Annotated in this window: 53 protein-coding genes and 1 pseudogene (1 of these 54 running past the window's edge); 20 read left to right on the plus strand and 34 right to left on the minus strand. The window is 75.1% G+C overall.

Translation table 11 applies throughout. The annotated features are described in order from the left end of the window. From ACWEMJ_RS07770 to ACWEMJ_RS07825, 12 genes and pseudogenes are all read right to left on the minus strand, one after another. On the minus strand, window positions 1-537 hold the 5' portion of the coding sequence (locus tag ACWEMJ_RS07770) for a hypothetical protein (protein ID WP_452136067.1). The gene continues 243 nt to the left of window position 1, outside the view; only the first 537 of its 780 coding nucleotides appear in the window; the start codon lies at window positions 535-537; its stop codon lies off the left edge, out of view. Then, entirely contained in the window at window positions 534-962 is a 429-nt protein-coding gene (locus tag ACWEMJ_RS07775) for a hypothetical protein (protein ID WP_452136068.1), read from the minus strand. Before ACWEMJ_RS07775 ends, ACWEMJ_RS07770 begins: the two co-directional genes overlap by 4 nt. A gap of 76 nt (window positions 963-1,038) precedes the next feature. Then, a complete protein-coding gene (locus tag ACWEMJ_RS07780) occupies window positions 1,039-2,505 on the minus strand; it encodes an MFS transporter (protein ID WP_452136069.1) in 1,467 nt (488 codons plus the stop codon). A 108-nt stretch (window positions 2,506-2,613) separates the two neighbouring features. Continuing rightward, window positions 2,614-3,216: an endonuclease gene (locus ACWEMJ_RS07785; RefSeq protein ID WP_452136070.1), complete on the minus strand. Its 603-nt coding sequence runs from the start codon at window positions 3,214-3,216 to the stop codon at window positions 2,614-2,616. Further along, window positions 3,213-4,073, minus strand: coding sequence for a Rieske 2Fe-2S domain-containing protein (locus ACWEMJ_RS07790; protein ID WP_452136071.1), 861 nt, complete (start codon window positions 4,071-4,073; stop codon window positions 3,213-3,215). Before ACWEMJ_RS07790 ends, ACWEMJ_RS07785 begins: the two co-directional genes overlap by 4 nt. Before the next feature lie 78 nt (window positions 4,074-4,151). Next, on the minus strand, window positions 4,152-4,610 hold the full coding sequence (locus tag ACWEMJ_RS07795; RefSeq protein ID WP_452136072.1) for an SRPBCC family protein: 459 nt from the start codon (window positions 4,608-4,610) through the stop codon (window positions 4,152-4,154). Between the two features lie 27 nt (window positions 4,611-4,637). Beyond that, window positions 4,638-4,808, minus strand: coding sequence for a hydrophobic protein (locus ACWEMJ_RS07800; RefSeq protein ID WP_452136073.1), 171 nt, complete (start codon window positions 4,806-4,808; stop codon window positions 4,638-4,640). Window positions 4,809-4,881: 73 nt separating this feature from the next. Beyond that, on the minus strand, window positions 4,882-7,230 hold the full coding sequence (locus ACWEMJ_RS07805; RefSeq protein WP_452136074.1) for a SpoIIE family protein phosphatase: 2,349 nt from the start codon (window positions 7,228-7,230) through the stop codon (window positions 4,882-4,884). 4 nt (window positions 7,231-7,234) lie between these two features. Next, a pseudogene (locus ACWEMJ_RS07810) lies at window positions 7,235-10,830 on the minus strand (HAMP domain-containing protein). A 65-nt stretch (window positions 10,831-10,895) separates the two neighbouring features. Then, entirely contained in the window at window positions 10,896-11,372 is a 477-nt protein-coding gene (locus ACWEMJ_RS07815; protein WP_452136075.1) for an ATP-binding protein, read from the minus strand. Continuing rightward, a complete protein-coding gene (locus ACWEMJ_RS07820; protein WP_452136076.1) occupies window positions 11,369-11,782 on the minus strand; it encodes an STAS domain-containing protein in 414 nt (137 codons plus the stop codon). Before ACWEMJ_RS07820 ends, ACWEMJ_RS07815 begins: the two co-directional genes overlap by 4 nt. 81 nt (window positions 11,783-11,863) lie before the next feature. Further along, window positions 11,864-12,763 (minus strand): SigB/SigF/SigG family RNA polymerase sigma factor, encoded by a 900-nt coding sequence (locus ACWEMJ_RS07825; protein ID WP_452136118.1) that lies wholly within the window; start codon window positions 12,761-12,763, stop codon window positions 11,864-11,866. Between the two features lie 341 nt (window positions 12,764-13,104). Here ACWEMJ_RS07825 and ACWEMJ_RS07830 point away from each other — a divergent pair, with 341 nt between their 5' ends. Both ACWEMJ_RS07830 and ACWEMJ_RS07835 read left to right on the plus strand, forming a co-directional pair. Further along, window positions 13,105-13,428, plus strand: coding sequence for a plasmid stabilization protein (locus tag ACWEMJ_RS07830; protein WP_452136077.1), 324 nt, complete (start codon window positions 13,105-13,107; stop codon window positions 13,426-13,428). A gap of 378 nt (window positions 13,429-13,806) precedes the next feature. Beyond that, complete coding sequence (locus ACWEMJ_RS07835) at window positions 13,807-14,034, plus strand: hypothetical protein (protein ID WP_452136078.1); 228 nt, start codon at window positions 13,807-13,809, stop codon at window positions 14,032-14,034. Here ACWEMJ_RS07835 and ACWEMJ_RS07840 read toward each other — a convergent pair. Next, complete coding sequence (locus ACWEMJ_RS07840) at window positions 13,982-14,890, minus strand: alpha/beta fold hydrolase (RefSeq protein ID WP_452136079.1); 909 nt, start codon at window positions 14,888-14,890, stop codon at window positions 13,982-13,984. The two genes, ACWEMJ_RS07835 and ACWEMJ_RS07840, sit on opposite strands and share 53 nt — an antisense overlap. Before the next feature lie 59 nt (window positions 14,891-14,949). Between ACWEMJ_RS07840 and ACWEMJ_RS07845 the strand changes: the two genes are divergently transcribed. The 4 genes from ACWEMJ_RS07845 to ACWEMJ_RS07860 all read left to right on the plus strand — a co-directional run bounded on the left by ACWEMJ_RS07845 (window position 14,950) and on the right by ACWEMJ_RS07860 (window position 17,735). Next, the gene (locus ACWEMJ_RS07845; protein ID WP_452136080.1) at window positions 14,950-15,543 is read left to right on the plus strand and encodes a TetR/AcrR family transcriptional regulator; all 594 of its coding nucleotides are present in this window, start codon (window positions 14,950-14,952) and stop codon (window positions 15,541-15,543) included. Window positions 15,544-15,812: 269 nt separating this feature from the next. Then, a complete protein-coding gene (locus ACWEMJ_RS07850) occupies window positions 15,813-16,862 on the plus strand; it encodes a hypothetical protein (RefSeq protein ID WP_452136081.1) in 1,050 nt (349 codons plus the stop codon). Between the two features lie 201 nt (window positions 16,863-17,063). After that, window positions 17,064-17,432 carry a hypothetical protein gene (locus ACWEMJ_RS07855; protein WP_452136082.1) on the plus strand — a complete coding sequence of 123 codons (369 nt, stop codon included), beginning with the start codon at window positions 17,064-17,066 and terminating at the stop codon, window positions 17,430-17,432. 93 nt (window positions 17,433-17,525) lie between these two features. Then, window positions 17,526-17,735: a CsbD family protein gene (locus ACWEMJ_RS07860; RefSeq protein ID WP_452136083.1), complete on the plus strand. Its 210-nt coding sequence runs from the start codon at window positions 17,526-17,528 to the stop codon at window positions 17,733-17,735. Window positions 17,736-17,816: 81 nt separating this feature from the next. On the opposite strand, the gene ACWEMJ_RS07865 is transcribed toward ACWEMJ_RS07860, so the two are convergent. Continuing rightward, window positions 17,817-18,401: a DUF6328 family protein gene (locus ACWEMJ_RS07865; RefSeq protein ID WP_452136084.1), complete on the minus strand. Its 585-nt coding sequence runs from the start codon at window positions 18,399-18,401 to the stop codon at window positions 17,817-17,819. A 168-nt stretch (window positions 18,402-18,569) separates the two neighbouring features. Between ACWEMJ_RS07865 and ACWEMJ_RS07870 the strand changes: the two genes are divergently transcribed. Both ACWEMJ_RS07870 and ACWEMJ_RS07875 read left to right on the plus strand, forming a co-directional pair. After that, on the plus strand, window positions 18,570-19,256 hold the full coding sequence (locus ACWEMJ_RS07870; protein ID WP_452136085.1) for an HAD family hydrolase: 687 nt from the start codon (window positions 18,570-18,572) through the stop codon (window positions 19,254-19,256). Continuing rightward, window positions 19,253-19,396: a hypothetical protein gene (locus tag ACWEMJ_RS07875; RefSeq protein WP_452136086.1), complete on the plus strand. Its 144-nt coding sequence runs from the start codon at window positions 19,253-19,255 to the stop codon at window positions 19,394-19,396. The genes ACWEMJ_RS07870 and ACWEMJ_RS07875 overlap by 4 nt, the downstream gene beginning before the upstream one ends. A gap of 56 nt (window positions 19,397-19,452) precedes the next feature. Here ACWEMJ_RS07875 and ACWEMJ_RS07880 read toward each other — a convergent pair whose 3' ends face one another. Together ACWEMJ_RS07880 and ACWEMJ_RS07885 are read right to left on the minus strand one after the other, a co-directional pair. Next, window positions 19,453-19,641: a YegP family protein gene (locus tag ACWEMJ_RS07880; RefSeq protein WP_452136087.1), complete on the minus strand. Its 189-nt coding sequence runs from the start codon at window positions 19,639-19,641 to the stop codon at window positions 19,453-19,455. A 189-nt stretch (window positions 19,642-19,830) separates the two neighbouring features. Further along, on the minus strand, window positions 19,831-21,012 hold the full coding sequence (locus tag ACWEMJ_RS07885; protein ID WP_452136088.1) for an AI-2E family transporter: 1,182 nt from the start codon (window positions 21,010-21,012) through the stop codon (window positions 19,831-19,833). Window positions 21,013-21,169: 157 nt separating this feature from the next. Between ACWEMJ_RS07885 and ddaH the strand changes: the two genes are divergently transcribed. From ddaH to ACWEMJ_RS07915, 6 genes are read left to right on the plus strand one after another with little or no spacing between them, the layout of a single operon-like run. Next, the gene (ddaH, locus tag ACWEMJ_RS07890) at window positions 21,170-22,051 is read left to right on the plus strand and encodes a dimethylargininase (protein ID WP_452136089.1); all 882 of its coding nucleotides are present in this window, start codon (window positions 21,170-21,172) and stop codon (window positions 22,049-22,051) included. Continuing rightward, complete coding sequence (locus ACWEMJ_RS07895) at window positions 22,048-23,082, plus strand: iron-containing redox enzyme family protein (protein WP_452136090.1); 1,035 nt, start codon at window positions 22,048-22,050, stop codon at window positions 23,080-23,082. Before ddaH ends, ACWEMJ_RS07895 begins: the two co-directional genes overlap by 4 nt. Beyond that, window positions 23,079-23,570: a flavin reductase family protein gene (locus ACWEMJ_RS07900; RefSeq protein ID WP_452136091.1), complete on the plus strand. Its 492-nt coding sequence runs from the start codon at window positions 23,079-23,081 to the stop codon at window positions 23,568-23,570. Before ACWEMJ_RS07895 ends, ACWEMJ_RS07900 begins: the two co-directional genes overlap by 4 nt. A 57-nt stretch (window positions 23,571-23,627) precedes the next feature. Next, complete coding sequence (locus ACWEMJ_RS07905; RefSeq protein WP_452136092.1) at window positions 23,628-24,278, plus strand: HemK2/MTQ2 family protein methyltransferase; 651 nt, start codon at window positions 23,628-23,630, stop codon at window positions 24,276-24,278. Continuing rightward, a complete protein-coding gene (locus tag ACWEMJ_RS07910; protein WP_452136093.1) occupies window positions 24,265-24,510 on the plus strand; it encodes a CDGSH iron-sulfur domain-containing protein in 246 nt (81 codons plus the stop codon). Before ACWEMJ_RS07905 ends, ACWEMJ_RS07910 begins: the two co-directional genes overlap by 14 nt. A 41-nt stretch (window positions 24,511-24,551) precedes the next feature. Continuing rightward, a complete protein-coding gene (locus ACWEMJ_RS07915; protein ID WP_452136094.1) occupies window positions 24,552-24,779 on the plus strand; it encodes a DUF6213 family protein in 228 nt (75 codons plus the stop codon). 29 nt (window positions 24,780-24,808) lie between these two features. Here ACWEMJ_RS07915 and ACWEMJ_RS07920 read toward each other — a convergent pair whose 3' ends face one another. From ACWEMJ_RS07920 to ACWEMJ_RS07940, 5 genes are all read right to left on the minus strand, one after another. Further along, a complete protein-coding gene (locus ACWEMJ_RS07920; protein ID WP_452136095.1) occupies window positions 24,809-25,003 on the minus strand; it encodes a hypothetical protein in 195 nt (64 codons plus the stop codon). A gap of 117 nt (window positions 25,004-25,120) precedes the next feature. Then, window positions 25,121-25,339, minus strand: a complete 219-nt coding sequence (locus ACWEMJ_RS07925) for a hypothetical protein (RefSeq protein ID WP_452136096.1) — start codon at window positions 25,337-25,339, stop codon at window positions 25,121-25,123. 149 nt (window positions 25,340-25,488) lie between these two features. Then, window positions 25,489-27,099: a M4 family metallopeptidase gene (locus ACWEMJ_RS07930; RefSeq protein WP_452136097.1), complete on the minus strand. Its 1,611-nt coding sequence runs from the start codon at window positions 27,097-27,099 to the stop codon at window positions 25,489-25,491. Window positions 27,100-27,475: 376 nt separating this feature from the next. Next, entirely contained in the window at window positions 27,476-30,697 is a 3,222-nt protein-coding gene (locus ACWEMJ_RS07935) for a DUF7507 domain-containing protein (RefSeq protein ID WP_452136098.1), read from the minus strand. Window positions 30,698-30,977: 280 nt separating this feature from the next. Continuing rightward, the gene (locus ACWEMJ_RS07940) at window positions 30,978-31,391 is read right to left on the minus strand and encodes a DUF3788 family protein (protein WP_452136099.1); all 414 of its coding nucleotides are present in this window, start codon (window positions 31,389-31,391) and stop codon (window positions 30,978-30,980) included. A gap of 109 nt (window positions 31,392-31,500) precedes the next feature. On the opposite strand from ACWEMJ_RS07940, the gene ACWEMJ_RS07945 reads away from it, so the two are divergent. After that, on the plus strand, window positions 31,501-32,070 hold the full coding sequence (locus ACWEMJ_RS07945; protein WP_452136100.1) for a hemerythrin domain-containing protein: 570 nt from the start codon (window positions 31,501-31,503) through the stop codon (window positions 32,068-32,070). Window positions 32,071-32,080: 10 nt separating this feature from the next. Here the strand turns inward: ACWEMJ_RS07945 and ACWEMJ_RS07950 are convergent, their stop codons facing one another. Beyond that, window positions 32,081-34,546, minus strand: coding sequence for a SpoIIE family protein phosphatase (locus ACWEMJ_RS07950; protein ID WP_452136101.1), 2,466 nt, complete (start codon window positions 34,544-34,546; stop codon window positions 32,081-32,083). Window positions 34,547-34,709: 163 nt separating this feature from the next. Between ACWEMJ_RS07950 and ACWEMJ_RS07955 the strand changes: the two genes are divergently transcribed. Continuing rightward, window positions 34,710-35,258 carry a type 1 glutamine amidotransferase domain-containing protein gene (locus ACWEMJ_RS07955; protein ID WP_452136119.1) on the plus strand — a complete coding sequence of 183 codons (549 nt, stop codon included), beginning with the start codon at window positions 34,710-34,712 and terminating at the stop codon, window positions 35,256-35,258. A gap of 131 nt (window positions 35,259-35,389) precedes the next feature. Here ACWEMJ_RS07955 and ACWEMJ_RS07960 read toward each other — a convergent pair whose 3' ends face one another. Beyond that, window positions 35,390-35,956: a TetR/AcrR family transcriptional regulator gene (locus tag ACWEMJ_RS07960; RefSeq protein ID WP_452136102.1), complete on the minus strand. Its 567-nt coding sequence runs from the start codon at window positions 35,954-35,956 to the stop codon at window positions 35,390-35,392. A 148-nt stretch (window positions 35,957-36,104) separates the two neighbouring features. Here ACWEMJ_RS07960 and ACWEMJ_RS07965 point away from each other — a divergent pair, with 148 nt between their 5' ends. Continuing rightward, entirely contained in the window at window positions 36,105-36,530 is a 426-nt protein-coding gene (locus ACWEMJ_RS07965) for a hypothetical protein (protein WP_452136103.1), read from the plus strand. Between the two features lie 140 nt (window positions 36,531-36,670). Here ACWEMJ_RS07965 and ACWEMJ_RS07970 read toward each other — a convergent pair whose 3' ends face one another. From ACWEMJ_RS07970 to ACWEMJ_RS07980, 3 genes are all read right to left on the minus strand, one after another. Beyond that, on the minus strand, window positions 36,671-37,057 hold the full coding sequence (locus ACWEMJ_RS07970) for a hypothetical protein (RefSeq protein ID WP_452136104.1): 387 nt from the start codon (window positions 37,055-37,057) through the stop codon (window positions 36,671-36,673). A 184-nt stretch (window positions 37,058-37,241) separates the two neighbouring features. Continuing rightward, window positions 37,242-38,708: an aminotransferase class I/II-fold pyridoxal phosphate-dependent enzyme gene (locus tag ACWEMJ_RS07975; RefSeq protein ID WP_452136105.1), complete on the minus strand. Its 1,467-nt coding sequence runs from the start codon at window positions 38,706-38,708 to the stop codon at window positions 37,242-37,244. A gap of 64 nt (window positions 38,709-38,772) precedes the next feature. After that, entirely contained in the window at window positions 38,773-39,702 is a 930-nt protein-coding gene (locus ACWEMJ_RS07980) for a LysR family transcriptional regulator (protein WP_452136106.1), read from the minus strand. 108 nt (window positions 39,703-39,810) lie between these two features. Here ACWEMJ_RS07980 and pcaD point away from each other — a divergent pair, with 108 nt between their 5' ends. Continuing rightward, window positions 39,811-40,617 carry a 3-oxoadipate enol-lactonase gene (gene pcaD, locus ACWEMJ_RS07985; RefSeq protein ID WP_452136107.1) on the plus strand — a complete coding sequence of 269 codons (807 nt, stop codon included), beginning with the start codon at window positions 39,811-39,813 and terminating at the stop codon, window positions 40,615-40,617. A 76-nt stretch (window positions 40,618-40,693) separates the two neighbouring features. Here the strand turns inward: pcaD and ACWEMJ_RS07990 are convergent, their stop codons facing one another. The 3 genes from ACWEMJ_RS07990 to ACWEMJ_RS08000 form a co-directional block, all read right to left on the minus strand. Then, window positions 40,694-41,659, minus strand: coding sequence for an LLM class F420-dependent oxidoreductase (locus ACWEMJ_RS07990; protein WP_452136108.1), 966 nt, complete (start codon window positions 41,657-41,659; stop codon window positions 40,694-40,696). Between the two features lie 127 nt (window positions 41,660-41,786). Further along, the gene (locus ACWEMJ_RS07995) at window positions 41,787-42,020 is read right to left on the minus strand and encodes a DUF6296 family protein (RefSeq protein ID WP_452136109.1); all 234 of its coding nucleotides are present in this window, start codon (window positions 42,018-42,020) and stop codon (window positions 41,787-41,789) included. 125 nt (window positions 42,021-42,145) lie between these two features. Further along, window positions 42,146-42,517, minus strand: coding sequence for an STAS domain-containing protein (locus ACWEMJ_RS08000; protein WP_452136110.1), 372 nt, complete (start codon window positions 42,515-42,517; stop codon window positions 42,146-42,148). A 277-nt stretch (window positions 42,518-42,794) separates the two neighbouring features. On the opposite strand from ACWEMJ_RS08000, the gene ACWEMJ_RS08005 reads away from it, so the two are divergent. After that, window positions 42,795-43,724 (plus strand): helix-turn-helix transcriptional regulator, encoded by a 930-nt coding sequence (locus ACWEMJ_RS08005; protein WP_452136111.1) that lies wholly within the window; start codon window positions 42,795-42,797, stop codon window positions 43,722-43,724. A 139-nt stretch (window positions 43,725-43,863) separates the two neighbouring features. Here ACWEMJ_RS08005 and ACWEMJ_RS08010 read toward each other — a convergent pair whose 3' ends face one another. Then, window positions 43,864-45,348 carry a SulP family inorganic anion transporter gene (locus tag ACWEMJ_RS08010; protein WP_452136112.1) on the minus strand — a complete coding sequence of 495 codons (1,485 nt, stop codon included), beginning with the start codon at window positions 45,346-45,348 and terminating at the stop codon, window positions 43,864-43,866. Window positions 45,349-45,632: 284 nt separating this feature from the next. Next, window positions 45,633-46,037, minus strand: a complete 405-nt coding sequence (locus tag ACWEMJ_RS08015) for a hypothetical protein (protein ID WP_452136113.1) — start codon at window positions 46,035-46,037, stop codon at window positions 45,633-45,635. A 403-nt stretch (window positions 46,038-46,440) separates the two neighbouring features. Between ACWEMJ_RS08015 and ACWEMJ_RS08020 the strand changes: the two genes are divergently transcribed. Next, a complete protein-coding gene (locus ACWEMJ_RS08020) occupies window positions 46,441-47,874 on the plus strand; it encodes an FAD-dependent oxidoreductase (protein ID WP_452136114.1) in 1,434 nt (477 codons plus the stop codon). A 107-nt stretch (window positions 47,875-47,981) separates the two neighbouring features. On the opposite strand, the gene ACWEMJ_RS08025 is transcribed toward ACWEMJ_RS08020, so the two are convergent. From ACWEMJ_RS08025 to ACWEMJ_RS08035, 3 genes are all read right to left on the minus strand, one after another. Further along, window positions 47,982-49,199, minus strand: a complete 1,218-nt coding sequence (locus tag ACWEMJ_RS08025; RefSeq protein WP_452136115.1) for an alpha/beta hydrolase — start codon at window positions 49,197-49,199, stop codon at window positions 47,982-47,984. Between the two features lie 177 nt (window positions 49,200-49,376). Continuing rightward, window positions 49,377-50,051 (minus strand): response regulator, encoded by a 675-nt coding sequence (locus ACWEMJ_RS08030; RefSeq protein ID WP_452136116.1) that lies wholly within the window; start codon window positions 50,049-50,051, stop codon window positions 49,377-49,379. Beyond that, entirely contained in the window at window positions 50,048-51,322 is a 1,275-nt protein-coding gene (locus tag ACWEMJ_RS08035) for a sensor histidine kinase (RefSeq protein ID WP_452136117.1), read from the minus strand. Before ACWEMJ_RS08035 ends, ACWEMJ_RS08030 begins: the two co-directional genes overlap by 4 nt. Window positions 51,323-51,571: the final 249 nt, after the last annotated feature.

The following is a 51,571-nucleotide window of genomic DNA, read 5'->3' on the forward strand; positions in this document are numbered from 1 at the left end:
GACGGGCTCGCCGGGCTTCAGCACCCCGGCGCTCCGGCCGCCCCCGGCGGGGACGGTGAACTCCGCCCACGAGGCGTTGGTCGTCACCAGGTCGAAGGACGCCTGCTCCTGGGCGTCGCGCAGCCGCCACGCGTCGTCGGTGAGCCGCTCCGAGCGCCCGGACGCCCGATCCAGGTCGAGCACCTGCACGTCACCGAGGCCGGCATCCTGCAACACGATCTCCTCCGACGCAGGCGCAGGCACCGGCACCTGCACCTGCACCGCGGGCGCGGCGGCGCTGCCCTGCCCCGCCGAACCGGCCGCCGGCGCGGGGACGTCGGGAGCCGCCCGGCCGGTCACGCCCCGGTTGGTCAGGTACAGGCCCAGCACCAGCCCGCACACGCTCAGCACCGCGACCGCGCCCAGCACCGCGCGCCCGCGCCCCGCGTCGTGGTGGTGCACGGTCCGCGAGTGGTCGAAGGTCTGGTTCTGCCCGGCCTGGTACGCGTTGCCCTCGCGGCCCTGCGCGTCGAAGGAACGTCCCGGATCCCGGCTCACCGGTGGAAGTGCTGGTCGCGCCCGGCCTGGTAGACGTTGCCGTCGGTGACGGTGGCATGGAAGGTGACGGCGGCGGCGCGCTGCTCCGGCGGCAGGGCGGGCGTCAGCTCCTCGTCCAGGACCCGGCGGATCTCGGCGGCCAGCGCCGGATTGTCGCCGATCAGGCGACGGAAGCGGCTCTCCCAGTCGCCCGCGAGCGCCGCCAGCGTCTCGTCCTCGGTGCCGGCCTCGCGGGCCCGCAGCACGTCCTCGCGGGAGTCGTCGAGTTCCAGCGCGATCGACTCCGCGCGCTCGGGCCGCAGCCGCCGCCACGCGCCGACCACGGCGGTCTTGGCGCCCTCCCAGGCGTCGGTGGCCAGCAGGGTGACCACGGTGGTGGCCGCCTGCCCGGCGAGCACGGCCGTGGTGACCTGGTCCGGTTCCATCTGCACTCCCCCGTTCGTTCGAGGAGCACATGATAGCCAGCCACCGACCCTGCCCCGTCCGGTGGTTGACCCGCCGTCACCGCTCCGGCGGCACCTGGCTGAGCGGTGCGGCCAGCGACTCCAGGCTGCGCCGTTCGGCCTTGACGCCGATCAGCGCCTCGACCACGCCCGCCAGTGCCATCAGCGTCGCCCCGATGCAGAACGCCTGGGTGGCGTCGCCGACTTCACCGCTGGAGACCAGCCCGTTGAACAGCAGCGGCCCGGAGATGCCGCCGGCGGCGGTGCCGACGGCGTAGAAGAACGCGATGCACAGCGCACGCGTCTCCAGCGGGAAGATCTCGCTGACGGTGAGGTACGCGGCGCTGGCCCCGGCGGAGGCGAGGAACAGCACGGCCGTCCAGCAGGCGGTCATGGTGGTGGCGTCCAGCGAGCCGCGCTGGAACAGCCAGGCGGTGCCGAACAGCAGGACGCCGGAGCCGATGTAGGTGCCGGCGATCATCGGTTTGCGGCCGACCGAGTCGAAGAGGTGGCCGAGCAGCAGCGGGCCGAGGAAGTTGCCGACGGCGATCACCGCGAAGTAGTAGCCGGTGCGGCCGGCGGGGACGTCGAAGAAGGTGGTGAGGATCGCCGCGTAGCCGAAGGTGACGGAGTTGTACAGGAACGACTGTCCGATGAACAGCGCCAGCCCGAGGACCGTCCGGCGCGGGTAGTGCGACACCAGTGTGCGGGCGATCGTGACGAAGCCGATCGGGCCGCGCTCGCGGACCCGGATCGGCGGCTCGTCCACCGGGGGCAGCGGCTCGCCGGTCTCGCGTTCGACGATCCGTTCGGCGTCGGCGACGATCTCCTCGGCCTCCCGGCGGCGGCCGTGGGTGAACAGCCAGCGCGGACTCTCCGGGACGTGCCGGCGCACCAGCAGGATGACCAGGCCCAGCACCACGCCGATGCCGAAGGCCAGCCGCCAGCCGAGGTCGGTGGCGAACAGCGAGGTGTCGAGCAGCGCGATCGAGGCGAACGCGCCGAGCGCCGCGCCGATCCAGAAGCTGCCGTTGACGATCAGGTCGATCCGGCCCCGGACCCGGGCGGGGATCAGCTCGTCGATGGCGGAGTTGATCGCCGCATACTCGCCGCCGATGCCGAAGCCGGTGAAGAACCGGCACAGGAAGAAGAACCAGGCCGTCCAGGAGAACGCGGTGACGGCGGTCGCGGCGAGGTACACCGCGAGGGTGATCATGAACAGTTTCTTGCGGCCGAGCCGGTCGGTGAGCCAGCCGAAGAACAGCGCGCCGCAGCAGGCGCCGGCCACGTACAGCGCGGCGGCCGTGGTGGTGACCTGCGCGGTGCTGATCGCGATGCCGCTGCCGGGTTCGGCGAGCCGGGCGGCCAGATTGCCGACCACGGTGACTTCCAGGCCGTCCAGGATCCACACGGTGCCCAGACCGATCAGGATCCGCCAGTGCCACGGCGACCACGGCAGCCGGTCCAGCCTGCCGGGGACGTCGGTCTCCACTGTCATCGCCCCCGGGCGCTGCGGTGCGGACATCCCGCCCTCCCTCACGGAGAAACCTCGCTCCCGGCGACCACCGGACGCGCCGTCAGCGCGTCTGCCCGGCAAACCCCCTGGCACACACCTGGCCGCCCGCCGAACGGCTCAACGGCCCAGTGCGACACGGACCAGCGCGGCCGACAGCCGGGCCAGCTCGCGGCCGGGCACCGACTCGGCCAGCCTGTCCGGGTCCTGGGGCAGGCCGAGGCGGGCGGCGGCGGCCAGTGCGCGGCGGTCGAAGAACGGGCGCAGCTCGGGCCACAGCAGCTGGGCCTCGCGCCGGAAGACGTCCGCGCCGACGGGGCCGATCCGGGGCACCTCGCGCAGCAGCCGGCCGATCGCGTCGCGGTCGCGGCCGGCCTCCTCGCGCAGCCGCCGCAGGTCGCCGCGCCAGCGTTCGAGGACGAGTGCGGCGCCCTCGGCGAGCACGGTGGCGGTGCTCTCGTCGTAGCGGACGTAGTGCGCGCGGCCGAGCGCGTCGACCCGCTGCCGCCAGGTCGAGTCGGCCATCGCGCGCGGGGTGCGCCAGCCGGCCGCGAAGAGTTCGCGGGCGGCGGCGACGGCGGTGTCGGCGCGGATGCGGATCGCGCACAGCTGGGTGAGGACGAGCAGTTGGTACAGCGGGGCGGGGGTGTCGCGCAGCCGGATGCCGGCCTGCTCGGCGTAGGTGGTGCCGTGCCGGTCGAGCAGCTCGTCGACGCCGGTCACCGCGGTGGCCGGGCTTCCAGCCGGTCGGCGAGGACGCGGGTGTCGAAGCGGGGCTGCGGGGCGGTGGCGGGGCCCTGCACGGGGTGGCCGTCGGCGAGCCGGAACCGGGACTGGTGCAGCGGGCACTGCAGGCAGCCGTCGACGAGTTCGCCGCCGGCGAGGGACGCGGCCATGTGGGTGCAGCGGTCGGCGAGCACGGTCCAGTCGTCGTCGCGGCGCACCACGACCACGGCGACCTCCCCGAGTCGGCGGCGCACCGGCACGTCCACGGGGAAGTCGGCGGTGTCGCCGAGCGCCTGCCAGTCGGGCGGGGCGAGCCGGAACTCGGCCTCGGCGTGGGCGGCGCCGGCGGCCTGCCGGTAGGCGAGGTGGCCGCCGAGCGCGGCGGCGAGGCCGACCGCGGTGGTGCCGGCGAGGCCGAGCAGGCGGCCGCGCAGTCCGTGGCCGCGGCGGCGGGCGCGCAGCGAGCGCAGGTGCAGCACGGCGCCGGTGACGGCGCTCGCGGCGTGCACCAGCCCGGTGCGGCGCTGGGCGGGCGGCAGCCGCGACCAGTCGACCCAGCCCGCCCACAGCACGGGCGGCAGGGCGAGCAGCCCGGCCGCGGTCAGCCGGCGGGCGGCCCGGTCGTCGAGGCGGGTGGCGTCGAGCAGCCCGGCGGCCAGCCAGCAGCCGATGGGGAACTGGGCGAGCGCGGGGTGCAGGGGGTGGCCGAGCGGGACGCCGTGCAGCAGGTCGCGGGCGCGTCCGAGCGGCAGGTCGCGGATCAGGTCGGCGAGGCGCTGCGCGGCCGGGTCGAGGAACGTCCAGTGCGAGGGGGCGTCCAGCCAGTCGGCGGGGCCTGAGTGCGGTTGTTCCATGCCGAGGCGGCTGTCCATTCGTCCGGACGCCAAACACCGCCCCCGGCGCGGGGCCGGGGGCGGGGCGGTGGGCGGGGGTCAGCTGGGGCGGATCCGGCCGCGCCAGCCGCCGGATTCGAGGCCGCGTTCCTCGATGAAGGACTTGAACCGCTCCAGGTCGCCGCTCACCCGCCGGTCGATCATCCCGGTCGCGTCGGCGGCGCGTTCGGCCACGCCCTGCGGGTCGTGGTCCATCGCGAGGCGCACCTCGCAGCGGTCGTCGTCGAGCCGGGCGAAGCTCACCACACCCTTCTGGCTGACGTCGCCGCCGACGGTCCGCCAGGCGATCCGCTCGTCGGGCAGCTGGTCGACGATCTCGGTGTCGAACTCGCGGGTGACACCGGAGATCTTCGTGCGCCAGTGGTTGTGGCGTTCGTCGATCTGGGTGACCTCCTCGACGCCGTCCATGAACCGCGGGAAGTCCTCGAACTGCGTCCACTGGTTGTAGGCGGTGTGCAGCGGGACGTCCACCTCGACGGTCTTCTGGACCATGCTCATGTGTTCTCTCCTCCGTCTCTCGTCACGTCACCATCGGTACCAGCGGGAGCGGCGGCCGCCGCTCTCGGCGCTGCGGGCGAAGAAGCCGATCAGCCACAGCACCAGTACGGCGAGGGCGATCCACCACAGCACCTTCACGGCGAAGCCGGCTCCGAACAGGACGAGGATCAGCAGCAGCACCAGCAGCATCGCGAGCATCGCGGTCGTACCTCCTCGGTCGGTGCACGGGCCCGGTCGGGGCCTGTCGAGCGTCTGACCGGTTCGCGGGGTGTCAAACCCGTTTGTCCGGTTCGCCGTTCGGTTCGCCGTCCGGTTCGCCGTCCGGATCGCCGTCCGGATCGCCGTCCGGTTCGCCGTCCGATTCGCTGTTCGGATCGTCGAGCACTTCGACGGCGATCAGGCAGGTGTCGTCGTCGGTGTCGGCGCGGCTGGTCTCCAGCGCCCGGTCGAGCAGCGCGTCGAGGTCGGCGGCGGGTTCGGCGAGCACCTGGGCGAGGTGGGCGAGGGTCTCCTCGACGGACTCGTCGCGCCGTTCGACCAGGCCGTCGGTGTACAGCAGCAGGATGTCGCCGGGACGCAGCTCGAACAGGGCTTCCTGGTAGTCGGGGTCGTCGGCGGCGCCGAGCAGGATGCCGTGCGGCATGGGCAGGGCGGTGGCGGCGCCGTCGCGCAGCAGCAGCGGCGGGAGGTGGCCGGCCCGGGCCCAGTGCAGGGTGCGGGTGGCGGGGTGGTAGCGGGCGCAGACGGCGGTGGCGGTGGCGTCGGTGAGGTCGGCGGCGGCTTCGTTGAGCCAGCCGAGGAGCCGGCCGGGTCCGGCGCCGGTGTGGGCGAGGCCGCGCAGCGCGTTGCGCAGGGCGACCATGCCGGTGGCGGCCTCGACGCCGTGCCCGGCCATGTCGCCGACGACCAGCAGGGCGGTGCGGTCGGGCAGCAGGGTGGTGTCGTACCAGTCGCCGCCGACCCGGTCCTGCACCGAGGAGGGGCGGTAGCGGACGGCGGCGCGCAGTCCGGCGGCGGCCAGCGGGGGCGGCGCGGGCGGCAGGATGGCCTGTTGCAGGCGCAGTGCGAGGCGGTGGTTGTCGGCGGCTTCCTGCCGGGTGTCGGCGAGGCGTTCGGTGGTGGCGGCGAGCGCGGTCTCGGTCCAGTGCTGGGCGGAGACGTCCTGGTAGGCGCCGCGGACGACGGCGGTGCGGCCGTGCGCGTCGAGGACGGGTTCGGCGACCAGGCGCACGTAGTGGGTGTAGCTGCTGAGGTGCCGCATCCGGAACACGGCGGAGTCGGCGCGGCCGTGCTGGGTGGCGGAGTTGACGACGCGGCGGACGGACTGCTCGTCGTCGGGGTGGACGTGGGCGGCGAGCGCGGCGAGCGGGACGGGGGCGGTGCCGGCGGGCAGGCCGAGCAGGTCGGCGGTGCGGGGCGTCCAGTGGATCTCGCCGGTACGCAGGTCCTCCTCGAATCCGGCGAGGTGGCTGAGGCGTTGGGCGGTGCGCAGCAGGTGGTCGGTGCGGTCGGCGCCGGCGGCGGGCTGCCAGCTGAGCAGCAGGCGGTCGCCGTGGCGGGCGGCGGCGAGTTCGAGCAGGGCGGGGGCGGGGGTCTGGCCGGCCAGGAAGGTGAGGGCGAGGCTGTCGTGGTGCCGGGGGCGGCCGGTGGCGTGGACGTCGAGCAGCAGGTCGAGCAGGCCGTCGGCGCAGGCCAGCGGGTAGGCCTCGGTGAGGGTGCGGCCTTCGAGGCGGTGCGCGGGCCGGTCGGCGAGGTCGGCGAAGGCGGGGTTGACGCGGGCGAGGCGGAAGTCGGCGGGGGCGCCGTGGGCGGGTTCGGGGTCGAGCAGGGCGGCGGGGGCGAGGGCGGCGTCCAGGGCGGAGGTGTCGGCGGGGGCGGGTCCGGGGTCGGCACGGTCGGTGAGGGCGAGCGCGCAGACTTCGGCGACGGCCTGCAGGCGGCGGCGTTCGGCGGCGGTGGGGTCGGTGGGGCGCTGCGGCCAGGCGAGTTCGAGGACGGCGGCGGGGCCGTCGGCGCGGTGCACGGGCACGGCGAGGCGGTAGGGGGCGCGGGCGGTGCCGAGGGTGGCGGCGACGGGGCCTTCGGGGCCCTGGACGGCGCGCCGTCGCAGGGCGCGCTGGGCGGGGGTGGCGACGCCGGGCGGGACGTGCCGCCAGTCGGCGCGTTCGGTGTCGGTGAAGCCGGGTGCGGCGGCGGGGTGCAGGACGCCGCCGGGGCGGGCGGTCCACAGCACGGCGGCGGTGGCGCCGACCATGGCGGCGGCCTGGGTGAGGGCGGCCTCGACGGTGGGTTCGGGCCGTCCGGGCAGCCGGCTGGGCGGGCCGGTGGCGGCGAGCGCGGTATCGCCGTCGGCGGGTCCCGGCAGGGTGGTGAGGATGTCGGCGGCGAGTTCCTGCGGGGTGAGCCGGGCGCGTTCGGCGAGGGCGAGCAGTTGGCTGCCGGCTTCGGCGGGTCCGCAGCCGAGGCGTTCGGCGAGGACGCCGGTGGCGAGCGCGGTGAGCGGGCGGGCGGCGAGCGCGGCCCGCAGGTCCTCCGTCTCCTGCTGGGCGCGGCGCAGCCGCAGGGCGAGCAGGCGGCGCGGGTCGGTCCCCGCCGGGTGGGTGTCGCGGGCCCCGGTCACGGCGTCAACTCTCCAGCCAGCGCCGGACGGTGGCGATCAGGTGGTTGGTGTCGACGGGTTTGGTGAGGTGGTCGTCGGCGCCGGCGGCGAGGCTGCGGGCGCGGTCGTCGGGCAGCGCCTTGGCGGTGACGGCGATGATCGGGACGGTGGCGTGTTCGGCGCTCCGGCGGATCTCGGCGGTGGCGGCGTAGCCGTCGAGTTCGGGCATCATCAGGTCCATCAGGACGAGGTCGACCTCGGGGTGGGCGCGCAGCAGGGCGAGTCCGGTGCGGCCGTTGGCGGCGTGCAGGGCGGTGGCGCCTTCGAGTTCGAGGGCGGTGCTGAGCGCGTACACGTTGCGCGAGTCGTCGTCGACGACCAGGATCGTGCGGCCGGCGAGTCGGCCGTCGCGGGCGGGTGCGGGCTTCTCGACGACCAGGATGCCGCGTTCGGCGGGCGGGGCGGGCTCGGGGGCGAGCCGGGCGGGCAGTAGCAGGGTGAAGCAGCTGCCTTCGCCGGGCGCCGATTCGGCGGTCACGGCGCCGCCGAGCAGGCGGGCGAGCTCCCGGCTGATGGACAGGCCGAGGCCGGTGCCGCCGTACTTGCGGCTGGTGGTGCCGTCGGCCTGCTGGAACGCGCCGAAGATGGACTCCAGGTGGTCGGCGCCGATGCCGATGCCGGAGTCCCGGACGCGGAACGCGACGGCGCCCGACTCGCCCTGCCCGTCGGGGAGTTCGCCGGCCCCGGCGGGCTCGACGGCGAGTTCGACGAAGCCCCGGTCGGTGAACTTGACGGCGTTGGACAGCAGGTTGCGCAGGATCTGCCGCAGCCGGGCCTGGTCGGTGCGCAGTTCCTCGGGCGCGCCGGCGGCGGTGACGATCCGGAAGTCCAGGTTCTTCTCGGCGGCCAGCGGGCGGAAGGTGGTGTCGACGTAGTCGAGCAGTTCGCGCAGCGGGAACGGCTCCACGGTGACGTCGAGCTTGCCGGCCTCGACCTTCGACAGGTCGAGGATGTCGTTGATCAGCTGCAGCAGGTCGGAGCCGGCCGAGCGGATCACCTCGGCGTACTCGACCTGGTTGCCGGTCAGGTTGCCCTCGGCGTTCTGGGCGAGCAGCTGGGCGAGGATCAGCAGGCTGTTCAGCGGGGTGCGCAGCTCGTGGCTCATGTTGGCCAGGAACTCCGACTTGTACATCGAGGCGGACGTCAACTGCCGTGCGCGGTCCTCCAGTTCGCGGCGGGCCTGTTCGATCTGGAGGTTCTTCGCCTCGATGTCGCGGTTCTGCGCGGCCAACAGCTCGGCCTTCTCGCCGAGTTCCGCGTTGGAGCGCCGCAGCTCCTCCTGGCCGTCGACCAACTGCTCGGAGCGGGCCCGGAGTTCGGCGGTCAGGCGCTGCGACTCCTGGAGCAGTTCGTCGGTGCGGGCGTTGGCGAGCAGGGTGGCCAGGGTGGTGCCGATGTCCTGGGCGAGGCGTTCCAGGAAGTCGCGGTGCAGGTCGGTGAAGTGGTGCAGGGTGGCGACCTCGACCACGCCGAGCAGCCGGTCCTCCATGGTGATCGGCTGGATCAGCAGTTCGCGGGGCTCGCCGGAGCCCAGCGCGGAGCCGATCTCGGCGTAGCCGGGCGGCAGTTCGGTGACGGCGATCGGTCGGCGGCTGCGGCCGGCCTGGCCGACCAGCGACTCGCCGAGGCCGAAGCGGCGCGGCGCGGCGTCCGCGCGCCCGCCGTAGCCGGCGGCCCGCACCAGCACCGGCCGCTCGGCGCCGCCGCCGGGGTCGTCCGGTGCGGAGGCACCGTCCGGTGCGCGGGCACCGTCCGGCGGGGAGGCGCCGTCCGATGCGCGGGCTCCGTCCGGTGCGTCGGCGCCCTCGCCGAGGTAGTCGCCGGCCAGGTAGCAGGCGCCGTACTGGGCGTTCAGCAGCGGGCAGAGCTCGTCCATCAGCAGCTCGGCGACGGCGGCGGGCTCGCGGCGGCCCTGGATCAGGCCGGTGAGCCGGGCCAGGTGGGTCTTCAGCCAGTCCTGTTCGTGGTTGTCCCGGGTGGTCTCGCGCAGCGTCCGCACCATCACGTTGACGTTGTCCTTCAGGTCGGCGACCTCGCCGGACGCCTCGACGGTGATCGAGCGGGTCAGGTCGCCGGCGGTGACGGCGCCGGTGACCTCGCCGATCGCCCGCACCTGCCGGGTGAGGTTCCCGGCGAGCTCGTTGACGTTCTCGGTCAGGCGCTTCCAGGTGCGGAGACGCCCTCCACCTCGGCCTGCCCGCCGAGCCGGCCCTCGGTGCCGACCTCGCGGGCCACCCTGGTGACCTCGGCGGCGAACGAACTCAGCTGCTCCACCATGGTGTTGACGGTGTTCTTGAGCTCCAGGATCTCGCCCCGGGCGTCCACGTCGATCTTGCGGGTCAGGTCGCCGCGGGCCACCGCCGTGGTGACCTGCGCGATGTTGCGGACCTGGCTGGTCAGGTTGTGCGCCATGAAGTTGACGCTCTCGGTGAGGTCCTTCCAGGTGCCCGCCACGTTCGGCACCCGGGCCTGCCCGCCGAGGATGCCGTCGGTGCCGACCTCCCGGGCCACCCGGGTCACCTCCGCCGCGAACGCCGACAGGGTGTCCACCATCGCGTTCAAGGTGTGCACCAGTTCGGCGACTTCGCCCTCCGCCTCGACGGTGACCCGGCGCGACAGGTCGCCGCGCGCCACCGCCGTCGCCACCTGCGCGATCGAGCGGACCTGCCCGGTCAGGTTGGACGCCATCACGTTGACGTTGTCGGTCAGGTCGCGCCAGGTGCCGGAGACCCCGCGCACGTCGGCCTGCCCGCCGAGGTTGCCCTCGGTGCCGACCTCGCGGGCCACCCTGGTCACCTCGCCGGCGAACGAACTCAGCTGGTCCACCATGGTGTTGACGGTGCTCTTGAGCTCCAGGATCTCGCCGCGCGCCACCACGTCGGTCTTCCGGGTCAGGTCGCCGCGGGCCACCGCCGTCGCCACCTGGGCGATCGAGCGGACCTGAGCGGTCAGGTTGCCCGCCATGAAGTTCACGCTGTCGGTCAGGTCGCGCCACGTCCCCGAGACGCCCCGCACGTCGGCCTGCCCGCCGAGGATGCCCTCGGTGCCCACCTCGCGGGCCACCCTGGTCACCTCCGCGGCGAACGAACTCAGCTGCTCCACCATGGTGTTGACGGTGTTCTTCAGCTCCAGGATCTCGCCCCGGGCGTCCACGTCGATCTTGCGGGTCAGGTCGCCGCGGGCCACCGCCGTGGTCACCTGCGCGATGTTGCGGACCTGCGCGGTCAGGTTGCCCGCCATCGCGTTCACCGAGTCCGCGAGCTCGCGCCACTCGCCGGTCGCCTGCGGCACCTGCGCCTGCCCGCCGAGCATGCCCTCGGTGCCGACCTCGCGCGCCACCCGGGTCAGCTCGGCGTTCAGCCGGCCCAGGCGCTCCGCCATGTCGTTGTAGACGGCGGAGATCTCGCCCAGCACCCCGGGCGCGTCCGGCAGCCTGCGGGTCAGGTCGCCGTCCCGGACGGCGGTCAGCCCGGCGAGCAGGCGGCGCAGCGCGGTGCCGTCGACGTACGGCGGCTCGGGGCGCTGCGGCTCCGGTGCGCGCGGGTCGGGTGTGCCGTCCACGTGACCACCACCTCGGGTCCGGTCGGCGGGGCCGGGGCCGTCGGACGGGGTCGGGTCCCGGCTGCTCACTGGGGGGCCCTTCCACTGTGGCACTGTCCGGGCCCGGCTTCCGCCGGGGGACGGAGCGTCTCCAGCCACACCCGTTTGCCGCCGCCCGGCACGGGTTCGCTGCCCCAGGCGGCGGCCAGCCGGTCGACCACCCGCAGCCCGTGGCCGCCCGGCTGCGCGGGGGCGTGCGGGGCGCGCAGCACCGGCATCCGGTCGTCGCTGTCGAGCACCGCGATCCGCAGCAGCGGTCCGCACCTGGTCAGTTCCAGCGCGTAGGGGCCGACCGCGTGCTGGCAGGCGTTGGTGACGAGTTCACTGGTCATCAGCAGGACGTCTTCGGCGGCCGCCCGGCCGTCGGCGTCGCCGGCGGGCAGCCAGCCCCACGCGTGCAGCGCGAGGCGGGTGAACTCGCGGCTGCGGGCGACCGCCCCGGGCGCGGCCGCCAGCGGCAGGGTGCGGTGCTCGGTGCGGCCCGCGACGGGCCGGCCCCTCATCGCTGCTCCCCGGCCCCGCCGGGCCGCTCGCCGTCCGCCGTCGCGGGCGCGGATGCGGCGAGCGCCTCCTCGACGGTGGCCCGGACGGCCAGCACCTCGTCCGCGCCGGTGATCTCCAGCATCCGCACCACCACCGTGCCGGGCGCGGCCAACAGCAGTGGCACGCCGGCCTGTTCGGCGGCGGCGTGGGCGCGCAGCAGCAGGTTGAGTCCGGTGGAGTCGCAGAAGTCGAGGCCCGAGCAGTCCACCACCAGCCGGCCGGGCGGGTCGGCGACGGCCCGCTCCAGGGCTTCGCGGAGCGGGCCGACGCTGTCGTGGTCGAGTTCGCCCTCCGGGCGCACCACCAGTGCGCCCGGAGGGCGTCGCAGGGTGACGACGAGGGGCGCGCCGACGGCGGGTTGCGGGTCCACGGTACGAACACCTCCTGCCGAACGGTGGGGCTCGCCGCCCCGGGGCGGCTCAGTCCGCGCGGCTACCCGGTGCGGCGGGCCTCAATCAGCGCCGCCGGGTGTGTTGCGGCCCTCGATCTGTTCGCGCAGCCCGGTGAGGGTGGCGGCGAGGATCCGGGAGACGTGCATCTGGGAGACGCCGATCTCGTCGGCGATCTCGCTCTGGGTGAGTCCGCCCCAGAACCGCAGCAGCAGCACGGTGCGTTCCCGTTCGGGCAGCCGGCTGAGGAACGGCCGTGCGACGACGCGCAGTTCGGCGATCTCCAGTTCGGGGTCGCAGGAGCCGAGGCGGTTGATCAGGGCGCTGCCGGTGTCGTCGGAGTCCTCGTCGCGCAGCGAGTCCAGCGAGTCGCAGCGGCACAGCCGTCCGGCGTCGAGTCCTTCGGCGGCCTCGGCCTCGGTGATGTGCAGCTCCTCGGCGAGTTCGGCGGTGTCGGGCAGCCGGCCGAGGTCCTGTTCGAGCCGGTCGGAGGCGCGGGCGGCGGCCAGGTAGCGCTCCTGGACGCTGCGCGGGACGCGCAGCGGCCACGAGGTGTCGCGGAAGAACCGTTTGATCTCGCCGGAGATGGTCGGGATGGCGTAGGTGACGAACTCGACGCCGCGCCCCGGGTCGAAGCCATCGACGGCCTTGATCAGGCCGATGGTGCCGACCTGCGCGATGTCGTCGAGTTCCTCGGGGCGGTGCCGGAACCGGGCGGCGACGAACCGCACCAGCGGCATGTTGAGTTCGATCACGGTGCCGCGGACGTAGCTGGACCTGGCGTCCTCGGGCGGCAGTTCGGCAAGTCGCCGGAAGAGCGCGTCGCTGAGCTCCCGGGCCTCGTACTTGCCCATGGCGCGCATCTCGCGCCGGGTCGGCCGGTACATCGGGTCGACGTCGGGCAGTCGGTCGGGGGCACGGGTGTGGCCCTCGGGGGGCTCCGAGGGTTGGTGGTGGGTCATGGTGGTCACTGGGAGTCATCTCCCGGGGACGGCGTTGGCCCGCTGCGCTGCCTCGTACGGGTGGTTTCGCCGAGCGGTCCGGCGGGGGCCGGGGCGTCGGCGGCCGTGCGGGGCGACGCGGAGGCGGGCGGAGAACCGTGGTACCCGACTTCTTCAGGTGACGGCTCCCGGCACGCGGCTCGCATGCCGTGGCAGGCGACCGTGCGGGTCGTCCGCACCGGGCGGTCGGCTCGGTGCGACGTCCGGCTCCTACCCGATCAGGTGAGTTTGAACCTGATTCGCGCCGATTGATCCGGGTATGCGACGGCGTGTCCTCGCATCGCCACGAGAGGAGAGCGGCCATGCCTGCCGGATCGAGCCCCAAGCGGGAGCGCCAGTACGAGCACATCAAGGAGAGTCAGCTGAAGCGCGGCACCAGCAAGAAGCGGGCCGAGGAGATCGCGGCGCGCACCGTCAACAAGGAACGCGCCCGGCACGGCGAGAGCCGCACGGCCTCGCGCAGTTCGGTGCAGGACGTCTCCTCCGGGCACCGGGGCGGCAAGCGTTCGCACAGCGGAGCCCAGGGGCCGACCAAGGACCAGCTGTACAACGAGGCCCGGCAGCGGGACATCAAGGGCCGCTCCAAGATGAACAAGCACCAGCTAGAGAACGCCCTGGGGCGGTGAGCACGATGACGATGCCCACCCCCGTGGACCCGGACGTCCGCCCGCCCGAGCCCCCGGACAGTCCGCCCCGCCCGACCGACCCGCCCGGGCCGCTCGGCCCCTCGCCGCTGCCCCCGGACCCGGACCCGCCGCTGTCGCCGCCCGTCCCGCACGAACCGCAGCCGCCGAGCCCGGGCCCGCCCGAGCCGACCCCCGAACCCGAGCCGCAGCCGTCCGCTCCCCCGCCCGGCGGACAAAGCACGAGTTGACGCCACCGGCAACCCGAAACCCCCTGCCGTTGGTCCGATCGGGTGAGGAAGACCCCGAACGGCGGCGCGGACGCCACCCGCCCGGGCCCGGCACCGCTAGCGTCCTGCGAGATCGGACGGGAGTGACGGCATGCGGCGGTGGACGACGGTGGCGGAGGCGGCCGCCTGGTGGGCGGCGCTGGGCGCGCTGTACCTGGTGCTGATCACCTCCGTCGGCCCGCTGGAGTTCGCCCTCGGCGCCCTCGCCGCCCTGCTCGGCGCCCTCGTCACCCGCCCGACGGCGCTGCGCCGCCGCAGCGTCCTCGTCACCCGCCCGACGGTGCGGCAGCGGCGAAGAACTCCAGCAGCCGCGCGTTGACCGACTCCGGCTGCTCCAGCGTCAGCCCGTGGCCCGCGCCGGCCACGATCTCGGCGCGGACGCCCGGGATCAGCGCCTCGACCCGGCGCAGCACCCGGCCCGGGCGCAGCAGGGCGCTGCGGGCGCCGATCAGCACCAGCGTCGGGACGGCGATGCGGCGCAGCTCCGCGTCGGTGAACGGGGGCGCGGCGGGGCGGCTCGCGGGCTTCCAGGTGCGCATGGCGAGCATCATCGGCCTGAGCATCTCGGGCGGGGCGACCAGCGCGGGGTTGGCGAGCAGCCGGGCGGCGGCGGGCCGCAGGCGGCGGGGGGCGAGCATGCCGAACAGGCCCGCGATCATGTGGAAGTAGAACCGGGCCGGGACCTTCTCGATGCCGCCCGGGTCCAACGGCGCGACGGTGGCCAGCCGTTGGGGCGCGTGGACGGCCTGGTTGAGCGCCAGCCAGCCGCCGTAGGAGACGCCGACCAGGTGCACCCGCTCCAGGTCGAGTCCGGCCAGCACCTCGCCCAGCCATTCGGCGTTCTCGGCGGGGCCGGCGGCGACGGCGCGCTGCACGCTGCGGCCGGGGTCGTCGAGGGTGGAGATCGCGTAGACGGGGTGGCGGGCGCCGAGTGCGGCGATCTGCGGGTGCCAGTTGGCGGGGTGGCCGGCGTGGCCGTGCAGCAGCACGACGGGGTCGCCCGCGCCGGGCCCGTGGTCGGGGCCGTAGTGGTGGACGTGGACGGTGCCGTAGGAGGTTTCGACGTCGAGGGCGCGGTGCGGGGCGGGCCACAGTTCCATGGCCCGGTCGTAGGCGTCGAGGAACGCGGTGCGGGCGTCCTCGGTCACGAAGTGTCCGACGCTGGTCCTGGTCATGGGCCCTCCAGATCGTTTGGTGGTATGGTTGTACCACAAAAACGTTCGAAGGGACCGGGATGCCGAAGCTGGTCGATCACGAGGAACGGCGGGCCCTGATCGTCGACGCCCTGCTGCGCGACGCCGCCCGCACCGGCCTGCACAGCGTCACCATGCGCTCCGTCGCACAGGAGGCGGGCGTCTCGGTCCGCCTGGTCCAGTACTACTTCGACACCAAGGAGCAGCTCCTCCTCGCGGCCCTCACCCGGCTCGGCGTCCGGATGGGCGAACGCGTCCGCACCCGGGTCCGGGCCGCCGTCGCCGGGGCCGCGCCGCCGTCCCCGCGCGAGATCGTCGAGGCGGTGCTGCTGGAGGCCGTCCCCACCGACGAGGAGGGCCGCACCTTCCACCTCGTCTACACCGCGTACGCCGTCCTCTCGGTCACCGAACCGGCCCTCGCCGAACAGTCGTTCCTGGCCGCGCCCGACGAGATGGAGGCCTTCCTGGTCGGGCAGCTCACCGCCGCCGCCGTCCCCGAGCCCCGCCACGAGACCGTGGTGCTGCTCGCCCTCTCCGCCGGCCTCGGCCTCAGCGTGCTGCTCGGCCAGCGCTCCCCCGAGGACGCCACCGCCGTCCTGCGCCACCACCTCGCCCGCCTGTTCCCCGCCGCCTGATCCCGTCCGCGCCTCCCCCCGTCGTGATCTGCGCGCACCGACCTCCGGCCCGGGGCCGCCGCCCGGCGCACGGGGGCTCGCACGGATGCACGCACGGCGCTCAGGGGCTCACGGCGCGCGCCCCTGAGCCCCTTGCCGCCCCGTCCGGGCCTCCCCGGCGACGCCGAACCGATTGTGGCGCCGGGTCCGTTCGCCCACTCTGGTGCGACTGCGGCGGCGGGGAGCGGCCGGCCGCGGTGCTCGGTTCCGCGTCTCACTCGGGGGGTTCGATGGTGGCCGGCGACGGATCGGACACGGTGGCGGCCGTGGTGGCGGCGCTGGTCCAGGCGGCGTCACGGACGGCCGGCGCCGAACTCGCCGCGTTCGGGCCGGAGATCGAGCGGGTCCGGCAGGGCCTGCGGCGGCTTCCGCGCTGGAACCGGGCCGCGCAGCAGCTCCTGGACACGCCGAACGACCCCGGAGCGGCCCGCGCCCTGGCCGAAGCGGTGGCCGAACTGCTGGACATCGACCCGGAGTTGAGGGACGCCCTCGGCGCGCTCCGGCCGACCGCCGACCCGCTGCCGCCGCCGCCCGCCGCGCCCCCGTCCATCACCTTCGGCGCCGACGCCACGATCGGCGGCGGCTCCGGCCAGACCGCCGTGGGCAGCCCGAACGCCGTTCAGATCGGCACCTACAACAAGACCACCAGGAGGTCCGGCGGCACCGGCCCGCTGATCGCGGTGGTCGCCGTCGCCACCGCCGCGGCCGCGGTCAGCAGCTACCTCGGGCTCGGCTCCGGGCAGCAGCCCGGCCGCCCGGGGCACGGCGTCTCGGCGCTCACCGCCGGCCAGGTCCAGGCCGCCCTGCCCGACCTGCACGCCCTCCCCACCGGCTGGCGGTCGAGCACCCCCGCCGACGTGAGCGACTCCCCCGCCGACTGCTCCGGCGAACCGGAGGCCGCCGCGGAGTTCTGCCGGCAGCCGGCCGTCGTGGGCGAGATCTCCTTCGAGTCCGGCGGCACCGTCGTCAGCTTCCGGATCCTGGCCGGCCCGAGCCGCGCCTGGGCCGACACGCTCTACCAGAGGTTCCTGGCCAACTCCTCCGACTCGTTCCGCGCCATCTCGATCCCCGCCATGGGCGACGCCTCGGCCGCGGGCAACGGCCCCTCCGGCACGGAGGTCCTGATCGAGGTCGGCGCCACGGTCCTGGTGGTCGGGTACGAGCCCAAGTACCCCGTGGACGGCTGGGACAGCAGCAAGGTCGTCCCGTTCGCCCGGATGTTCACCACCCGCTCCCAGCAGGCCCAGGACGGCGAGACGCCCACCGCCGTCGCCGAGTGACGCCACCCCGGCCGTGACGGGTCCGCACCCGACCGGCGCCGGGTCCGCCTGCCCGCAGCGGCCCGGTCGCCGAGGCCGTCGAACCGATGCCGCACCACGCCGGGAGCCGCCGCGCACGCCTCGTTGCTGATTGAGTCCGTCCTCGCCGGGCAGACGCGCCACGACACGGAGCAACAGAGCACGAGCGAAAGGACGCGGACCATGCTGCTGCTCGGACTCCTCCTGTTCGCCGCCTCCGGCGCCTTCGCCGGGCTGCTGATCGCCGACAACCTGGGCGGCGGACCCGAGACGGGCGTCACGGTGCTCGGCGACAACATCGGCACCGTCAACACCCTCGGCGCGTTCCTCGCCGGAATCGCCCTGACGCTGATGGCCTGCGCCGGCATCGCCCTGATGACCGCCGGCCTGCGCTGGCACCGTCGCCGCCGCGCCGAACGGGTCGTGGCGGACGAACGCGTGGCCGTCGACCGCACCGCCGACCCGACGGCCGGACTGGGCGCCACCGACCCCACCGCCACCACCACCGCGCAGCGGCCGCGCGGCCACCCGCGCCACCGCTTCACGCACTGAGCGCACTGAGCGCACCAAGGGCACCGACCGCACTGAACCCACTGACCGCACTCGACGCACCGAAACCGCAGGCTCCGAGAAGGGAGACCCCTGATGAGTGACGCCTCCGACAGGATCAAGCACCAGGCCGAGGAGGCCGTCGGCGCCGCCAAGGAGCACGCCGGCGCGGCCACCGGCAACGAACGCCTGGAACACGAGGGCCGGGGCGACCAGGCCGAGGCCCAGGCCAAACAGAGCGCCGACCACGCCAAGGACAAGCTCAAGGAAGGCATCGACCGGATCAAGGGCGCCTTCAAACGCTGACCGCCCCCACCGCACGCCCCCGGCAGGCCCCGCCCCGCCTGCCGGGGGCTTCCCGCTGGGTGCCACCGCGTCCGGCCCGGCTCACCGGTCGTGGCGGGTGTCCGACCGTCCGGGCGGCGCGGCATCACGGGCTTCGCCGCCGTCGCCGTTCCCGTTCCCGTTGTCGCCGTGCCCGTTCCCGTTCCCGTCTCCGCCACCGTTGCGCCGCATCAGCAGCCACGGCAGGACCAGCCACCACACCGCGAACCAGGCCATCACCCCGCCGACGATCGCCCCCGCCGCCGGTCCGCCGACCGCGACGTGCAGCAGCAGGAGCAGCGCGGAGCCGACGGTCAGGGCCAGCAGCAGCACGCCGATGGCGACCAACCGGGCGGTGGCGTCGACGAGTTCGGGCTTGAGGCGGCGCCCGGCCAGCAGCCGGTGGTAGGCGACGGGGGCGATCAGGGCGCCGGTGGCGAGCGCGCCGAGGACGACGGTGGTGACGTACAGGCCGCGTTCGAAGTCGGAGAGGCTGGTGAAGCGCGGCATGAACACCACGCTCAGCAGGAAGCCGAACAGGATCTGCGCGCCGGTCTGCACCACCCGGACCTCCTGGAGCAGTTCCGTCCAGCGCCGGTCCGCGCGTTCGTTCGGGGTCTCGTGGCGGCCCCGGGCGTCTTCGCGCATGGTCGCGCACCCCCTTCCGGGCTGGCGTCTGTCCGGCTGCCGGGGCGCGGAAACGGTTCTGCCGCCGGGGCGGGGGCCATGGGTGTGCGGGCGCGCGTCCGGGGTAGACGGGGCGACGCGCCGGAGCGGCTCCGGCGGGATCTCGGACACGCCCTGGGAGGAGACGCCATGGCAGCGGACACCGCGGCCGCGCTGTTCGACGTGGACGGCACCCTGGTGGACACCTCGTACCTGCACACCCTCGCCTGGTCAGAGGCCCTGCGGCAGCACGGCCACCACCCGCCCGCCGCGTCGGTGCACCGCGCCATCGGCATGGGCTCCGACCAGCTGCTCGACCACCTGCTGGGCGACGGCCGCGACCGCTCCGAGGACGACGCCGTCTCGGCCGCGCACCTCGCCCTGTACGCCCAGCACTGGCCGGGCCTGCGGGCCTTCGACGGCGCGGCCGACCTGCTGCGCGCCTGCGCCGACCGGGGGTGGCGGGTGGTGCTGTGCACCTCCGCGTCGGGCCCCGAACTCGACGTGCTGCGCAAGGTGTTGGACGCGGACGAGGCGATCTTCGCGGTCACCGACGCGGATTCCGTGTCGGCCTCCAAGCCCGCCCCGGACCTGGTGCACAGCGCCCTGGACCGGGCCTCGGCGTCCCCCGAACGGGCGGTCTTCGTCGGCGACACCGTCTGGGACGTGCGCGCCGCGAACCGCGCGGGCACCCCGTGCGTGGCGGTGGAGACGGGCGGCTTCGCGGGCGACGAACTGCGCGGCGCGGGTGCGCTGGAGGTGCACGCCTCGGTCGGCGCGCTGCTGGAGTCGCTGGACGACAGCGTGCTGGCCCGGCCCCGGTCCGGTGCCCGGTGAACGCCGCCCGGGGCCCGGCGGCCTCGGCCCGCTGCATCGCCTACCGGCTGCGCGCCCTGGCCTGGTCGGCCCTGTGCGCCCTCGCCGCCCGCCCCGCGACGGACCCGCCCGCAGCCGGGGCCGCCTCCGGGGAGGCCTGACGGGAAGCGCCGGCCGGCGCGCGGGCGGGTCGGGGACGGTCTGACGCGGGCGTCCGCTACGCGGCGTGCTCGACGTAAGTGACGGGCGCGGCCGCCGCGTTCGTCTTGACCGAGGCGATGCCTTTCTCGCACGCGGCCTTGCTGTTGTACGCCTCGCCAACGGCGATGATCTCCCCGTTGCCGGCCTTCAGCCGGAACCGGTACTTGCCCGACTTGTCGGTGTAGACCTCAAACTTTCCGGACACTGCTCTCTCCTCGGTACGGTCGTTCGGCACTGGTGCGGGCGGTCCCGGTCGAACCCCGGGCCCCGGCCCTACTTGGAGGGTGCACGCCGCACCCCGATCCCGCGAGCGCTGGCGTTCGCGGCCGTAACTGTCCGTCGCGGAGCGTGGGTTCGGGCGGCCCCGCCCTCTCCGCGACGGCGCGATCCCCTCTCAGCCGCCTGCGCCCGCCCGCTCGCCCCCGCCGGCCGGGGGGCGCAGTTCGCGGAAGACCGCCCAGCCCACGGACAGCACCGGGACGGCGACGGCCGCGCCGACGATGCCGCCGAGGGTGCCGCCGGCGGCGACGGCGAGGGCGATCGCGACGGGGTGCAGGCGCACCGCCCAGCCCATCACCAGCGGGTGCAGGACGTGGCCCTCCAGTTGGCCGATGACCACGATCAGGGCGAGCACCAGCAGCGCGGTGACCGGTCCCCGGGTGGCGAGGGCGACCAGCGAGGCGACGGCCAGCGCGATCGGCGAGCCGATCAGCGGGATCAGCGCGGCCACGAACTCCAGGCAGGCCAGCGGCACGGCGAGCGGCACACCGAGCGCGGCCAGCACCACGCCGACCAGGACGGCGTTGGTGCCCGCGACCAGGAACAGGCCCCGGGTGTACCCGGCGAAGGTGCGCCACGCCGCGTGGCCGGCCCGCCGCCACAGGGTGCGGGGGCGGGACGGCATCAGGGACGTTCCCCAGCTCCACATCCGCTCGCCGGAGTGCGTGAAGAACACCGCGCAGAACAGCGCCAGCGCACCCGCGGCCGCCGCCTCGACCACCAGGCCGGCGCCGGTGACGGCCGTGGACAGCACGGTCTGCCGGTGGGTGCTGAGCAGTTGGCCGAGGCGCTGCCGCAGGTCGCCGAGGGTGCCGGCCCGGGCATGGAACGGCGGGCCCTCCAGCCAGTGCTCCAGCCGGTCCAGGCCTCCGCGCACCTGGCCGCCGAGCTGCCCGGCCTGCGCCTCGACGACCACCGCGATCAGCGTGCCCAGGCCGGCGAGCAGCACCAGCGAGCCCAGCACGGCGAGCAGCACCGCGAGTGCGCGCGGCATCCGGCGGGCCAGCAGGTCGACGGGCGGCCGCAGCACGGCGGTCACCACCAGGGCGACGAAGACGGCCACCACGGGCAGCAGCAGCCGGCTGACGATCAGGTACCCGGCGTACCCGGCGACCGCGACGGCCAGCAGCCGCCAGGCCCGCCCGGCGACCCGCTCCAGCCCGGACGGCCGCACCGGCGCACCGGCCGCCCGCACGGACGCGGACGCCGCCCGCCGCCGGGCCCCGGGCCGGCCCGGCCGGCTGCCCCGCGGGGCGCGGACCCTGCCGTCCCCGCGCTCACCCGGACGTTCGGACATCGCGCCCCGCACCTCCCGCCGTCCCGCCTGCCCCGGCCCGCTCCGGTTCCACCTGATCGACACTCCCGACCACTTTCGACCACTTCGGACCGTTCTGGCACGGTTTCAGCCAGTGTCAGACCGTTTCGGGGCGGCTGCCGCCGGACAGGCGCGTCACATGAACGCCGCGCCACCGCCCGCATCCGCGCCCCCGTCCGCGTCCCGGCCCGCGCCCGATCCCGGTCCGGGAGGGCCCCGGCGCTACCTGCTGTGCCCGCCGGAGCACTTCGCGGTGGACTACGCGATCAACCCATGGATGGACCCCGCCCGGCCGGTGGACCGGGCGGCCGCGCTGCGGCAGTGGGAGGACCTGGCGGGGACGCTGCGCGCACTGGGCCACCGGGTGGAACTGCTGGCACCCGAGCCCGGGCTGCCGGACATGGTGTTCACCGCGAACGGCGCGACGGTGGTGGCGGGGCGGGTGCTGGTGGCGCGGTTCCGCCACCCGCAGCGGGCCGGGGAGTCGGCGGCGCACCTGCGCTGGTTCCGCTCGGCCGGGTTCCGGCAGGTGCACACCGCGTCCGAGGTGAACGAGGGCGAGGGCGACCTGCTGGTGGCGGGCTCGCGCATCCTCGCGGCCAGCGGGTTCCGCACCACCCCGGCGGCCCACCGGGAGGCCCGGCGACTGCTGCGACTGCCGGTGGTGACCCTCCGGCTGACCGACCCGCGCTACTACCACCTGGACACCGCGCTGGCCGTGCTGGACCGCGACCGGATCATGTACTACCCCCAGGCGTTCTCCGCCGCCAGCCGCCGCCTGCTGCGCCGGCTGTACCCGGACGCGATCCTCGCCGGGCCGTCGGACGCCGCCGCGTTCGGGCTGAACGCCGTCAGCGACGGGCGGCACGTGGTGCTGCCGGACGGGGCGCGGGCGCTGGCCGAACAGCTGCGCGGCGCCGGGTACGAGCCGGTGCCGGTGGCCGTGCCGGAGCTGCGGAAGGCCGGCGGCGGCCCCAAGTGCTGCGTCCTGGAACTGCGTTCGGAACGAGGACCGACATGACCCGCTCCCCCGCCCCCGCCCGGCCCGCCGCTCCCGCCCTGCCGTCCGCACGCGGCCCGCTCTCGGCGGCCGTGCTGGCGGCCCTGCGCGGCCCCGCCGGGCACCCGCACCCCCTGCCCGCGCCGCCGCCGGAGGCGCTCGCGGATCCGTGGGGCGAGGACCCGCAGCTCGCCCTGTACGTCTGCTACGAGCTGCACTACCAGGGCTTCGCGGGCGTGGACGACGACTGGGAGTGGTCGCCGGACCTGCTCGCCCTGCGGGGTGCCCTGGAGCGGGCCTTCCTGTCGGCGCTGCGCCGCGAGGTCGGCCCACCGCCGCCGCTCGCCGAGGTGCTGGCGCAGCTGCTGGTGGTGCCGCCGGACGGCGACGGACCCTCCTACCACCTGCGGGCGTCCGGGACGAGGGCGCAGCTGCGCGAGTACCTGGCACACCGTTCGCTGTACCAGCTGAAGGAGGCGGACCCGCAGATGTGGGCGGTGCCGCGGCTGCCGAACCCGGCGAAGGCCGCGCTGGTGGCCGTGCAGTACGACGAGTACGGCGCGGGCCGGCCGGAGCGGGCGCACGCCGAGCTGTTCGCGGCGACGATGGCGGACTTCGGGCTCGATCCGACGTACGGCGCCTACCTCGACGCGACGCCCGGGCCGACCCTGGCGGTGGTCAACACCATGTCGCTGTTCGGCCTGCACCGGGCCCTGCGGGGCGCGCTGGTGGGGCAGTTCGCGGTGGTGGAGATCACCTCGCCGCCCGGCGCGGCGCGGCTGGTGGAGGCCCTCGAACGGCTCGGCGCGTCCCCGCGCGGCACGCGGTTCTACCGCGAGCACGTCCTGGCCGACGCCGTCCACGAGCAGCTCGTCCGCCGCACCGTCATCGACCCCCTGGTCGCCGACGCCGGCCTCCCGCCGTCCGACATCGCCTTCGGCGCGCTCGCCTACTCGCTCGCCGAACAGCGGCTCGCCGCCCACCAGCTCAACGCCTGGCGCTCCGGCGCCGGTTCGCTGCGCACCCCGCTGCCCGAGGAGCCGACCGCATGAGCACGCCCGACCCCTTCCTGGACCTCCTCGACCCGCCCGTCCACGTGGTGACCGCCGAGGCGGACGGCGAACGGGCCGGCTGCCTGGTCGGCTTCGGCTCCCAGTGCTCGATCCACCCGCCCCGCTTCGCGCTGTGGCTGTCGCCCGCCAACCACACCTTCCGCGTCGCCTCGCGGGCCGTCGCGCTCGCCGTCCACCTGCTGCCCGCGAACGACGCGGGACGGGCGCTGGCCGTCCTGTTCGGCAGCCAGTGCGGCGCCGCGGTCGACAAGTTCGCACGCACCCCCTGGCACCCCGGCCCGGCGGGCGTCCCCGTCCTGGACACCGCGGCGGCCTGGTTCGCCGGCCGGATCGGCGACCGGATCGAGGGCGGCGACCACACCGCCTTCCTGCTCGACCCGATCGCCGCCGGCCCGGCCCCCTCCCCGCCCGGCGGCGTCCTGACCCTCCGCGATGTCACCGACCTCGACGCCGGACACCCCGCGTGACCGCGCCCCGGTGCCACCCCGACGTGTCGCCGTCCGCCCGACGGGCATACGCGGGCCATGCTGCTGATCAGACCCCCCGGCGTGTACCCCGTGCAGGGCGACACCGCGCTGCTGCTGGAGGTGCTCGGGCGTGAACGGATCCGGCCCGGCGCCCGGTGCCTGGACCTCGGGACCGGCTGCGGCGCGCTCGCGCTGGCGGCGGCCCGTCGCGGGTGCCGGGTCACGGCCGTGGACCTGTCCCGCCGCGCACTGGCCGCCGCCTGGCTGAACGCCCGCCTGCACCACCTGCCGCTGCGGCTGTGCCGGGGCGATCTGACCGCGCCCGTCCCGCCGGGCCGGTTCGACCTGGTGCTGTCCAACCCCCCGTACGTGCCCGCCCGCGACACCGGGCCGCCCGCGCACGGGCCCGCCGTGGCCTGGGACGCCGGCCCGGACGGGCGGCTGCTGCTCGACCGGCTGTGCCGCCAGGTCCCGCCGCGGCTGGCGCCCGGCGGGGTGCTGCTGCTGGTGCAGTCCTCGCTGGCCCGACCCGACTCCACCGTACGGGAGTTGCGGCGCGCGGGGCTGCAGGCGGACGTGGTGGAACGCAAGGCGCAGGAGTTCGGCCCGGTGATGACGTCCCGGGCGCGCTGGTTCGAGGACGCCGGTCTGATCGAACCGGGCGTGCGGACCGAGGAGTTGGCGGTGGTGCGCGGTGTCCGCCGCTGACCGCGAGGACCCGGCGCCCCGGGTGCGGCTGACCGATCACGGCCCGATGCTGATCGACGGCCCGATCGAGCTGCTGCTGCCCGACGGAAGCACGCTGTACTGCGACCGCCCGGTGGTCGCCGTCTGCACCTGCCGGCGCAGCCGCCGCTACCCGCTGTGCGACACCAGTCACCGCCGACGCGGCCGGCCCCGCCCGTTTCCGCCCCCGGCGCCGGGGCAGACGCCGGACTGACCAGGAGCGACACAGGCGCACGGCAGAAGGAGGTGGACACCATGGGGCGGCTCAACGTTCCGGTGATCTGCGGTCTCTCCGGAGACCTGGCCATTCCCGCCCTGCAGGTGGTCGAACTGCTGCGGGCGGTGCCCGACGAGTGGGTGGAGTGGGCCGAGCGGGACGACAACCGGCTCGATCCGGTGACCACCGCCGCGCTCGCCGACCTGATCCGCCAACTCGCCGACCAGATCGACCTGGCCTGCATCGAGATCGCCAGCACCGACTGAACGGCACTCAGCAGCACGGACCGTGCGGCTCAGCCTGCCAACTCCGGTAGCACGTCCTCCCGGTAGCAGTCGAAGAACTCCTCGGTGTGGCCGCCGATCTGGCCGACGTACACCTCGTCGAACCCGACCTCCAGGTACGGGCGCAGCAGCGCCAGGTGGGCCCGGGGGTCGGGGCCGTTGCCGCCGGACTCCCGGCAGGCGCGCAGGAGTTCGGCGTCCGGCACGGTGGTGATCGGGCCGTCGCCGAGGTCGGCCGCGAGGCGCGCCGCGCGAGGCCCGAACGCCTACCCGGCGGCCCGGATCGGAATCACCCGGCGCGCCGCGCCCCTGCCGTCAGGCCGTCACGGCGCCTGGACGTCGGCGGAGGGCGGCTCGGGCTCGTCGGGATCGCCGGTCTCGGCCTTGGGTTCGGCCGCTCCGCCCTTCGGGTGTTTGACCTCGGGCGGGGTCGGCGTCACGATCGGCGCGCTGTCGTCGTCACCGAGGTGCTGCTCCTGGCGCTCCGTCAGGTCGGGGTCGGCCTGCCGCGACTCGGACGGGGTGCGGTGTTCGGCGGTCATGGGGGCACGCTCCTTCACGTCGTGTCGTTCGACTCGGTCGCCGCCGCGCCTACCCGCCGCGAGCCGGAGCAATCCGCGCCCGAACCCGCCCCTGACCGCCGCCCCGCCCCGCCCCGCCCCCGGACGAGCAGCGCCGCCGCGACGCCCGGCTAGGTGACGTTGACCGCCTTCCAGGCCGCCGCCACCGCGGCGACCTCCGGCTGGCCGTACAGGTCGGCCGCCGCCGCGAGGGTCGCGGTGCGGGCGGAGCGGTAGTTGGTGGTGGAGGTGAAGTAGAGCGTCAGGGCGCGGTACCAGATCGCGGCGGCCTTGGTCCGGCCGATGCCGGTGACCGTCGAGCCGTCCACCGTCGGGCTGTTGTAGGCCACGCCGTTGATCACCTTGGCGCCGCTGCCCTCGGACAGCAGGTAGAAGAAGTGGTTGGCGGGGCCGGAGGAGTAGTGCGGGTCCAGGCTGCCGATGCCGGAGTACCAGTAGTCCCGCGACGAGCCGTCCTTGGAGGGCTTGTCCAGGTACCGCACCGGGGTGCCGTTGCCGTAGAGGTCGAGCTTCTCGCCGATCAGGTAGTCGGGCGGGTCGGCCGGCAGGTCGGCGTACCACTCGACCATGGTGCCGAAGATGTCGGAGCTGGCCTCGTCGAGGCCGCCGCCCTCGCCGGAGTAGGGCAGCGCGGCGGTGGCCCAGGTGACGCCGTGGCTCATCTCGTGGGCGGCGACGTCCAGTTCGGTCATCGGCCGGCTGTTGCCGAGGCCGTCGCCGTAGTTCATGCAGAAGCAGGTGTCGTCCCAGAACAGGTCGACCAGGTTGTTCCCGTAGTGGACGCGGCTGGTGACTCCGACACCGTTGTTCCGGATGCCGTTGCGGCCGTAGGTGTTCTTGAGCCAGTCCCAGGTCGCGGCCGCCCCGAACTGGGCGTCCACGGCGGCGGATTGGCGGTTGGACGGGAGGCCGTTGCCCCACACGTTGGTGGTGCTGGTGAACACCGCGCCGGTGGCCGCGTCGACGGTGGACTGGTTGCCCCGGGTGGTGTCCTTCAGCAGGTACGTGGCGCCGCTCTGCGCGGTGGTCAGGGTGACGGTGCCGACCCGGACGCCGTTGCCGGTGCCCGTCGCGGTCCGGATGCCGTCGTCGCTGGCGAGCACCGCGCCGGTCGCCGCGTCCGTGATCACCCGCCGGCTGCTGGGGACGCCGTCGACGCGCACGCCCGCCACCACGGTCCGGTAGGCCAGCCGCGGGGCGCCGTCGCGGGCCCACACCACCAGCTGCGCGTCACCGGCGGCGCCGACCTGCGCGAGCTCGGCGCCCTCCCGGCCCGCGGCCGCCCCGAGCCCGCTCCGGACGGCGTCGGCGGCCCCGGCGGCGGCCCGGTCGGCGGACAGCTCCGGGGAGAGGCTCGGCAGCGACAACTGCCCGGCGAACGCCCGGTCGACGGAGCTGATCGACCCGTCGGCCCGCTGGTGCACGACCAGGTCGCCGCCGACGACGGGCAGGCCCGCGAAGGTCCGCTCGTAGCGCAGGTGGCGGTCGCCGTCGGCGTCCGCCACCGCGTCCTTGACGACCAGGCGCTCCCGGTCGCCCAGCGCGAGCGCCCTGGCGACCGGACCGGCCTCGGCCCCGGCCAGGGCGAGCAGGGCGTCACGCTGCCGCCCCACCGCCGGCGCCTGCGCCTGCGCGGGGACGGGGGCGGCCGCGACCTGGACGGCGCCCGCCAGCAGGGCGGCGGCGGAGAGTACGGCTCCGAGTGTCGGCTTTCGCTTCACGTGCGGGGTCCCTTCCACGAAACCGCGGATGCGCGGTCGCGCCGCGCACCGGGGCACCGGGCTCGGCACCGTGGGGCGGTACGGGCGGCTGACGTGCTGCTCCCCGGCGGCCCGCCAGGGTGCGCGACGGCCGCCGAACGGGAGTTGGCCAGAAGCATGACAACGCACCGGCCGGAGCGACAGGTGCCCTCCGCAGATTGGCCTGCTCCCGCCACCCGCCCCGCCCGACGCCCCACCCTGGCGGCATCCCGCCACCGACCACCCCCTTGCCGCACCCCTACCGGCCTGCTACTGCCGACGCCCCCCACGAGCGGACCGCCCCCGGGCCCGAGGGCTCCGGAGGCGGTCCGCTGCCGAACGGCGGTGCTGCGGGCGGCTACCCCGCCGAACGGCGCCGCGCGCGGTGGAGCAGCACGCCGCCCAGCGTCAGCAGCCCGGCGCCCGCCAGGCCCGCCGCCGCGACCGTCGCGGGCGTACCCGTGTCCGGCAGGTGTCCCGACCCGCCACCGCCGTGCGGCGGCGCGGACGGAGCGCCCGGGTGGGGCGGCTTCGCGCAGTCCTCCTTCTCGGGGCACGGCGACACCGTGACGCACAGCGACACGGGCCGGCTCTCCAGCGGTTCGCCCTGCGGGTCACGGGCCGAGGCGGTCGCCGTGTTCGTGACGTGGCCGGCCTTCGCGTCCGCCTCCGTCACCACGTAGGCGCCGCGGCACGTGGTGCTCGCGCCCGGGTCCAGCGTCGTCGCGTCGCACACCACCGACGCCACCCGGTCGTCGCGGACGGCGACGTCCGTCAGCACGGTCGACCCGGTGTTGGTCACCGTGTACGTGTACGTCACGGTGTCGCCCGCCCGCGCGGAGCCCGTCACGTCGGCCTGCTTCACGATCGACAGCGACGAGGCGCCGGACGCCGTCTCCACCGTCGCCTCACCGGGCGGGCTCTGCACCGGCCGCCCCTCGGGGTCGCTGCCCGACGCGCGGGCCGTGTTGGTCACCCGGCCCGCTTCGACGTCCTCCTCGGTGATCGTGTACGAGCCGTGACAGGTGGTGCTCTGCCCCGGGTTCAGCGTCGTCGCGTCGCACACCACCGAGGCCACCCGGTCGTCGGTCACCGCGAGGCCGTGGACGGCCGCGTTGCCGGTGTTGGTGACGGTGTACGAGTAGGTGACGGTGTCGCCGGCGAAGAACGGGCCGGGCAGGTCCGCCCGCTTGGCCAGGCTCAGCGCCGGCGCGCCCGGGGTCACCGTGATGACGGCCGTGGTCTCCTCGCTGACCACCTGGTCGCCGGCCGGGTCCGCCGCGTAGGCCACGGCGATGTTGACGACGTGGCAGACGTTCGGGTCGGGCTGGTCGCACACCAGGTCCTGCCGGGTGACGGTGTACGTCCCGTGGCAGGTGGTGGTGGCGCCGGGGGCGAGGGCGGTCGCGTCGCAGGCAATGCCGGTGAGATGGTCGTCGACGACGGTCAGGTCGTTCACGGCGGTGTTGCCGGTGTTGGTGACGAGGTAGGAGTAGGCGACCGTCGAGCCGACCTGGAACGGTCCGCTGGAAGCCACCTGCTTCACCAGCGCCAACCGGGCGTCGGGGACGGGGACGGTGATGCTCGCGTCGGCGGGGTCGCTGGCGATCGGCCGGTCCTGCGGATCGTTCGCCCCGGCCCGCGCCGTGTTGGTGATGACGCACTGGGTGGCGTTGCCGTCCACCTGCAGGCAGTCGTCGATGTCGGCCTGGGTGACCGTGTACGTCCCGTGGCAGGTGGTGCTCGCGCCGGGGGCGAGCGTGGTCGCGTCGCAGGTGACGCCGGAGATCCGGGTGTCCGTGACGGTCAGGCTGTGCAGGTCGGTGGTGCCGGTGTTGGTGACGGTGTACGAGTAGCTCGCCGTCGAACCGACGTGGTACGGGCCGCTGGAGACCACCTGCTTCGTCAGGGTGAGGTGCGGTGTGCCGACGGGCAGGGTCAGATCGGTCTCCGGGGAGGTGATCGTCTGCCCGTCCGCGCTGCCCGTCGCCGTGGCGGTGTTGGTGACCGAACCGGCCGTCCCGTCGGCCGCGGTGATGGTGTAGCTGCCGGTGCAGGTGGTGGTGTCCCCGGGGCTGTCCGCCGGCGCCAGCGTGGTCGACTGGCAGGTGATGCCGGTGACGTGGTCGTCGTGCACCTGCACGCCGGTCAGCTGCACCCCTCCGGTGTTGCGGACGGTGTACGCGTAGGTGACGGTCTGCCCGACGGCGTAGGGGCCGGGCGTGACCACGTTCTTCACGATCTGGAGCGCGGGCGGCTTCTGGAGCGGCACGCTCTCCGAGGACGGCGGCGAGGTGACCGGATCGCCGTCCGACAGGCCCGTCGCGACGGCCGTGTTGTCGATCGACCCGTTGGCCGCGTCGGCGGCGGTGACGGTGTACGTGGCGGTGCAGGTGATCGTCCGGCCGACCGCCAGCGTGGTCACGGGGCACGACACCGGGCCCACCTTCGGGTCGTTGACGACCAGGTCGGTGATCTCCGTGTTGCCCGAGTTGGTCACCACGAAGTCGTACGGCACCTGCGACCCCGGAGCCAGGTCGCCGGGCAGCGGCAGCCGCACCTGCTTCACCAGGTTCAGCTGCGGGAGCGGGGCGTCGGTGGTGACGACCACGTTGCGGATCAGGTGGACGTCGGTGGACGAGCCGCTCGACGAGGCGAAGCCGAACTTGTAGGTGGCCGGGAGCGGTTGGGGCGCGGGGGTGGACAGCACCTGGTGCGGGCCGGTGCCGTCGTTGAAGTCGATCGTCACGGTGACCGTCGGGTTGGCTCCGGCGGTGATGCGCACGTTCACCTGGCGCCGGGACTCCTCCAGGATCTCCACCGCCTGCGCCGGGGTGACGCCCGGCGGCATGACGGTCGTCGGGCCCTGGAGCGTGGCCGGCAGGGTCGACGGCCACGGGCCGGTCTCGGTGAAGTTGCTGGTGGTGGCGGTCAGGAAGCAGTAGCCGACCACGTCGTTGCCCGGGCCGCGCAGGGTGACCATGTTCGGCCCCGGCGGCGGCCACGCGGTCCTGGACGGCGCCCGCTGGGGACAGCCGTTGCCGCGCTCCTCCCCGTCGCCGAAGAAGTTGCCGTACACGTCCAGGCCGACGCCGAGGTAGCCGTGGTCGACGCCGGGCAGCAGCGGACTGTCGGGATTGTCGGCCTGCCGGATCTGGGCGTAGCCGAGGCTGCCGCCGTAGGCGCCCGGACGGGTCAGCGACGCGGCGCCGTCCACCAGGAAGAAGGAGATCCCGTCCGCCGGGTTCGCCGGGGTGGTGCTGCCGTACTGGTACTGGTCGAACGTGACGTCGAGGCCCTGCCCCGCCGGGAGGGCGTGGTTGTACAGCACGGCCGCGCTCTGGAAGTACCCGGCGTCGGTCAGCCGCAGGAAGCCGTCCGGCGCCCCGTTGTCCGGGGGCACCGGCCCGACGGCCGGCGGGCAGCCGACCAGCGGGCGGTTCCCGCTCCCGGGCGGCGAACCCACCGGCGGCGCGCCGGTCAGGCAGGCCGACCCGACGGCCGAGAACTCCGGGGCGGTGGCCTGCCCGAACGTCTCGTCGAGCAGCTGGGCGCCGAGGGCCCGGGGCTGCGCCTGCACGGCGGCGGCCCCCGGGTGCGCCCGGGCGAGGCCGCTCCCGCCGATCGACAGCGGCAGCGCGGCGCCGACGGCCAGGGCCAGCGCGGCCGAGACGAGACGGGAGGTCCGCGCGCCCCGGCCGCCCCGCCCGCGTCGGCCTGGCCGACCCGGCGGCGAAGAAGATTGTCGTCTTTTCATATTTTTCATCGGTAACCGTCGCCGGACGGTCGCCCCGGACGCCGGTCCGGCAGGTCGCTCGGACGGCTGCCGCAACAGACCCCGTTGCCCTACCCGCGGTGCGCTAACGGAGTGTCAGGCGGGCCCGGAGCACCGGACGCAGGCGCTCGACGTCGGCCGGCGTCGTGACGGTGAACAGCACCCGGAAGAGCGCGCCGCGGCGGGGCTCGGCGCGGATCTGCCGGGCCAGGCCGGGCGGGAGGTCGGGGAGGGCGGCGACGGTCTCGCGCAGGCGCTCGGCGAACAGGAAGCTGCAGGTGGCGACGGAACCGTCGATCGCGATCCAGGCGACGGTGCGTCGGCGGTCCGCGGCCTTGACCAGCCAGCCGCCGTCGCGGAACCACCGCCAGGACGCGTCGACGCCGGCCGCCGCCAGCTCGCGCATCAGCGCGTCCCAGCCGTCGCTCGCCGGGCCCAGCGCGTCGGCGATCAGCGCGGCGGTCGGCTCGGTCCCCGGGTCCGTGAACGGGTTCGCCATCCTGCGAGGCTAACCGCGCGGGCCCGGGCGCGCCGGTTTGGGATGTGCGGAGGTGGGCACGCGCGGCCATCGAGGGGGGTTGGGACCTGCGACGAAGAGGGTGCTGACGATGACAGCCGAGCCGGAGCTGGACCTGGTGGAGCAGCTGACCACCGACCACGAGGTGCTGCGGGTGCGCTTCAGCGAGCTGGCGGGCCTCCCGCTGGGCGATCCGCGTCGGGAGCGGCTGGCGTTCCTGACCGCCGACACGCTGCTGCGGCACTTGAAGGCGGAGGACGAGTACCTGTACCCGATCGCCCGCGCCGGTCGGCCGCCGAGGGACGACGCCGTGGCGCACGGGCTGGCGGCGCACGCCGCGCTGTACGAGCTGGTGCGCGAGCTGCAGGCGAGCGCGCCGGGCTCGGCGGAGTTCGACCGGCTGCTGGCGCGGCTGGTCGAGCAGGCGACCGGGCACTTCGGGCTGGAGGAGGCGCGGCTGTTCCCGACCGTGCGGACCTCCGCCGCCCCGCCCCGGCTGGTGGCGCTGGGCGAGCGGGCCCGGAGCACCGAGCGGACCGCGCCGTCGCGGCCGGTCGCGGCGGGCGCCGTGCTGCCGCCGGACGACCTGGTCGCGCCCGAGCTGACCTGGCACGAGCGGATGCACCGCCGCTTCCGGTTCGGCGACATGCGCGAGGACTGAGACCGCCCGGTCAGTCGCGGTCCGCGCCGGTCAGCCGGACCGCCAGCACGCAGGTGTCGTCGAGCGGGTTGGGCGCCCCGAGGCGGCGCAGCAGGTGATCGAGGAGTCCGTCGAGGTCGGGCGGGCGGTACTCCGCGCAGGCGTGCAGCAGCCGGTCGAGGCCGGTGGCGAGGTCGGCGCCGCGGCGGGCGATCAGGCCGTCGGTGTAGAGCAGCAGGCGGTCACCGGGGGTGAACCGGAGTTCGGCGGTGGCGTAGCGGGCCCGGGGGGCGACGCCGAGGACCAGGCCGGCGGGCGGGTCGAGCGGGCGGGCGGCACCGGCGCGGAGCAGCACGGGCGGCAGGTGGCCGGCCCGGGCCCAGGCGAAGCTGCCGGTGCGCGGGTCGAGGCGGGCGACGGCGACGGTGGCGATGTGGTCGGCGCGCTGGTGGCAGAGGATGCGGTTGAGGCGGTCGAGGATGCGGGCGGGTTCGGGGGCGTCGTAGGCGATGCCGCGCAGGGCGTGGCGGAGCTGGGACATCGCGGCGGCGGCCGGCAGTCCGTGTCCGGAGACGTCGCCGACGGCGAGCAGGACGGTGCCGTCGGGGAGGTCGAGCAGGTCGTACCAGTCGCCGCCGACCTTGGTCTCGCGTTCGGCGGGCAGGTACCGGCAGGCGCTCTCCAGTCCGGCGACGGGCCGTCCGGCGGGGGCGCTCATCAGGGCCTGTTGCAGGGCCCGGACGGCGCGTTGTTCGCCGCCGGTGCGGCGGCGCTGGTCGGCGAGGCGGTCGCGGGTGTCACTGAGGGCCTGTTCGGCGCGCCGCCAGGGGGTGACGTCCTGGACGACGCCGGTGAGGGCGAGCAGGCGGCCGTCGGGGGTGACGGTGGGTTCGGCGAGGGCGCGCAGGCTGCGGTGGCCGTCGGGGGCCCGGACGGCGAAGTCGAGGGCTGCGGCGGTGCGGCCGGCCAGCAGGTCGGCGGCGGCGGCGCGGACGGCGTCACGGTCGGCGGGGGCGACGGCGGCGAGCGCGGTGCGCGGGTCGAGCCGGGTGGCGTCGGCGGGCGCGCCGAACAGGGCGGGGACGCCGACGGAGCAGCTCAGCTCGGGTTCGCCGGGCCGCCACTGCCAGGTGCCGAGCCGGGCGAGCCGGGCGGCCTGCGCGGCCTGGACGAGGTGGCGTTCGGCTTCGTCGTGGGAGCGCCAGGTGACCAGCAGGCCGTCCTGGAACGGGGTGGCGTGCAGGGTCATCGCGGTGGCCCGGGCGCTGCCGCCGACCGTCTCCACGTAGCGTTCGGCCTCGCCGAGGTAGGGGATGCCGCGCTCGGCGGCGGCGCACAGCCGGTCGAACGCGCCGGAGACGACCATGCCCGGGTACAGCTCGGAGAGGCGGCGGCCGCGCAGGTCGGCGGCGTCCCGGCCGGCCAGGTCGACGGTGGCGGCGTTGGCGTGCTCGACCAGCAGGTCGGTGACCGGGCCGCCGGTCTCGCGGACGGCGCGCAGCAGCAGGACGGGGTCGAGCAGCCCGTCCACCACGGCCCGGAACCAGGGCGCGCCGGCCGGGTCCAGGGCGTTCGGGTCGAGGGCGTTCGGGGACTGTCCGGCGGGCAGCGCGGCGAGGGTGTCGGCGGTGAGGTCGGCGAGCGCGCCGAGGTGGGCCTCGGCGGCGCGGGTGGGGCGGTAGCGCGCGGCCCAGCCGATCTTCATGGCGCCGATCAGCTGGTCGCCGGAGTCGTCGTGCACGCGCAGCGGCAGGGCGCAGACGGTGACCCCGGAGACCAGGTCCTCGCCGGTCAACTCGGGGTAGCGGCTGGCGAATTGGCGGCGGTCGGCGGCCCAGACGGCGCGGCCGGTGCGCAGCGCCTCGGTCAGCGGCACGTTGGTGCGCGGCGGGATCCGCTGCCACTGGCTGAGCTGTCCGGCGCTCACGCCGTGGGCGCCGACCAGGCGCAGCGCGCCGTCCGGTTCGCGCAGCGCGATCGCGACGGCCTGCGCGCCGAGCGGGGCGAGGGCGGCCCGGTGCAGGCGTTCGGCGAGTTCGTCGGCGTTGGCGGCGGTGGCGGCCGCGGCGGCGGCGAGGTGGAAGCGGGTGGCGAGTTCGGCGTCCCGGCGGGCGCGGGCGGGCGGCCGGGCGGCGGGCGAGGGCGGGGCGGCGTCGGCCTGCGCGGCGTCCGGGGGTTCGTCGGAGGTGCGGGCGGCGGGGCGGGGTGCGGCCTCGGCGACCAGGTCGGCGGCGCTCCGGGCGAGTTTGCGGTTGTCCTGCTGGGAGCGGCGCACCAGTTCCGCGAAGGCCTCGTCGGGCGTGCAGGCGAGGCGTCCGACCAGCAGTCCCTTGGCCTGTTCGATCACGGCGCGGGTGCGCATGGCGGAGCGCAGGCCTTCCAGTTCGGTCCGCAGCCGGTCGACCGTGGCCTCGATCGGGGGCCGTTCGTCCCCTGCGGGCCGCTCCTCGCCCGCGGGCCCGTCCTCGCCCGCGGGCCGTTCTTCGCCGACCGCCACGGTCTCCTCGCCTCCGCCGTCCCCGGCTCCACCCTATGCCGCTCGGCCGTCCGGTATCGGGCGGTTCATCCGTGGTTTCGCGGGCCGCGATCGCGGTGAGACGCGGCGTGAGGGGGTCGGACGGAGCACGGAGCGGAGGGTCGAGATGAACGAGCTGGCCGGAGTGACGGTCGCCTTTCTGGCGGCGCCCGAAGGGACGGAGCAGGTCGAGCTGACCTCGCCGTGGCAGGCGGTCGAGGAGCACGGGGGCACGCCGCGCCTGGTGTCCACGAAGGCGGGGAAGATCCAGGCGTTCGACCACCTGGACCGGGCGGACACCTTCACGGTGGACGCGGTCGCGGCGGACACCTCGGCCGCCGACTTCGACGCGCTGGTACTGCCGGGCGGGGTGGCGAACCCGGACTTCCTGCGCACGGACCGCCGCGCGGTGGAGTTCGTCGGCGGTTTCTTCGCGCGCGGCAAGCCGGTCGCGGTGATCTGCCACGGGCCGTGGACGCTGATCGAGGCCGGCGCGGTGCGCGGCCGCACCCTGACGTCCTGGCCGAGCCTGCGCACCGACCTGCTGAACGCGGGCGCGAACTGGGTGGACCAGGAGGTGGCGGTCTGCACGGACGGCCCCAACACGCTGGTCTCCAGCCGCAGGCCGGACGATCTTCCGGCCTTCGACCGGGCGCTGGTGGCCGCGTTCGCCGGACGCCCGACGGAGGCCTGAGCGACCCGGCCGCCGGGGGCGCGCCGGCCTCCCACCGGCCCCGCCCGGGGCCCGGCACGCAGGACCTCACCCCGCGCGTGCCGGCGTCCCGGGCGGTCTGCTGTGCCCGCACCGCACCCGGGGGCGGCGAGTCAACCGAGGCCGTGGGGCGGGCGGTCGAGGATGAGCGCGCCGGCCCGGTCGATGACCTCGGCGCGGGTGCGGCCGGGGTGGTCGGCGGCCAGGAAGCCGCTGCCGATGGCCACGCAGAACGCCAGCAGGCTGCGGGCCTCGATCTCGTCGGGGTCGGTGCAGAAGGCGCCGATCGTCTCGCGCAGCAGGTCCATGCGCGCGTTGTCCACGCGGCGCAGGCGTTCGGCGACGGCCGCATCGCGGCGGGCCCAGTCGCGGACGGCCAGGTCGATGGCGCGCAGCGGGCCGGAGAAGGTGAGCCTGCCGGCCAGCCGCGCACGGTCCTTGGGGTCGCCGCCCTCGGCGTCGACCTGGTCGAGGACGTCGTCGGTGACTTCGCGCTCCCAGGTGTCCAGCATCTCGGTGAGCAGGGCATCGCGGTCGGCGAAGTAGCCGTAGAAGCCGCCCTTGGTGACACCCAGGGACTTCGCCAGCGCCTCGACGCGCACGGCGTCCACGCCGCCCGAGGCCAGTGTCCGCAGGCCTTCCTCGACCCACTTCTCGCGCGGTGTGCGCAGTGCGCCCATCTGTGTCCCACCTCACATTCCCGGCCGTTGTGCGGGTGCGTACAACGAGCCTAGCCTTCAGTTGTACGCAACCGTACAACGCCGGACGGGGCCACCACGGGGCCGTCGTCCGACGTGCAGACTGTCACACCCTCGAAGGGATCCGGACATGCCCACCAACGCGCGCTGGAAGAAGACCCTGGCCACCGCCGGGATCGCCCTCGCCGCCCTCACCATGTCGGCCACGGCCCTGACCGGCCAGGCCTCCGCCGCGGGGGCCACCGACGGCCAGGCCGGCCTCACGGGCGCCTACTGCATCGAGAGCCCCGGAGTCACCACCTGCTTCGAGGCGTACGGCGACAAGGTGCGGGTGTACGACAGCGCCAAGGACGGCTACTCGGCGGTCGGCCTGTGGACCACCGACTGCGGCCGCGACGGCGGGTGCCGCAACGCCAACGGCTACGGCACCTGGGCGGAGTGCAACTACGACATGCGCGAGACGGGCCACATCCGGCTCCAGAACGCGCTGTACGACGGCGACACCGGCCGGATGGTCCCGATCGACAAGTTCTCGCCCTGGCTCGCGATCGGCTGACCGGCCGCGTCCGACGACCCGCCGGAACAGGAAACCGCTTTCCCGTTCCGGCGGGCCGACGGGTCGGCCGGCCGGCGGGTCGGCCGCGCGGGCGTCGCGTACGGGGGTCGCGTCGCCCGCGACGGCGGTTCGGCGTCGGCTCAGCAGCGCGGCACCGAGTTGTTGTGGAAGGCGGCGGCGCCGTCCACGTAGTTGGCGAACGTCCAGGCGGCGGACCCGTAGAAGTCCGTGTAGTTGCCGTAGTCGACCGCCCACGTGCGGTACCAGACATTGCCGTCCGTGCCGACCTGGCCGCCGGACACCCAGCAGTCGATCCGCAGGAACCCGCTGTATGCGGCCAGGTCGCCGTCCACCTTGCCGGCCGTCGGATAGTAGTTGTTGTATATGCCGACGCCGTGGGCGGTGTTGTGCCCCACCCAGATCGGCGTGGCTGCGGACGCGGGCGCGCTCCCGGCGCCGACGACCCCGGCCGCCGCGATGGTCGCCGCCACAGCGGCCTTCGCGGCCTTGCTGATCCACTTGGACATGGCTGCCTCCCAGCTCTGCCACCCGCCTCTGCGGGCAGGAACCCGGACATGCAACCAGCGGCCGCCGCACGGCAGCAAGGGCGCACTCGGCGCACTCCGACCATCGAACGCGCGCCCTGCTCGGCCCGGGCGGCTCCCCATCGGCGCAAGCCCGGAACCTGCCGACCGACGACCTGATGCTCCGTCAATTCCTCGCGACGACCCGGACGGTGCGCAGCTCGGAGTCGGCCGCGTCCGGAATGAGCATGCCGGCCGCGACACCGGTGCGCAGGTAGTCGAGGACGGGGCGGGTGAGGCGTTCGCCGGGGAGGGCGGCGGGGATTCCGGGCGGGTAGGGGGTGAGCATCTCGGCGGCGATCCGGCCGTCGGCCTCGGCGAGTCGGACGGTCTCGACCGGGCCGAAGAAGGCGTCGCGGGGCAACTGGGCCTGATCCAGCCGGAGTTCGGCGGGCGTAGGGACGTCGACCTGCGCAGCGGGAGTCAACTCGGGGGCGTGCTCGACGAGTTCTTCGAGGGCTTCCACCAGGGTGCCGGCGGTGACGGGGTCGTCGGCGTGGTTGAGCTGGGCGCTGATCCGGCGGTGGTCGCACAGGTGCAGGCTGAACTGGCGGTGGGAGCGCAGCCAGTCGCCGGCGCGGTAGCCGGTGGTGCCGAGACCGGCGACGTCGATGACGAGTTGCAGGGGGTCGAGGTCGGCAGCGAGGCCGGGGCCGCAGAAGTCGTCGCGGCCGTGGACGTGCAGGCTGTCGAGGGCGTCGATCCGCTTGCGGGTCTCGCGGGCCAGGGCGAGCGCGTCGCCGTAGAGGCGGGGGCCGTGCTGGACCATCTGGCGGCGCCAGCCGTCGAGGGCTGCATAGATCAGCACGTTGGGGCTGGTGGTGCCGAGCAGGTCGGCACGTTGTTCGAGGACGGCGGGGTCGACCAGGTCGCCGCGCAGGTGGAAGACGGAGCCCTGCTCCAGGCCGGAGCCCATCTTGTGGACGGAGGTGACGCACACGTCGGCGCGGGCGTCCATCGCCCAGGTCGGCAGTTCGCGGTGGAACGGCAGGTGCGCTCCCCACGCCTCGTCGACCAGCAGCGGGACGCCGTGCTCGTGGCAGAGGTCGGCGAGGACCGGCAGGTCCGCACAGGTGCCGTACGGCGTGGGCGAGGTGACCAGCGCGCCGCGCGCCTCGGGGTGGGCGGCGAGGGCCTTGCGGTAGGCGTCGACGGTGGGCGGGTGCGCGAGGTGGCGGTCTGCGTCCCAGGCCGGGTCGACCCAGAGCGGGCGGATGCCGGCCACGATCAGTCCGGCGATCACGGACTTGTGGGCGTCCCGGCCGACCAGCAGGTGTTCGTGCGGGCCGGCCACGGCGAGCATCGCCGCCTTGACGGACAGCGAACTGCCGCAGGTCGAGAAGAAGGTGTGGTCGGCGTCGACGGCCTCGGCCATCAGCTCCTGGGCGAGCTGCAGGGTGCCGTGCGAGTCGGTGCGGTCGTCCAGCCCGCCGGTGGCGAGCACGTCGGAGCGGAACACGTCCGCCCCGAGGACGTCCAGCACCCGGGGATCGGCGCCCCGGCCCTGCCGGTGACCGGGCGGGGCGAACGCGGTGATCGGGTTGGCGTGCAGTGCGGAAAGCGCTTCCAGCACGGGAGCCTGCGACTGGTCCATGCGCCGCGCCTGCCCGCGCACCCCGAACGGAAACCGCCCGCCGCACCCCAGGCCGGCCGGCCGCCTACTGCTCCGGCCCCGGCGGGCGGGCCGGTGTCGGTGCCAGCAGCGGTGCGTGGCGGGCCAGGAAGTCCCACAGCTGGTCGGCGACCGGGCCGTGCGGGCGGTCGCGGCGGCGGGCCGCGGAGAGTTCCTCGACCACGCCGGGGAAGTGCCGGCCGGCGATGGGGAGCAGGGTGCCGTCGCGCAGCTCCGACTCGATCAGGAAGCGCGGCAGGTGCCCCCAGGCCATGCCGTGCAGGATCAGCTCCTTCTTCATGAGGTGGTCCGGCACGGTGCACCGGGGCGCGCCCTCGACCAGGTAGTGGCCCGGTTCGACGGGGTTCCGCGCCGAGTCCCGGACCATGCACTGGGTGAAGGCCTGCATCCGCTGCGGCGTCAGCTCGGCGTTCGGGGGGAACGGCAGGAAGCCCGGCGCCACCACGGGCACCAGCGCGACGCGGCCGAGATCGACCCACTCCATCCGCACGTCGCTCTTGGGGACGCGGTGCACGATGAGGTCGGCCTCGTCCTCCAGCAGCCGCTCCCATGGGCCGGTCACCGTCTCGAACTGCAGGTGCAGCCGGGTCTGCGGGTGCTGCGCGAAGAACCGGCTGAGCAGCTCCAGCACCGGCGGCAGCGGGCACAGGTCGCCGAGCACCACCCGCAGCTCGGGCTCCTCGCCCATCGCCAACTGCCCGGCGTAGATGCGCAGTTCGTCGGCCTCGTGGAGCAGCAGATGCACCTTGCGGTGGAAGGCCCGCCCGGCCTCGGTGAGCCGCACCCGGTAGCCCGAGCGGTCCAGCAGCTCCAGGCCGAGCTGGCGTTCGAGCTTGCCCACCGCCGCGAAGACCGACGGGTGCGAGCGGTGCAGTCGCTCGGCGGCGGCCTGGAAGCCGCCCTCGGTCACGACGGCGTCGAAGCACTGCAGTTCATTGAGCGTGAAGTTCGACATTGTCGGGGAAGCCTACAGACTCGTATCAATCTTTGTCATGGAACTCTGCAGGCGGCGTCCCTAGGCTGAGCACAGAGCCGCTGGAACCCACCGATCACTGGAGCCGACATGACCTCCCAGCCCCGCACCTTCATCACCACCGGCGACGGCGTCCGCCTCGCCTACCGCTTCGACGGTGACGCGCACAAGCCGGTGCTGCTGCTCTCCAACTCCATCGGCACCGACCTGCACATGTGGGACGGTCAGGTGGCGGCGCTCACCGAGCACTTCCGGCTGCTGCGCTACGACGCGCGCGGCCACGGCGCCTCCGACGTGCCGAGCGGCCCGTACTCGCTGGACCGGCTGGGGCGCGACGTGGTGGAACTGCTGGACGCGCTGGGCCTGGGGCGGATCCACGTGCTGGGCCTGTCGCTCGGCGGGATCGTCGCGCAGTGGCTGGGCATCCACGTCCCGGAGCGGGTGGACCGCCTGGTGCTGTCCAACACCGCCGCGCACCTCGGCCCGGCGAGCCAGTGGGACCAGCCGATAGCCGACCTGCTGGCGGCCCCCGACATGCGGGCCACGGCGGAGATGTTCCTGGGCAACTGGTTCCCGGCCCACCTGCTGGCGGACGGCAACGAGGTGGTCGAGGGCTTCCGCCGCACCCTGCTCGCCACCCGCCGCGAGGGCGTGGCCGGGAGCTGGGCCGCCGTCCGCGACTCCGACCTGCGCCGCACGGCCGCGCTCATCGGCAGCCCGACGCTGGTCATCGCGGGCGAGCACGACACCGTCACCTCGGCCGCCCACGGCAAGGAGCTGGCCGCGATCATCCCCGGCGCGCGGTTCACCGTCCTGCCCACCGTGCACCTGGGGAACGTCGAACGGCCCAAGGAGTTCGTGGACGCCGTGGTGGCCTTCCTCGGCGAACGGTCCTGACGGCCGCAGCGTCACGCCCGGACGCCGCCGGGGACGGCCCCGGCGACGCCCTCGGGTCCGGGCCGGTCCGGCCGGGTCACAACTCCCGCAGCGCGGGCAGCAGTTCGTGCTCCGCCCAGTCCAGGAACGCGGGCTGGCTGTCCCCGCCGACCTGGATCAGCGCGACCTCGTCGAACCCGGCCTCCGCGAACGGGCGGACGGCGGCCACGAAGTCCTCGGTCCGGTCGCCGCAGGGGATGGCCCCGGCGACGTCCTCGGGCCGCACGTACTGGCCGGCGGCGGCGAACGCGGCGGTGCCGGGGAGGTCGGCGTTGACCTTCCAGCCGCCGCCGAACCAGCGGAACTGCTGGTGGGCGCGGGTGACGGCGGCGTCCCGGTCGCGGTCGAAGCAGACCGGCAGCTGGCCGACGGCGGGCTTGCCCGCACCGCCGTGCTCGGCGAAGCCGGTCAGCAGCGAGCGGTCCGGCTGGACGGCGACCACCAGGTCGGCGAGCCGGCCGGCCAGCGCGCAGGAGGCCGGTCCGGAGACCGCGACGCCGATCGGCGGGGGCGGCTCGGGAAGGTCCCAGAGCTTCGCGCCGTCCACCTGGAAGTGCCGCCCGTGGTGGGTGACGTACCCGCCCGCGAACAGCGCCCGGATGATCTCCACGGCCTCCGCCAGCATCTCCTGCCGCACCGCGGCGGCCGGCCAACCCCGGCCCACCACATGCTCGTTGAGGTTCTCACCACTGCCCAGCCCGAGCCGGAACCGCCCCCCGGACAGCAGCTGCACGGTCGCGGCCTGCTGGGCGACCACCACCGGGTGGTAGCGGAACGTCGGGCAGGTGACGTACGTCATCAGCGGCAGCGCGTCGGTGGCCTGCGCGGCCGCGCCGAGCACCGCCCAGGCGTTGGGGGCGTGGCCCTGCTCGTCCAGCCAGGGGAAGTAGTGGTCGGAGGTCACCGAGAAGTCGAACCCGGCCCGCTCCGCACGCACCACGTCCGCGACCAGGTCGACCGGCCCGCGCTGCTCCGTCATCATCGTGTATCCGATTCTCACCATGCTTGCGCGTGTGCCCCCACGACGGCGCTTCGCACCCGGATCGACCGGATTTCCCACCGTCCGCAGCAGCAGGCCCCTCGGGAGCGCTCGGGCCCCGGCATCGCGCCGGGGTCGGGCGGCGGGGGCGTCAGGCGCTCATCGGGTAGGCGACGCCGAACGGGTGGCACAGGCCGTCCGGGAACGGCTCCAGGAAGTGCGCCACCCAGTCGTGCACGACGACCCGCAGGCCGTTCTCGCCCCGGTAGACGGGCAGGCCCTCGGGGGTGGTCTCGTCCGTGCGGTGCACCACGACGGTGGCCTGCGGGGCGTGCGAGCCCGGGCGGCCGGGGACGGCGATCCGGTAACCGCACGGGCTGTCCATCGCTCCACCTCGTCCTGCTCGTCCGGGGCCGCCCCGCCCCCGCCCGGCCCGTCGTCGGCGCATACCCCGGGGCGGTCACCCCAATCGCGCGGCGGCGGGGACGGTCCGTCAGGTCCGGGCCGTCGTCACGGCACCCGGTCGACGATGTCGAAGACCCGGTCGGTCTCGGTCAGTTCCAGCAGCCGGACCACCTGGCGGCTGGGGGCGCCGATGCGGAAGGCGACGCCGGCGGCCAGGGCGGCGCGGTGGGCGCGGATGAGTTCGTTGAGGCCGGAGGAGGAGCAGAAGCCGAGCCGGGAGCAGTCGACCACGACCGTGCGGGGCGCGGGCCGGACGTCGAGCGCCCCGCGCAGCGCCCTGGCGAGTGCGGGGGCGGTGTCCATGTCCGCCTCGCCGGTCACCACGACGACGCTCGTGCCGACCGGGCCGGGGCGGTGGTCGATCCGCAGACGGGTCGCCGGTGGTCGGTGCGGTGCTCCGCGCGGTTCCCAGGACATGGCCGGACTCCTCTCGCCGTCACGGGACGCCCGTCGCCGGGCACCCCGCCTCGGGGCCTCCCTTCGACGGTGGCGGAGCGAGCGCCGCGGCGCAGCCCGGAGAACGAAGCACCGGCCCGCGTCAGCCCCGTGAGCGAAGCCGGGCGGAGCCGAGGGAACGCCCGAGCGAGGACGCGGCCGGGCCGCCGACGGCCGAAACGGACCGCCCCGGGGTGCCCTCGCACCGGTCGCACGCGTACGCTCGGGCCCGCAAGGAAGCGGCATCCGCCGGAGAGGTTTGGCGTGCAGACACTGCGGTTCGACAGCCGCGACGGAGGAGTTCCTCTCGACCGCCTACACCCCGATGCGGATCGGCGGCCCGGTGGAGGACGCCCGGGTCCGGATCCGGCGGCACGCGGTGGAGCGCCTGAGCATCGACCGGCTCAGCTTCGGCTACGACATGGCCTTCGACGCGGACGGGCTGCCCGGCGTCTGCCTGATCAGCATGCACAGCGGCACCCTGGTCGACCGGACCGGCGGCGGGGAGCGCGTGTACGGGCCGGGTGAGACGTTCCTGCTGGCGCCGCCCGAGACGCCGTACCGGGGGGAGGTCCGCTCCGCGCGGTACACCATCGCCATGCTCGACCCGGCGCTGCTGGACGCCTTCTCCCCCGGCGGCCCGGTCCGGTTCACCGGCAGTCGGCCGCTCACCCCCGCCGCCGGCCACGCCCTCGGCTCGACCATCGCCTACCTGCGCGACCACGTCCTCGCCGACGCCGTCGCCCCGCCCACCGAGCTGCTCGCCGCCACCGCCGCCCAGCACCTCGCCGCCGCGGCCCTCGCCGCCCTCCCGCACGGCGGGCGCGCCGAGCCCGCCCGCACCGACCACCGCGACGCCACCCCGGCGACGCTGCGCCGCGCCCTCGCCTGGATCGACGACCACGCCGCGCAGGAGGTCACCGTCGCCGACATCGCCCGCGCCGCGTACGTCACCCCGCGCGCCCTCCAGTACGCGTTCCGCCGCCACCTCGGCACCACCCCGCTCGCCCACCTCCGCCAGGTCCGTCTGCACGCCGCCCACCGCGACCTGCTCGCCGCCGACCCGGCCGCCACCACCGTCACCGAGATCGCGCTCCGCTGGGGCTTCGCCCACCCCGGCCACTTCGCGGCCCACTACCGCACGGCCTTCCGCACCACCCCGGCCACCACCCTCCGCAGGCGCACCTGACGCCTCGCAGGCGGCCTCGCCCCCGGCAACGACCGCATCGAACGTGCCGGACGTGCCGGACGAGCCGGACGAGCCGCCGCACGGCACGGCACCGCCGTCGGAGCGGAATCCGACGGCGGTGCCGTTGCCCGGGCGGGCCTCAGCCGGACCTGACCAGTTCGACCTCGGGGGTGACGGTGACGTCGAGGCCGCGCCGGCGGTGCTGGTCGGCCCAGGCGGTGAGGGCCTGGCGGCAGGCCGCGTCGAGGTGGGTCAGCTCGGACAGGTCGAGCTGCACCGGGCCGGTGGGGGTGACGTCCTCCAACCGGTCGACCAGGGTGGGGAGTTTGACGAAGGTGGCGTTCCCGTGCACCCGCACCACCGTGCCCGCCGGCGACTGCTCGACCTGCAGCCGGATGTGCGTGACGTCCCACGCGGTCTTGGCGAGCGCCGCGACCAGGCCGATCACCACGCCCTCCAGCAGGTTGGTGGTGACGATGCCGACGGTGGTGGCGAGCAGCACCAGCGCCTCCGACCGGTCCGCGCGCCACAGCCGCCAGCGGGCCCCGGGCGCGACCAGCTTGCCGCCCGCGTGCAGCAGCAGGCCGGCGAGCGCGGCCAGCGGCACCAGGTGCAGCAGCCCGGGCAGCACCAGCGCGAACAGCAGCAGCCACACGCCGTGCAGCACCCGCGAGGCCTTCGTCCGGGCGCCCGCCTGCACGTTGGCGGCGCTGCGCACGATCACCGCCGTCATCGGCAGCGCGCCGAGCGCCCCGGCCACCGCGTTGCCGACGCCCTGGGCGAGCAGTTCCCGGTTGTAGGCGGTGCGCGGCCCGGCGTGCATGTGGTCCACGGCGGACGCGCTGAACAGGCTCTCGGCGGACGCGATCAGCGCGAACGCCAGCACCGCGCCCCACACCTCGGGCCGTGCCAGCAGCGCGAACTGCTCGGCGCCGGGCGGCTGCAGGGTGTCCAGCAGTCCGTCCACCCGGACGGTGGGCACCGGCAGCTCCAGCAGCCGGACGGCGGCCGCGGCGAGCACCACGGCGACCAGCGGGCCGGGCAGCAGCGCGAGCCGGCGCGGCACGTGCTTCCACAGCACCAGGACGGCGATCACCCCGGCGCCGACGGCGAGCGACGCCGCGCCGGCCTCGCTGCCGACGGCCCGGACGGCGGCGGCGGGCAGGCCGGCGAGGTTGGCGAGCGCCTCGCCGTGCGCCTTGCGGTCGAGCAGCACGTAGCCCTGCGAGCCGATCAGCACGATGCCGATGCCGGTGAGCATGCCCTCCACCACGGCGGCGGAGACGGCCCGGAACCAGCGGCCCAGGCGCAGCACGGCGAGCAGCACCTGCACCAGCCCGGCGGTCAGCACCAGCACGCCGAGCGCGGGCAGTCCGAAGGTGGTGACGGCGGAGTGGACCAGGACGGTCAGTCCGGCGGCGGGCCCGCTGACCTGCAGGCTGCTGCCGGGGAGCGCGCCGGCCACCAGGCCGCCGACGATGCCGGTGACGAGGCCGAGTTCGGCGGGCGCGCCGGAGGCGACGGAGACGCCGACGCAGAGCGGGACGGCGACCAGGAAGACGGTGATCGAGGCGGGCAGGTCGGTGCGCAGCACGGCGCGCACCCGGGCGGGATTCCAGGGCATGTTGGGTCCTCCGGCGTGGTGGTTGCTTCTGGTGGTGCGGGTCCGCGCGCCGTCCGCGGCGCGCGCCGGCGGGCGGCGGTCCGGGTGCGGGCGTGCGGGCGTGCGGGCATGGCGGCGCGGCGCGCGGGGTGCGGTGCGTGGTGGTGCGGCGCGGCGCGGCGCGATCGGCTCGGGCGGTGGTGACGGGTGACGTGAAGGCGGCGAGGGGCTGACGATCCGTCAGGACCCGTCGTGGCGACCCCGGTTCCGACTTCGGCTGTGGCTGCGGCTCCGGCTGCTCCGGCTCAGCAGCGGAACACCTGGAGCGCGGCGGGGCCGGCCGGGGCGGGTCGGCCGGCGGTATCGGGCGGCGTGCGCGGGGCCGTGCGGCCGTCCGCGCCGCCCGTGCCCGCCGCCGCCCGTGCCGCCGTCCCGGGCTTGCGGGAGTCGCGGCGAACGGGCGTGGTGGGGGCGGGAGTTGTCGAGCCGCGGCCGCGTTCGGTGCTCTCCGGCTCCTCCTCGGCGACGCTGCCCGCGCTGCCGGCCGGGACGCCGACGGGCAACGCGACCGGCACGGCGGCGGCGGCCTGCGCCGTCGCCCCGGGGCCGTCCGCGGACCGGTCGGCCGAGAGGCCGGTGAGCAGCGAGGCGACCAGGGCCACGATCGGCGCGGCGAGCAGCAGCCAGTTCGGCAGCACGGCTCTGCGCATCCCGCCCTCCCCGGCTCACGTCCGAACTCGGCTCCCCGCCTTCGGACTTGATGTGCCGCCATGGTATCCGGCCGGTCACCGTGGGTGTGCGGCTGCGGCGTTCTGCCGGGGTCTCGGCCACGGGTTTGTCCGGTTCCCGGCCGCGCACGCGCCGCGCACACGCCGCATCGGCGGCGGCGCGCCGGTCGTCGGTGCCGGTCGTCGGCGCGGGCCCGGGCCGGGGAACAGCAACGGCAGGGCGGTCCGGCCGCTCCTGCCACTCTCAAGCTATAGCGCGACGGGGGGCTTGTGGCAAGGCCCGGTCGGTGGCGCAGAATGTCCGACCGCGGGCGGTGGCGCGCGAGTTGCGCGGTACGCGACGGTTCTGACGGAAAATCACTTGCTGGGCGTTTTCGGAGGGTTGATGATCGACGTACTGGTGGTCGGCGGCGGGCCGACCGGGCTGATGCTGGCGTGCGAGCTGCGGCTGCACGGGGTGGAGGTGGTGGCCCTTGAGCGGTTGACGGCGCCGACCGGGGAGTCGCGCGGGCAGGGTCTGCACGCGCGCAGTGTGGAAGTGATGGATCAGCGTGGCCTGTTGGAGCGTTTCCGGGCGGTGAGTCCGGAGTACCGGGTCGGCGGGCTGTTCGGCGGCGTGATGAAGGACTGGCCGGAGGGCATGGACACCGCCCATCCGTACGGCCTGGCGACGCCGCAGCCGGTGACGGAGCGGCTGTTGGCCGAGCGCGCCGAGGAGTTGGGCGTGCGGCTGCGGCGCGGCTGCGAGGTGGTGGGTCTGGCGCAGGACGAGGAGGGCGTCGAGGTCGAAGTGGCGGACGGCTCGCGGCTGCGGGCGCGCTGGCTGGTGGGCTGCGACGGCGGTCGCAGCACGGTGCGCCGGCTGGCGGGTGTGGCGTTCCCGGGCGAGCCGGCCCGGGTGGAGACCCTGCTGGGGCAGATGTCGGCGACGGAGGATCCGGAGCGGATCGCGGAGGTGGTGGAGCGGGTACGGCGCACCCAGTTGCGGTTCGGCCTGCAGCCGTTGGGCGACGGGCAGTACCGGGTGGGGGTGCCGGCCGACGGCGTCTCGCAGGACCGCACGGCTCCGACGATGGAGGAGTTCCGGCGGCAGTTGCGCGCGGTGGCGGGCACCGACTTCGGGGTGCACTCGCCGCGCTGGCTGTCCCGGTTCGGCGACGCGACGCGGCAGGCGGAGCAGTACCGGGTCGGCCGGGTGCTGCTCGCGGGCGACGCGGCACACATCCACCCGCCGACCGGCGGCCAGGGCCTCAACCTGGGCGTGCAGGACGCGTTCAACCTGGGCTGGAAGCTCGCGGCAGAGGTCAACGGCTGGGCCCCGGCAGGCCTGTTGGACACCTACCACGCGGAGCGCCACCCGGTGGGCGTCGCCGTGCTGGCCAACACACGCGCGCAGAGCGCCCTGCTCGGCACCGACCCGGGGCCGACGGCGCTGCGCGAGCTGTTCTCCCGACTGATGGACATCCCCGAGGTGAACCGCCACATCACCGGCCTGATCACGGCGTTGGACGTCCGCTACGACTTCGGCCCCGGCCCGGAGCAGCTCGGCCGCCACCAGCGGAGCATCGCCCTCGCCGACGGCCGCCTCTACGACCGCATGCACACCGCGCGCGGCCTGCTGCTGGACCGGACGGGCCTGCTGTCCGCCACCGGCTGGTCCGACCGCGTCGACCATCTGGTCGACCCCTGCCCGGAGTTGGCCGCCCCCGCAGCCCTGCTGCGCCCCGACGGCCACGTGGCCTGGCTCGGCGACGACCAGTCCGGGCTGACGGCCGCGCTCACCCGCTGGTTCGGCGCCCCGCTGCCGCGCCCGCGCTGACCGCTCGGGCCCGTCCGCCGCACTGACCGGCCACGCCGATCCGCCGCCGGGCGGCGCCGCCGACAGCGATTCGGCGGCGCCGCCCGGCGGCCGTACCGGAGCCGGGGTCAGCGGCCGTCCGGGAGCAGGAAGTCGAGCAGGATCTGCCGGCTCGTCTGGGAGGTGAGGCTGCCGTAGGCGTCGTCGAACGCGTGGTCGGCGAAGGGCAGTTGCTCCGTCCGGACGTCGACGCCCTGCGCGGCCAGCGCGTCGCCGAGGCCGGTGACGGTCTCGGGGCGGGCGCTGCGGTCGCGGTCGCCGACGACCAGCAGCGTGCGGGGCAGGCCGGGGCGGACGTCGTTGGTCGGGGAGACCTCCCGGTAGCGGTCCGGGTACTGCTGCGGGGTGCCGCCGGTGTACATCTGCGCCGCCTCGCGGGTCCCGGCCACGTCGTCCTCCCACATCTGCGCGACGTCGGTGCCGGGGTAGAAGCCGATCACCGAGGCCGGGGGCGCGGGGGTGTCGCCGTCGACGGCCGCGATGGTGCCGTTCTGGAGGCGGTAGGCGGCGTTCATCGCCAGGGTGCCGCCCGCGGACATGCCGCCGAGCGAGATCCGCGCGCTGTCGACGCCGTAGGTGTCGGCGTTGTGCTGCACCCAACTCATCGCGGAGAGGATGTCCTGCGGGGCCTTGTCCCAGGTGGGGCGGTCGGGGGCGGCCAGGCGGTAGTCGACGGCGAAGACGGCGACGCCGTGGTCGGCGAGCCAGCGGCCGGTGCCGCGCAGGTCGCTCCTGTCGAAGGTGTGGAAGCCGCCCGCGTGGGCGAGCACCACGGCCGGGGTGCGCAGGCCGGGGGCCTTCGCGGGCAGGTACGCGTCCACCTTCAGCGGCTCGCCGTCGGGGCTCGCGAACGTCTCGGTGGCGTCCGGCTCCACCGCCGGGTAGGCGAGCCCGGTGAACGCCTGGCCCAGCGAGACGTCGACGCCCGCCTCCCGGGCGGCCTGGAACTGGATGCCGCCGATGACCAGCGCGCCCACGGTGCTCAGCGTCGAGACCACGGCGACCACCCGCCCCCAGCGCACCAGGCCGCCGCGCCATGCCAGCGCGGCGAACCCGGCGGCGAGGAGGCCCAGCAGCGCGATGTGGAACGGGTACTGCCCGCCCAGCACCGGCCCGATGATGCCCGCCTTGGGTATCGCGGGGACGTACGCGCCGAGCACGACGGCGCCGGCCAGGAAGGCCAGGAACGACGCCAGCACGGCGGAGACGACCCGCAGGATCCGGACGGCCCGGCCGGGCCGGGCAGGCTCGGCCGGCGAGGCGGTGGTGCTTCGGGGTGTGGTCATGGCTGTACTCCTGACGTGTCGGAAGCCGCCCGGTCCTCGACGCCGCCCACGGGGCGGCGGGGACCGGCTCGACATCGACGTTAGGAATCCGGGAGCCGCGCACACCTCACGCTGCGGAGCCATTCCCCGGAGCAGCTCCCAGGTAGGGGGCCGGTCGGGGCGGCCGGCGCCGCCGGGTCACAGCCCGGTGCGGCCGGGTACGACCAGTCCCGTCTCGTAGGCCAGGACGGCGGCCTGGGTGCGGTCCCGCAGCTGGAGCTTCTGCAGGATGCTGCCCATGTGCGTCTTGACGGTCTGCTCGGCGACCACGAGTTCGGCGGCGATCTCCGCGTTGGACAGGCCCCGGGCGACCAGCGTCAGCACCTCGGTCTCGCGGTTGGTGAGGACGTCGATCCGCACCTGGGCGGGCGGCTTCGCCGGGCTGCCGAGCCGGGCGAACTCCGCGATCAGCCGCTTGGTGAGCCCGGGCGACAGCAGCGCGTCCCCGGCGGCCACGACGCGTACCGCTTCGGCGAGTTGGACCCCGGAGGCGTCCTTGAGCAGGAACCCGCCGGCGCCGGCCCGCAGCGCCTCGTACACGTACTCGTCGAGGTCGAAGGTGGTCAGGACGAGGATCCTGGTCGGCAGGTCGGGCTGTCCGGTGATCCGGCGGGTGGCCTCGATGCCGTTCAGGCCGGGCATCCGGATGTCCATCACGATCACGTCGGGGCGCAGCTCCTCGGCCTTGGCGACCGCGTCCAGGCCGTCGACGGCGGTCGCGATCACCTCGATGCCGGGCTGGGCGCCGAGGAGCACCGAGAAGGCCTCGCGGACCATCGCCTGGTCGTCGGCGATCATCACTCGGATCGTCATGCGGTCTGTTCCCTGTCTGTCCGGTCGGCCGGGGCGGCGGGCACCGGCAGCAGTGCGGTGACCTGGTAGCCACCGTCGGGGGTCGGTCCGGCGGCGAACTCCCCGCCGAGCATCGCGGCGCGTTCGCGCATGCCCAGCAGGCCGTGCCCGGCGCCCGGCGACGGCTCGGCCGCCACGGTGCCCGGCCCGTTGCGGATCCGCAGCCGCAGCGCCGCGTCGGTGTACGCCACCTCGACGCGGGCGGCGGCGCCCGGGGCGTGGCGCAGCGTGTTGCTGAGCGCCTCCTGCACGATGCGGTACGCGGACAGCTCGACGCCGTCGGGCAGCGGGCGGCGCGTCCCGGAGACCGTCGCCCGTACGTCGAGCCCGGCCGCGCGCACTCCCGCGAGCAGGTCGTCGAGCCGCTCAAGGGTGGGCTGCGGGGCCTCGGGTGCGCGCCCGTCGGGGCGGTCCTCGGAGCGCAGCACGCCGAGCAGGCGGCGCAGTTCGGTCAGCCCCTCCAGGGCGCCCGCGCGGATGTCGGCCAGCGCCGCGACCAGTTCCGGCGGCGGGTCCGCGACCCGGTACCGGGCGGCCTCCGCCTGGATCGAGACGACCGACATGTGGTGGGCGACCACGTCGTGCAACTCCCTTGCGATGCGGGCGCGTTCCTCCAGCACGGTGCGGTGCGCCCGTTCCTGCGCGAGGGCCCGCTCCTGCTCGGCGAGCCGGGCCCGGACCTCGCGCGTCCGGCGCACCCCGGTCGCGGCGGCCGCGACCAGGGCGAACAGCGCCAGCACGATCGCCGTGAAGTACCAGGGCCCGATCCGGCGCCCGGCCAGTTGCAGCCCCAGCAGCAGCGCGACGCTCAGCGCCACCGTCTCGGCCGTCACCCTCGGCGGGTTGCGCAGCGCGACCAGGAACGTCAGCCCCGCCTGCACGGCCCACGCCCACCCCGTGTACGGCGCGAAGGGCGCGTACAGCGAGAACACCGGCAGCGCCGCCAGCGACAGCCACCAGGCCGGCAGCGGCCGGCGCAGCGCGAGGACCAGCAGCGCGGCGTGCAGCATGCCGAGCGGCCGCAGCGGGATGTCCTCGGTGGCGGAGACCGCCGTGAAGACCGCCACCGCGACGACCGCGCCGTGCGGCAGCCACCGCAGCAGCCCCGGCCCGCTCATCGGCGGCACGGGCTGCGCGGCCGGGACGAACAGGTCCCGCCGCACGGCGGACAGGTGCCGCCGCACGGCGTTCAGCGCTCCGCGCACCGTCCGCCTCCCGGTCCTCCCGTCCATGCGGTCAGTATGGTCCAGTTCGTCCACCGGACGGCCGCGGGGGCCGGGGCGCGAGGCGGTTCGGACGTGCACGGTGCCTTCCTCCGTCGGGGTGCATTCCCTCACCACGCTACGGAGCGCCCCGCCCGCCCGGCCTCCCGCTGCGGAGCCGTTCCGGGCCTGGCTCTCAGGTAGGGGGTGGCGCCGCCGACGGTCGGCCGCGCGGCGTGGGGGGGGCGGCGGGGGGGGGGGGGGGCCGGGCGGGGCTGG

The sequence above is a fragment of the Kitasatospora sp. NPDC004531 genome (genome assembly GCF_053602195.1).

What these genes read in the sequence shown, in the direction of transcription:
- ACWEMJ_RS07995 (WP_452136109.1), bottom strand. Translation starts at nt 42,020, where the DNA reads ATGGACAGCCCGTGCGGTTACCGGATCGCCGTCCCCGGCCGCCCGGGC.
- ACWEMJ_RS07825 (WP_452136118.1), bottom strand. Translation starts at nt 12,763, where the DNA reads ATGACCCACCACCAACCCTCGGAGCCCCCCGAGGGCCACACCCGTGCC.
- ACWEMJ_RS07975 (WP_452136105.1), bottom strand. Translation starts at nt 38,708, where the DNA reads ATGGACCAGTCGCAGGCTCCCGTGCTGGAAGCGCTTTCCGCACTGCAC.
- ACWEMJ_RS07815 (WP_452136075.1), bottom strand. Translation starts at nt 11,372, where the DNA reads ATGAGGGGCCGGCCCGTCGCGGGCCGCACCGAGCACCGCACCCTGCCG.
- ACWEMJ_RS07940 (WP_452136099.1), bottom strand. Translation starts at nt 31,391, where the DNA reads ATGGCGAACCCGTTCACGGACCCGGGGACCGAGCCGACCGCCGCGCTG.
- ACWEMJ_RS08015 (WP_452136113.1), bottom strand. Translation starts at nt 46,037, where the DNA reads ATGCGCAGAGCCGTGCTGCCGAACTGGCTGCTGCTCGCCGCGCCGATC.
- ACWEMJ_RS08010 (WP_452136112.1), bottom strand. Translation starts at nt 45,348, where the DNA reads ATGCCCTGGAATCCCGCCCGGGTGCGCGCCGTGCTGCGCACCGACCTG.
- ACWEMJ_RS07895 (WP_452136090.1), top strand. Translation starts at nt 22,048, where the DNA reads ATGACCCGCTCCCCCGCCCCCGCCCGGCCCGCCGCTCCCGCCCTGCCG.
- ACWEMJ_RS07885 (WP_452136088.1), bottom strand. Translation starts at nt 21,012, where the DNA reads ATGTCCGAACGTCCGGGTGAGCGCGGGGACGGCAGGGTCCGCGCCCCG.
- ACWEMJ_RS08025 (WP_452136115.1), bottom strand. Translation starts at nt 49,199, where the DNA reads ATGACCACACCCCGAAGCACCACCGCCTCGCCGGCCGAGCCTGCCCGG.
- ACWEMJ_RS07830 (WP_452136077.1), top strand. Translation starts at nt 13,105, where the DNA reads ATGCCTGCCGGATCGAGCCCCAAGCGGGAGCGCCAGTACGAGCACATC.
- ACWEMJ_RS08000 (WP_452136110.1), bottom strand. Translation starts at nt 42,517, where the DNA reads ATGTCCTGGGAACCGCGCGGAGCACCGCACCGACCACCGGCGACCCGT.
- ACWEMJ_RS08030 (WP_452136116.1), bottom strand. Translation starts at nt 50,051, where the DNA reads ATGACGATCCGAGTGATGATCGCCGACGACCAGGCGATGGTCCGCGAG.
- ACWEMJ_RS07800 (WP_452136073.1), bottom strand. Translation starts at nt 4,808, where the DNA reads ATGCTCGCGATGCTGCTGGTGCTGCTGCTGATCCTCGTCCTGTTCGGA.
- ACWEMJ_RS07840 (WP_452136079.1), bottom strand. Translation starts at nt 14,890, where the DNA reads ATGACCAGGACCAGCGTCGGACACTTCGTGACCGAGGACGCCCGCACC.
- ACWEMJ_RS07870 (WP_452136085.1), top strand. Translation starts at nt 18,570, where the DNA reads ATGGCAGCGGACACCGCGGCCGCGCTGTTCGACGTGGACGGCACCCTG.
- ACWEMJ_RS07775 (WP_452136068.1), bottom strand. Translation starts at nt 962, where the DNA reads ATGGAACCGGACCAGGTCACCACGGCCGTGCTCGCCGGGCAGGCGGCC.
- ACWEMJ_RS07945 (WP_452136100.1), top strand. Translation starts at nt 31,501, where the DNA reads ATGACAGCCGAGCCGGAGCTGGACCTGGTGGAGCAGCTGACCACCGAC.
- ACWEMJ_RS07790 (WP_452136071.1), bottom strand. Translation starts at nt 4,073, where the DNA reads ATGGAACAACCGCACTCAGGCCCCGCCGACTGGCTGGACGCCCCCTCG.
- ACWEMJ_RS07835 (WP_452136078.1), top strand. Translation starts at nt 13,807, where the DNA reads ATGCGGCGGTGGACGACGGTGGCGGAGGCGGCCGCCTGGTGGGCGGCG.
- ddaH (WP_452136089.1), top strand. Translation starts at nt 21,170, where the DNA reads ATGAACGCCGCGCCACCGCCCGCATCCGCGCCCCCGTCCGCGTCCCGG.
- ACWEMJ_RS08035 (WP_452136117.1), bottom strand. Translation starts at nt 51,322, where the DNA reads ATGGACGGGAGGACCGGGAGGCGGACGGTGCGCGGAGCGCTGAACGCC.
- ACWEMJ_RS08020 (WP_452136114.1), top strand. Translation starts at nt 46,441, where the DNA reads ATGATCGACGTACTGGTGGTCGGCGGCGGGCCGACCGGGCTGATGCTG.
- ACWEMJ_RS07845 (WP_452136080.1), top strand. Translation starts at nt 14,950, where the DNA reads ATGCCGAAGCTGGTCGATCACGAGGAACGGCGGGCCCTGATCGTCGAC.
- ACWEMJ_RS07865 (WP_452136084.1), bottom strand. Translation starts at nt 18,401, where the DNA reads ATGCGCGAAGACGCCCGGGGCCGCCACGAGACCCCGAACGAACGCGCG.
- ACWEMJ_RS07860 (WP_452136083.1), top strand. Translation starts at nt 17,526, where the DNA reads ATGAGTGACGCCTCCGACAGGATCAAGCACCAGGCCGAGGAGGCCGTC.
- ACWEMJ_RS07970 (WP_452136104.1), bottom strand. Translation starts at nt 37,057, where the DNA reads ATGTCCAAGTGGATCAGCAAGGCCGCGAAGGCCGCTGTGGCGGCGACC.
- ACWEMJ_RS07780 (WP_452136069.1), bottom strand. Translation starts at nt 2,505, where the DNA reads ATGTCCGCACCGCAGCGCCCGGGGGCGATGACAGTGGAGACCGACGTC.
- ACWEMJ_RS07960 (WP_452136102.1), bottom strand. Translation starts at nt 35,956, where the DNA reads ATGGGCGCACTGCGCACACCGCGCGAGAAGTGGGTCGAGGAAGGCCTG.
- ACWEMJ_RS07795 (WP_452136072.1), bottom strand. Translation starts at nt 4,610, where the DNA reads ATGAGCATGGTCCAGAAGACCGTCGAGGTGGACGTCCCGCTGCACACC.
- ACWEMJ_RS07925 (WP_452136096.1), bottom strand. Translation starts at nt 25,339, where the DNA reads ATGACCGCCGAACACCGCACCCCGTCCGAGTCGCGGCAGGCCGACCCC.
- ACWEMJ_RS07980 (WP_452136106.1), bottom strand. Translation starts at nt 39,702, where the DNA reads ATGTCGAACTTCACGCTCAATGAACTGCAGTGCTTCGACGCCGTCGTG.
- ACWEMJ_RS07915 (WP_452136094.1), top strand. Translation starts at nt 24,552, where the DNA reads ATGGGGCGGCTCAACGTTCCGGTGATCTGCGGTCTCTCCGGAGACCTG.
- ACWEMJ_RS07965 (WP_452136103.1), top strand. Translation starts at nt 36,105, where the DNA reads ATGCCCACCAACGCGCGCTGGAAGAAGACCCTGGCCACCGCCGGGATC.
- ACWEMJ_RS07905 (WP_452136092.1), top strand. Translation starts at nt 23,628, where the DNA reads ATGCTGCTGATCAGACCCCCCGGCGTGTACCCCGTGCAGGGCGACACC.
- ACWEMJ_RS07900 (WP_452136091.1), top strand. Translation starts at nt 23,079, where the DNA reads ATGAGCACGCCCGACCCCTTCCTGGACCTCCTCGACCCGCCCGTCCAC.
- ACWEMJ_RS07990 (WP_452136108.1), bottom strand. Translation starts at nt 41,659, where the DNA reads ATGGTGAGAATCGGATACACGATGATGACGGAGCAGCGCGGGCCGGTC.
- ACWEMJ_RS07855 (WP_452136082.1), top strand. Translation starts at nt 17,064, where the DNA reads ATGCTGCTGCTCGGACTCCTCCTGTTCGCCGCCTCCGGCGCCTTCGCC.
- ACWEMJ_RS07850 (WP_452136081.1), top strand. Translation starts at nt 15,813, where the DNA reads ATGGTGGCCGGCGACGGATCGGACACGGTGGCGGCCGTGGTGGCGGCG.
- pcaD (WP_452136107.1), top strand. Translation starts at nt 39,811, where the DNA reads ATGACCTCCCAGCCCCGCACCTTCATCACCACCGGCGACGGCGTCCGC.